Source organism: Paenibacillus sp. R-74696 (assembly GCF_055814915.1).
The window spans coordinates 230,686-288,356 of record NZ_JBPULM010000026.1; the positions used below are offsets into that span (position 1 = coordinate 230,686).

At 47.6% G+C, this 57,671-nt stretch carries 34 protein-coding genes (2 of these 34 only partly in view); 8 read left to right on the plus strand and 26 right to left on the minus strand.

What is annotated here, in order from left to right; genetic code table 11:
* Window positions 1-134 carry the 5' end (the start) of an AraC family transcriptional regulator gene (locus tag ACSR9A_RS09890; protein ID WP_473756992.1) on the minus strand. It extends 721 nt beyond the left edge of the window, so 134 of the gene's 855 nt are visible here — the first part of the coding sequence; it begins with the start codon at window positions 132-134; the stop codon falls past the left edge of the window.
* A gap of 165 nt (window positions 135-299) precedes the next feature.
* Between ACSR9A_RS09890 and melA the strand changes: the two genes are divergently transcribed.
* A complete protein-coding gene (gene melA / locus ACSR9A_RS09895; protein WP_473756993.1) occupies window positions 300-1,598 on the plus strand; it encodes an alpha-glucosidase/alpha-galactosidase in 1,299 nt (432 codons plus the stop codon).
* 84 nt (window positions 1,599-1,682) lie between these two features.
* On the opposite strand, the gene ACSR9A_RS09900 is transcribed toward melA, so the two are convergent.
* Window positions 1,683-2,540, minus strand: a complete 858-nt coding sequence (locus tag ACSR9A_RS09900) for a class II fructose-bisphosphate aldolase (RefSeq protein WP_341280561.1) — start codon at window positions 2,538-2,540, stop codon at window positions 1,683-1,685.
* A gap of 235 nt (window positions 2,541-2,775) precedes the next feature.
* Window positions 2,776-3,252, minus strand: a complete 477-nt coding sequence (locus ACSR9A_RS09905; protein ID WP_341280560.1) for an HPP family protein — start codon at window positions 3,250-3,252, stop codon at window positions 2,776-2,778.
* Window positions 3,253-3,997: 745 nt separating this feature from the next.
* On the opposite strand from ACSR9A_RS09905, the gene ACSR9A_RS09910 reads away from it, so the two are divergent.
* On the plus strand, window positions 3,998-5,098 hold the full coding sequence (locus ACSR9A_RS09910; protein ID WP_473756994.1) for a hypothetical protein: 1,101 nt from the start codon (window positions 3,998-4,000) through the stop codon (window positions 5,096-5,098).
* A gap of 139 nt (window positions 5,099-5,237) precedes the next feature.
* Here the strand turns inward: ACSR9A_RS09910 and ACSR9A_RS09915 are convergent, their stop codons facing one another.
* The 4 genes from ACSR9A_RS09915 to ACSR9A_RS09930 form a co-directional block, all read right to left on the minus strand.
* Window positions 5,238-6,029: a carbohydrate-binding protein gene (locus ACSR9A_RS09915; RefSeq protein ID WP_473756995.1), complete on the minus strand. Its 792-nt coding sequence runs from the start codon at window positions 6,027-6,029 to the stop codon at window positions 5,238-5,240.
* 88 nt (window positions 6,030-6,117) lie between these two features.
* The gene (locus ACSR9A_RS09920) at window positions 6,118-7,257 is read right to left on the minus strand and encodes a toxic anion resistance protein (protein ID WP_473756996.1); all 1,140 of its coding nucleotides are present in this window, start codon (window positions 7,255-7,257) and stop codon (window positions 6,118-6,120) included.
* Window positions 7,258-7,296: 39 nt separating this feature from the next.
* Entirely contained in the window at window positions 7,297-8,985 is a 1,689-nt protein-coding gene (locus ACSR9A_RS09925) for a substrate-binding and vWA domain-containing protein (protein ID WP_473756997.1), read from the minus strand.
* 13 nt (window positions 8,986-8,998) lie between these two features.
* Complete coding sequence (locus ACSR9A_RS09930; protein ID WP_341280557.1) at window positions 8,999-9,745, minus strand: hypothetical protein; 747 nt, start codon at window positions 9,743-9,745, stop codon at window positions 8,999-9,001.
* Between the two features lie 364 nt (window positions 9,746-10,109).
* Here ACSR9A_RS09930 and ACSR9A_RS09935 point away from each other — a divergent pair, with 364 nt between their 5' ends.
* Window positions 10,110-11,012 (plus strand): class I SAM-dependent methyltransferase, encoded by a 903-nt coding sequence (locus tag ACSR9A_RS09935; RefSeq protein WP_473756998.1) that lies wholly within the window; start codon window positions 10,110-10,112, stop codon window positions 11,010-11,012.
* 29 nt (window positions 11,013-11,041) lie between these two features.
* Here the strand turns inward: ACSR9A_RS09935 and ACSR9A_RS09940 are convergent, their stop codons facing one another.
* Both ACSR9A_RS09940 and ACSR9A_RS09945 read right to left on the minus strand, forming a co-directional pair.
* Window positions 11,042-12,193: a response regulator gene (locus ACSR9A_RS09940; protein WP_473756999.1), complete on the minus strand. Its 1,152-nt coding sequence runs from the start codon at window positions 12,191-12,193 to the stop codon at window positions 11,042-11,044.
* Window positions 12,174-14,003 carry a sensor histidine kinase gene (locus tag ACSR9A_RS09945; protein ID WP_473757000.1) on the minus strand — a complete coding sequence of 610 codons (1,830 nt, stop codon included), beginning with the start codon at window positions 14,001-14,003 and terminating at the stop codon, window positions 12,174-12,176. The genes ACSR9A_RS09940 and ACSR9A_RS09945 overlap by 20 nt, the downstream gene beginning before the upstream one ends.
* A 630-nt stretch (window positions 14,004-14,633) precedes the next feature.
* Between ACSR9A_RS09945 and ACSR9A_RS09950 the strand changes: the two genes are divergently transcribed.
* Genes ACSR9A_RS09950 through ACSR9A_RS09965 form a run of 4 tightly spaced genes read left to right on the plus strand, consistent with a single transcriptional unit; the run spans window position 14,634 to window position 19,539 of the window.
* The gene (locus ACSR9A_RS09950; protein WP_473757001.1) at window positions 14,634-15,854 is read left to right on the plus strand and encodes a DNA cytosine methyltransferase; all 1,221 of its coding nucleotides are present in this window, start codon (window positions 14,634-14,636) and stop codon (window positions 15,852-15,854) included.
* A 23-nt stretch (window positions 15,855-15,877) separates the two neighbouring features.
* Complete coding sequence (locus ACSR9A_RS09955) at window positions 15,878-17,914, plus strand: sensor histidine kinase (RefSeq protein WP_473757002.1); 2,037 nt, start codon at window positions 15,878-15,880, stop codon at window positions 17,912-17,914.
* Between the two features lies 1 nt (window position 17,915).
* A complete protein-coding gene (locus tag ACSR9A_RS09960) occupies window positions 17,916-18,590 on the plus strand; it encodes a DNA-binding transcriptional response regulator (RefSeq protein WP_473757003.1) in 675 nt (224 codons plus the stop codon).
* 1 nt (window position 18,591) lies between these two features.
* Window positions 18,592-19,539: a hypothetical protein gene (locus tag ACSR9A_RS09965; RefSeq protein ID WP_473757005.1), complete on the plus strand. Its 948-nt coding sequence runs from the start codon at window positions 18,592-18,594 to the stop codon at window positions 19,537-19,539.
* Between the two features lie 246 nt (window positions 19,540-19,785).
* Here the strand turns inward: ACSR9A_RS09965 and ACSR9A_RS09970 are convergent, their stop codons facing one another.
* From ACSR9A_RS09970 to ACSR9A_RS10015, 10 genes are all read right to left on the minus strand, one after another.
* Window positions 19,786-22,584, minus strand: a complete 2,799-nt coding sequence (locus tag ACSR9A_RS09970; RefSeq protein WP_473757006.1) for a glycoside hydrolase family 3 C-terminal domain-containing protein — start codon at window positions 22,582-22,584, stop codon at window positions 19,786-19,788.
* A gap of 261 nt (window positions 22,585-22,845) precedes the next feature.
* Window positions 22,846-27,636 carry an S-layer homology domain-containing protein gene (locus tag ACSR9A_RS09975; RefSeq protein ID WP_473757007.1) on the minus strand — a complete coding sequence of 1,597 codons (4,791 nt, stop codon included), beginning with the start codon at window positions 27,634-27,636 and terminating at the stop codon, window positions 22,846-22,848.
* A gap of 614 nt (window positions 27,637-28,250) precedes the next feature.
* Entirely contained in the window at window positions 28,251-34,409 is a 6,159-nt protein-coding gene (locus ACSR9A_RS09980) for an immunoglobulin-like domain-containing protein (protein WP_473757008.1), read from the minus strand.
* Entirely contained in the window at window positions 34,402-34,539 is a 138-nt protein-coding gene (locus ACSR9A_RS09985; protein ID WP_473757009.1) for a hypothetical protein, read from the minus strand. The genes ACSR9A_RS09980 and ACSR9A_RS09985 overlap by 8 nt, the downstream gene beginning before the upstream one ends.
* A 287-nt stretch (window positions 34,540-34,826) precedes the next feature.
* Window positions 34,827-35,960: a response regulator gene (locus tag ACSR9A_RS09990; protein WP_473757010.1), complete on the minus strand. Its 1,134-nt coding sequence runs from the start codon at window positions 35,958-35,960 to the stop codon at window positions 34,827-34,829.
* The gene (locus tag ACSR9A_RS09995; RefSeq protein ID WP_473757012.1) at window positions 35,957-39,103 is read right to left on the minus strand and encodes an ATP-binding protein; all 3,147 of its coding nucleotides are present in this window, start codon (window positions 39,101-39,103) and stop codon (window positions 35,957-35,959) included. Before ACSR9A_RS09995 ends, ACSR9A_RS09990 begins: the two co-directional genes overlap by 4 nt.
* A gap of 230 nt (window positions 39,104-39,333) precedes the next feature.
* The gene (locus ACSR9A_RS10000; protein WP_473757013.1) at window positions 39,334-40,209 is read right to left on the minus strand and encodes a sugar phosphate isomerase/epimerase family protein; all 876 of its coding nucleotides are present in this window, start codon (window positions 40,207-40,209) and stop codon (window positions 39,334-39,336) included.
* Between the two features lie 112 nt (window positions 40,210-40,321).
* Entirely contained in the window at window positions 40,322-41,653 is a 1,332-nt protein-coding gene (locus tag ACSR9A_RS10005; protein WP_473757014.1) for a glycoside hydrolase family 125 protein, read from the minus strand.
* Window positions 41,654-41,668: 15 nt separating this feature from the next.
* Window positions 41,669-44,824 (minus strand): alpha-mannosidase, encoded by a 3,156-nt coding sequence (locus ACSR9A_RS10010; protein ID WP_473757015.1) that lies wholly within the window; start codon window positions 44,822-44,824, stop codon window positions 41,669-41,671.
* Complete coding sequence (locus tag ACSR9A_RS10015; protein WP_473757016.1) at window positions 44,821-47,136, minus strand: glycoside hydrolase family 3 N-terminal domain-containing protein; 2,316 nt, start codon at window positions 47,134-47,136, stop codon at window positions 44,821-44,823. Before ACSR9A_RS10015 ends, ACSR9A_RS10010 begins: the two co-directional genes overlap by 4 nt.
* Before the next feature lie 218 nt (window positions 47,137-47,354).
* On the opposite strand from ACSR9A_RS10015, the gene ACSR9A_RS10020 reads away from it, so the two are divergent.
* On the plus strand, window positions 47,355-48,395 hold the full coding sequence (locus ACSR9A_RS10020) for a LacI family DNA-binding transcriptional regulator (RefSeq protein ID WP_473757017.1): 1,041 nt from the start codon (window positions 47,355-47,357) through the stop codon (window positions 48,393-48,395).
* A gap of 178 nt (window positions 48,396-48,573) precedes the next feature.
* Here ACSR9A_RS10020 and ACSR9A_RS10025 read toward each other — a convergent pair whose 3' ends face one another.
* The 7 genes from ACSR9A_RS10025 to ACSR9A_RS10055 form a co-directional block, all read right to left on the minus strand.
* Window positions 48,574-50,787 (minus strand): helix-turn-helix domain-containing protein, encoded by a 2,214-nt coding sequence (locus ACSR9A_RS10025; protein ID WP_473757019.1) that lies wholly within the window; start codon window positions 50,785-50,787, stop codon window positions 48,574-48,576.
* Window positions 50,788-50,942: 155 nt separating this feature from the next.
* Window positions 50,943-52,583, minus strand: coding sequence for a type 2 periplasmic-binding domain-containing protein (locus ACSR9A_RS10030; RefSeq protein ID WP_473757020.1), 1,641 nt, complete (start codon window positions 52,581-52,583; stop codon window positions 50,943-50,945).
* Between the two features lie 132 nt (window positions 52,584-52,715).
* Window positions 52,716-53,615: a carbohydrate ABC transporter permease gene (locus tag ACSR9A_RS10035; RefSeq protein WP_473757021.1), complete on the minus strand. Its 900-nt coding sequence runs from the start codon at window positions 53,613-53,615 to the stop codon at window positions 52,716-52,718.
* Window positions 53,616-53,633: 18 nt separating this feature from the next.
* Window positions 53,634-54,563, minus strand: a complete 930-nt coding sequence (locus ACSR9A_RS10040) for an ABC transporter permease (RefSeq protein ID WP_341282828.1) — start codon at window positions 54,561-54,563, stop codon at window positions 53,634-53,636.
* Window positions 54,564-54,972: 409 nt separating this feature from the next.
* On the minus strand, window positions 54,973-56,379 hold the full coding sequence (locus ACSR9A_RS10045; protein ID WP_473757022.1) for an alpha-L-fucosidase: 1,407 nt from the start codon (window positions 56,377-56,379) through the stop codon (window positions 54,973-54,975).
* 12 nt (window positions 56,380-56,391) lie between these two features.
* A complete protein-coding gene (locus ACSR9A_RS10050; protein ID WP_473757023.1) occupies window positions 56,392-57,450 on the minus strand; it encodes a Gfo/Idh/MocA family protein in 1,059 nt (352 codons plus the stop codon).
* Between the two features lie 57 nt (window positions 57,451-57,507).
* A protein-coding gene (locus tag ACSR9A_RS10055) for a sugar phosphate isomerase/epimerase family protein (protein ID WP_473757024.1) crosses the window boundary here: on the minus strand, window positions 57,508-57,671 show its end. 703 nt of this gene lie beyond the right edge of the window; 164 of the gene's 867 nt are visible here — the last part of the coding sequence; its start codon lies off the right edge, out of view; its stop codon occupies window positions 57,508-57,510.

Here is a 57,671-nt window from a genome sequence, read left to right on the forward strand (position 1 = left end):
ATAATATACAAGTCGCGCAAACCCGGGCCCCAGCTGTGCAGGGGTTCACATTCTTCCTTGCCGAAAAAACGCAAAAACAGCTCCATCTGCCGCTGCGGCGTCTCTTGATTATGTCTGACTTCGGTCAGAGGCATAGGGCATCCCCCCTCATTATGACAGGTAATAGTATAATAGATCGGATGAAACCATGCAATGAAAAGGCATTATGACAGGTTTATCAGGAATTACTCCATGTTCGCACGCTCTCTCCGAGACTATAGTTAAGGAGTCGAGACTATTCATAAACGGAGGCGAATTCATTGGCGAAAATAACGTTCCTTGGTGCGGGCAGCACTGTTTTTGTGAAAAATGTATTGGGTGATGTCATGCTTACAGAAGCACTGCAGGGCTTCGAGCTAGCTTTGTTTGATATTGATGGCGGAAGGCTGCGTGAATCTGAGCAGCTGCTGCTGAATATGAAGGAGTCGCTTGGAAGCAGCTGCGTCATTAAAGCATATACCGACCGCAAGGAGGCGCTTCGCGGCGCCAAATATGTCGTCAATGCCATTCAGGTTGGCGGTTACGATCCTTGTACGATAACCGATTTCGAAATTCCGAAAAAATACGGCTTGCGCCAAACCATTGCCGATACGGTCGGCATAGGCGGCATTTTCCGCAACCTACGTACCATTCCGGTCGTACTTGATTTTGCAGCAGATATTCAGGAGGTTTGTCCAGACGCTCTGTTCCTCAATTACACCAACCCAATGGCTGTGCTGACGAATGTGCTCATTTCGCAAGGCGGCTTGCAGGCTGTAGGACTCTGTCACAGCGTACAAATTTGTGTACCGCACCTATTCGAGCATCTGGGCATCGATACTGCTGGTGTCAAAACAAAGATCGCTGGCATTAACCATATGGCGTGGCTGCTGGAAGCAACAAAGGACGGTGTAGATTTATACCCGGAAATTAAACGGCGCGCGGCGGAAAAGCAAGCGGAGAAGCACCACGATATGGTGCGCTACGAGCTCATGCTGAAGTTCGGCTATTATGTTACCGAATCTTCCGAGCATAATGCTGAATACCATCCGTACTTCATTAAAAAGAGCTATCCAGAGCTCATTGAACGCTACAATATTCCTCTGGATGAGTACCCGCGCCGCTGTATTGAGCAAATTAAAGGCTGGGAGGAAAGACGGGATTCGATGCTCGGCAATAAGAAGATTGAGCATACGCGTAGCCATGAATATGCCTCGCATATTATGGAAGCGATCGAGACCAATCATTCTTATAAAATCGCCGGAAACGTTATGAATACGGGCTTTATTACAAACTTGCCGAAGGAAGCCTGCGTCGAGGTGCCTTGCTTGGTTGACCGCTCTGGCATAACGCCAACCTACGTCGGTGACCTTCCGCCGCAGCTGGCTGCGTTAAACCGCACAAATATCAATACCCAGCTGCTCACGATTGAAGCCGCCAAAACATTGAAGCGCGAGCATATTTATCACGCCGCTCTGCTGGACCCGCATACGTCAGCGGAATTGTCGATGGATGACATTGTCTCGCTTTGCGACGAATTGATTGAAGCGCATGGCAGCTGGCTCCCAGCATACCGTTAATAGAAGAGCGTAGCATAAAGCAAAAAAGGGCTAGTCCAACTGCACGCAGCAGCTGGACCGGCCCTTTTTCATTTATATATAGGCTTATGCTTTGTTGGAAGATCCGAACTCGCGCATTTTACCCATAACTGTTTTTTTGATTGCATCGCGGCCTGGAGCCAAGAATTTACGTGGATCAAATACTTCCGAATCCGCAGTCAGAATTTCGCGAGCAATTTTAGTGAAGGCGATTTGGTTTTCAGTGTTAACGTTGATTTTAGCTGTTCCAAGGGAAATGGATTTTTTGATTTGATCCGTAGGGATACCTGTACCACCGTGCAATACCAATGGCAGCTTGATCGTTTGGCAAATCTCTTCCATTTCTTTGAAGCCCAGATTTGGTTCGCCTTTGTAAGGACCATGAACGGAACCAAGTGCTGGAGCCAGGCAATCGATACCTGTAAGCTCAACCAGTTGTTTACACTCTTGTGGATCAGCGTAGATAACGCCATCAGCAATAACATCATCCTCTTGTCCGCCAACTGTTCCCAGTTCAGCTTCAACGGAAATGCCGCGCTCGTGCGCATATGCAACAACTTGCTTCGTTGTTTTTACGTTTTCTTCAAATGGGGAATGCGAAGCATCGATCATAACGGAAGTGAAGCCTGCATCGATTGCTTCTTTACATTTTTCGAAGCTGGAACCGTGGTCCAAGTGAATCGCAACTGGAACTGTGATTTTCATTTCTTCGATTAGGGATTTAACGATTGCAGTAACAACCGTGAAACCACCCATGTAACGAGCTGCGCCTTCAGATACGCCCAAAATAACTGGGGATTGCTCTTCTTGAGCTGCGCCCAAAATTGCTTGCGTCCACTCCAAGTTGTTGATGTTGAATTGACCAACCGCGTAACCTTCTTTTAAACCTTTGTTCAACATATCTTTCATCGAAACCAATGCCATGATAAATCCTCCTTCAGTGTAGTTGCAATTTAATGAATAGAACTTTCAATCATGCCCATTGATCTACTGCTTAAAATAACGCTCATAAACGACAGATCTATAGGCATGAGCGGAATTTTCATTTCCTTGTTCACATTCTTCATCTAATACTACATGTTATCATATATTTTATTATAAAACTACCTGCGCTGCGAGTGAATACTTTTCAAACAATTGATAAGAATTTATAAATGCGTTAATCCGTTTCTACAGGAACGCCATTTCTTTTAATCTGCGAAAATAAAGGGCTTAGCCGTTTCTCTGCCCATTCGGCAAGGAATAAAATCAACATCAAACCCAGCAGTGCCGTACATACAGATACCGGAATCAGCCACAGATGCGTTGAATGGGAGAAAAATGGAATGAGCGACACCGCTACAATTGGCGGAGCATTCCACTTAAATTTCGTAATCATCCAAATCGTAATCAACACATTTACAAACAAGGAAATCGCGCTTGGATAGATGGAGAAGAGCAGCGTGCCGACAATTGACGAAATAAACGCGCCTAAAGTAATTTTGCTGAGCTCCGTATAACGGAATGAGCGCGAGACGAACAGGAAGCTGAAAGCCCCCAAAGTAGGGAAAAATAAAGTGTCCAGAAATGAAAAATGTAAGGAAAGCCAATAAATAAGCATGACGTAAACGCCAATTGCGATAATTTTCAAGTTCATTTTAATCCAGTGAACCTCCAGTCAAAATGGCCAGCAGATTTGCCGAGTGTTCTGCATGGAATACTGGCAGTATTGTAGTGCCTGCTTCATTTTATAAAGTTTCTCAGGAAGTGTCAATGCTGCGAAGCGTCTTCCAAACGACAAAAAAGCACCTGCACGGCGCTCTCGTCTAATTGGTTTTTTTGCTACTGAATCTGCCGTGTCCATTACCTGCTGTTACTGTCTTCCCAAACGTCACAACAAGTTCATTAAGATGGGTGAATTAGTCAGATGGACGAACTGATTCCCATGCAGCTAGGTTCAGGTCACTATAACTCGGTTTCACGTTGGCTCAAGTTCGCGTAATAATCCTCTTCACTAACTAATTCACTCGCACTTGCAGTTTGGAATTGCCTCTCTGGAATTCAGCATCATGCTCATCAACATTTATATGCGTATTTTCACCTTTCACGGCCATTCATCCTCTCCCAAAACGTCTTCTTACTCAATACGCTATTCAGTAATTGGATTATTTTGCAAAGCGAAACCAACCTGACCTCGTTCTGATAGCAACTTAAATTATTTCTGACTAGGCTAGGGGAATAATAGTTTAATACTCACGAAACTACAAATGTTATGATCCAATACCCTTCTATTCACTGTTCTTATACTAGGTAATATATTAATTTCTTATACTTAAAAAAGAAACCAATAATTCCTTTTTTCGTATATGACTCTAAATTGTTAAATCATGGAGGAATGAGTAATGTCTACACCTAATGCACCAAACCCTGTACCTACATCTAACAAACTTAATTTTGGCGAAAGATCAGGAAGACTTGTTCTTATAACTGCCGCACTTGGCGTTTTGGGAGCTGGATACTTCAAAATATTAAAATTCGCATTGAATAACCTTTCAAATAAAATATATCTATCATTTTTTATCAGCTACGAACATATAATTGCAGCTTGTATGCTTTCGAGCGCTTTTTTAATTTTAGTTTATGCAATACACTATTGCTATTGTGAATTTGCAGCTCTGAATTATACGAACAGGGATGTAGGCAATAACGATGCTTTACAAATAATGAATAAAGCAGATTTTGCCTATGGCTATGTATTCAAATTCGCCTCTCTCTCATTCATACTCTCCGGGATAACGATAGTAATGTATATTAACATAGTCGGCTTTCTGGCTCTACAATATTTAGTTATGGGTGTTACGTTACTTATAGTTCTCTTATTTCTATTTTTTTTAGCATTCAAGAATATCAGACAAGAATTATTTAAAAGTCTTGTTTCACTAAAAAACTATACTATCAATAATCGCGGTAAAATTGCTTCATGGTTTATTACAACCTTTATAATAATCTATCTCATATTTATTTCTATGAGTTTCAGTCAAAAAACCATATTTACAACTGAATTTTCGAACAAGTCGAGTGCTCCAATAAAATTTCATTTTGAAAATTCTGTACCCGACAAAATCACAATACAATTTTACTTTGTGGATAAAGACAACAAGGAGCATTTGACTAAACAAACAGAAATTGAAACTTCACAATTCAGTCGCTCATTTATTGAAGTAACTGAACAATCGCAATCTTCTGAAGAACCATCCATTTTAACTTTCTTAAATGATGAAATGAGTAAAAGCCAAGATGCATATATAGCTAAAGATAGCCATTATGATTATAATTATGAGTTAAATTCTATCGATCATTTAAAACAGGGTAAGAATTTTGTGGTTATTCAGTTTAATAAAAACTCTATAAACAATAAGAATTACAGAATTGTCAATCAAATCGATATAAATGAAAATGGGGATGTACTCATTAACAAAGACAAATTTCAAGAAAAATTTTAAATGTGACTATGCTAACTATTAGCGGTGACTCAACTTCAACAAAATCAAAGTAAAATCAAATTTAAAACATTTAAGCCGCAGGTCTATTCATCAATTAACCTGCGGCCTATAATTTGAATACTCATGTGTACTGCCATTGTTATGCTTCTCTTCCGAACACCTCAAGCTGGGTCAAAGCCGGAAATGGCGAAGGCTCGGACGACTTCACTAATTTGCTTAGCGTAACAGAGTCAACTGTTCTTGGTTCCAGCAAAACCGCTTGCGGTTTATGCGTTTTGATCAGGCTGGCCTGATGCGAGCTGCCGTCCGCAAACGTCAGAGTCACGCTTTCCCAATAGTTGTCGTGTGGAAAATCCGCGCGCAGCGTTAAAACAACCTTGTCCACGACTACGACACGTCCAAAATCAATCGAAATAGCGGCATCCGCTCTCTGGTTAATGCCCCATGATTCGTAAGGCCATTCACCATGCGAGTCATTCGCAGCATTTCCATTAATGGCGTTCCGTGCCGCAAATACAGCCTCGCCCCGCGTCTCCACATTGGCGGAAGCATGCGGGAAGCAGGTGTCGTTGGCGTGCTGGTCATATTCATTTTTCGCTACATTTTTATAGGCTCCTATTTCCTCGACGGTTGCCAGGCGAGCAGTCAGCACATGAGTGTCGCCCGTAAACGACTTCGGTGAGTAGGATACTCTTTTTTCGTCAAAAGGGACCGTGTAACGGTACTCCTTGCCCTTCAAATAAATGAACCCCGGATTCATCGAATCCTCCAACTGAATGATTAGATGGACATTCGCTTGCGAGCTTTTGAGAGCGATTACATTTCCAGGCTCGTAAGCCCGCTTGTACACCAAATAAACCTGTTCGCTGTCTGTACAGGTCGCAAGCACCGCTCCGTCTGCATTTTGAATTTCTAGGGATAAGTTAATCATCACTTTGTCTCCATTCTTCCTATCTACTGATTTTTTGGTTTATATAAAAAAGAGCGGAGGATCGCCGCCCCCTGCTCTTCTTGCCCTCTTACAGCCCCAGCTTCTGCCCCTTCTCCAGCCGCTGAATTTGCACCTCGCCGGTATCCGCCAGCTCTCTGAATTGCTGGATCGTTTGGCGCATTTTAGGCAGCGCCTCCTGCTTGTAGGTGCTGATGGAGTCCATCGCCGAAAGCACATCGGCGAAAGCCGTCTTGAGCGTATCGACGGAGATGTTTGCTTCCATCGACTGCTTTTGAATCGCGGCGCCTTGATTTTTCAGCATTTTGGAGGTTCCGCTGATCAGGCTGTCGGTCGTCTGATTCAGCAGCTCGATTTTTTGCAGGACGATTCGTTGATTGTAGAGCGCGCTTGCTACGGTAACGGAGATTTTCAGCGCCGAAACGGTGACGTTCCTCGCTCTGTCCACCCCGCGGATCAGCTCCTTGTTGTTGCGCATCACGACCTCAATCGCCATAATGCCCTGCTGATTCACGACGAGCATTTGCTGCAAATCCATGACGCGCTGGCGGAGCGGGAACAGCACCTCTTCCGTTATGAAGCGGATTTTATCCTCCGACTCCTGACGCGACTTGGCGGCTGCAATCTGGGCTTCAATGCCTTCATCCATCAGCATGCCGAGCTGGATTTCCTTTTGCAGCTTTTTCGTCAGCTCGCGAAGCGCGTGCTGTTCCAGTTCCAGCGTGGTGTTGTCATTTTTAAGTATCGTACTGCCTTTGTCCAGCGATAAAATGATGCCCGAAATGACCGTATCCGCCTTCTGGTATTTGGCAAAATAACGACGTAACGGATTAAAAAACATGCCTAGTACGCCGCTTTTGGCAAAATCGACGACGCTCGGGTCCAAATCCTTGAGCTGGATGTGCAGCTCCGTCAAATCTTTCGCCACTTGGCCGCCTTCATCGCCCGTTTGAGACAAATTGCCGACCGCCACCTGCAGCAGCGAATTTTTCTCCGAGGAAGACCTCATCGACTGAATGCCAAACTGGTCAATCGATTGCAAAATCGCTTTCCGCTTTTCGAGCGAATCCAGATCCAGCTCTAAAATCGATGATACATTGCTCGTCGCCAGCTCACGCAGCTGGGTGACCTCCTCAGGCTCAGGCTTCACCTGCTCTTCAATGACCGATTTCAGCTTCTCCTCACTGACCACTTCCATCGTAAATGACATTGCAACCCCTCCTCTTCAACCTATATCCGCAATATAAAATTACATTTGAACGTTCAGCAGGTTTCCAATTTTATAAACGACATCGTCGGTATCGGCGTTGATGCTTGCCGCCTCGTTAATGCTCGAAATGCTTTGCAGCGCCTTGATATTCGCATTGTAGCCAATCGTATAAATCGGCACCTTGTACGTTTCTATGAGTCCTTTAATATCCTTGAGCGAATGCCCTTCATTCGTCTCCCCATCGCTTAGCACAAAAATGATCGGCTTCACATCCGGGTTGACGGCGAGCTCATCCTGCAGCATTTTCAGGGCGACTACGATGCCGTCAAAGGTGGCCGTTCCTCCGCTTGCCTGTAAGCTGTTGATCGCGCCCACAAACATCGATTGCTGGTTGGTGTCATATTTCCCAATTGGCAAGTTAATCGCAACGTCGCTGGAGTACGAGACGAATCCGATACTGTTGCTCCTGCCCAAAAACTTCTGCCCCTTGAGCAGCGATTCCTTCAAGCGATTAAGCGGCTCCCCGCCCATGCTGCCCGAAATATCGGCTACAAAAACAGCGGCAATCGGCTTGCTGCCATCCTTCTTTTCCTTCCAAAGCTTCTGCGCGGCGGCAAGCGTCTTTCCGTTCACAGCTTCCATCTCGGACTTGTAGTCCTCAAGGCCATTAAAGCCTTTTTCCACAGCAGCCTTCTGGTATTTATCCTGCGTAACAAAGTCGGCGAACTTCTGGATAATTTCCTGCTTATCCTTCGGCAGCTTGCCGAGCGCATACAGCGGGCTGTCATGCCTCACGCCGAACGGCGTAAACACGTAGCCGCTCTGGAAATCCGCCGCGTTCACATAGGTTTGATACTCCAGTACAAAAGCATCCAGCATCCCCGTCTTGGCAGCCTCACGCATTTGCAGCGTAGTCGAGGCAAGGAATGGCACATTGGCCTGGAATTTCTCAAAGCCCTGCACCGCCTTCTCGCCCAGCAGCTCTTGGCTGTCAAACGTCGCGAGGGACGTCACTAAAAAGTTGAGGCCCGTTGAGCTGGCAAAAGGGTCGGTATAGCCCATCGCTACCTGATTGCTTGCAATCGCATCGGTGAGCGTCTTCACATTGAGGGAGCCATATTCGGCAATCAATTCATCATATTTCGCTTGAGTGGAGACGATTCCCGCTACATTGCCCACAAGTCGTTTGGATACGAGCTTCGTTTGAACGCCACTCGCTGCGACCATCTCGCCCCACAGCTCGTTGGATGGCGTGAACGCATCGGGCACATATTTGCCTGAACGGATATAATCCGCCGCGGTGCCCGAGGCAATATTGCGGATTTTGACCGAAGCCGTCTTCCCGTTCACTTTAATCTTTGCTTGATTAAAAGCGGTGGCCACCTCGTTCAGCCAGCCATCCATATCCGTACCCGACTTCTCGGTCGAGGAAAAAATCTCGACAAATTGGTCTGTGGTGTTTTCAACCGATACGGGGAACTTCGAAATATCCGGCAAGGAGTCGCCGACATCGGCAGGATCAAGATCAATCTGTCCTTTAACCGGCTCCGCAGTCGTAACTGAAATGCCTTGATACAGCTTATTCAGCTGCTTGCCCGCATCCTCAGACGAAATCTGCGTATCTGTCTTACCTATGTTCGAGGTCAAGCTAATCCCAAAATAAACGAGAGCAAAAACGACAATCGCAATAAGTGCCAAGACTACAAAAGCTTTTCCTTTACTCGCCATATGCGTCACCTTCTCATTGTTGATATAATTTGGTTTGCTTAATTAATACATCGAGCTCCTTCATGCAGGGCATTTCCTCAACCGTCCGATAATCTGTACTCCCCAGCAGTGAAATTTCGAGAGCCAAGCGGTCCAGCTTCAGCAAAATCTCTTCATTCGCCCCCAGATAACCGGACACGTAGTCCAGGTATTGCTGGTAAAGCTCTATTTTTTCCTGCATCAGCTTATTCGAGAACTTCCTCGCGCTCCGCTGCCGTTCCAAGGAGGCAAACTCAGCAGCATCGAACACGCCAAGCTTATTCAGCATTCCTTTAATATTCAAGTAAAAAAGCTTCTCGACCTCAACGATGACGGAGTCGAATTTCTTGTAGCTGATTTCCGTCTGCTCAAATCTTTGGCCGAGAATATCGGATAAGATCGCTCTCTTCTTCGCTATTCGCTCCAGTTGGTCGAGGGCTAAGGCGATATCCTTGTGCAGCACTTTAACGTTTTTGTAATAGGAGAGCGCCGCCATGAAATCCTCGCGTGTGGCAATCGAACGAATCTGCGGCACCGAAGCGGGCTTGAGCAGCAGCGTATAGCTTCCATAAGTCAGAACCAGAAAGCTGCTGACCAATAAGGTTACGCCTGAAGCGGTTGCAAGAACACTTTCACCCCCTATGACCACCCCGACAAGCCCCGGTGACAAAATAACAATATTGAGAGCGACAACTCCGCCTATGAGTCCGAGCAGCTTCAACAATTTCGAATTATTCCCCATAAATAATTCCTCCACGAATGCGGTAACTTGTCTCCATTTGTAAAAACAACAACATCCTTTGCCTGTATATTTAATTTTAACAGAGAATAACCGAACAAGCTCCTAAATGTTGCTAATATCTCTTTAGATTCTATTTATACTCTAATTACTTCCACGTTATTTGTCCGGTTCCATTTTATTTTCGGGCTTGTCTCGTAACACGCCGCGGTGCTCGAACCCCAGGTAAAACGGCTGTCGCCGTCCTCCCTATATTTCAAAAAAGAGCAATTGCTTTTCACTCCATTAAAGGTTATTGTAGATATACAGAGTCTTTAAAGTCTTCGAAACGAAAACCATTTTATAATCAGGAAAGGAATGACGGGATATGAATAGCGATTTGTTTAATGCAGCTGTGTGGGAGAAAGCTTGGACGGAGGACCCGAACGCGACGGGCAATAAAATGAAGAAGGCCGGCATTGGCCGCACGTCCTTTGACCATAAAGCAAAAACCTTTAATGCAGAGGTGTTCAGTGAAGGGGGAAGACACCGAAGCGAGCGCATTATTCGCTGGATAGAAGGGCAGGGTGTCGACTTCCAAGGGCTGTCCGTACTCGATATCGGTGCTGCCTCGGGCGGATTTACGGTTCCTTTCATCGACCGTGGAGCACGGGTAACGGCTGTAGAGCCTAACGTTCCCTTAAGCGAGCTCTTCAGAGAGAATACAGCAAGGTTTGATCAGGGGCAGGCCCTGCTGGTCCATGATGTGTTTGAGGAGCTGGATCTTGCCGCAAGGGGCTGGAGCGACGCCTTCGATCTCGTATTTGTGTCCATGTGTCCGGTCATTGTCGATTGGGCAAGCGTGGAGCGGGTACTCAGCACGGCTCGCAAGTATTGCTACATTAGTGTAGGTGCGGGGCCTAGAGAGCATAGTCTGCTGCAAGCTGTTCTTCCTTTGCTGACAGGCCAGGAGGTTCATGCAGAAAGCTCGGATATGGCCTACTTAACGCACCTGCTCTATTTGAAGGGTTATTCATTCCAATCCATTATCACGAAAGAAACAAAAACGACCGAGTCGTCTTACGAAGAAGCAATAGAGGAAGTCATGCAAGCGCTGAAAACCCATAAATTAATTCCTAATGAGTCCGCCCGCCAAATCGTTACCGATTATGTGCACCGTACTTATCCGGATGGCAAAGTGGTCATTCATCAGAGTGGACGTTATGGCAAGGTGCTGATTCAGCTGCAGGAGCTGAATATGTATACACGACCGGAAACCGTTAAAGCTTAAATCAGCGTAGGTCGAGATCATAATTTAAATTATTTAGCGTTATCTGATAATTCACTGACCAGTGAATCGTATAAGAGGAGCAGTGCTTTGGATGGACGAATGCCGAGCTCTTTTTTGATCAGCCTCACATAGTCGATGTATTGGGTCGTAAGCCCCTTCTTGTTTCCGTCCTGCGCATGCTTGCGGAGCAGCAGGCTCAGAACGGATTCATCAAGGGGATTTTGCGCATATAGCTTCAGCAACAGCTTCGATGCTGCAGCCGTATTGGAGAGAACGAAGAGCGTCTCCACTACATTTTTGACGAACGAGGTGTAAATTTCCGCCAGCCGATCCGTCTCGTGTATAGCCCAGACGTAGGCTTTGCTGCCGAACAACCCCCCCGTGTAGAGCCTTTCCGCGTTCAGCGCGTCCTCCATATTAACAGCGTCAACCCTTTTACATTTGCTTGTTTGACGCTCAAACTCCTCAAAATCAATCATCGCATCGGCCAGCTCCAGCGCGTAGCCGTCATTTTCCGAGCGAATGGCATCCCGAAGCGCTAACGGCTCTAATGATTTGCGAAGCTGATAGACGGTCGTATTCAAATATTTTTCCGCATTCATACTCGTCATACCGGCGAAAATATCTGCAACGAGCCTGGCACGCGAAATCCTGCGACCACGGTTCAGCAGCAGGTAGGCAAACAGTTCGGCGCTTTTGCTGGAAATCCATTTCACGCGTCCCTGTTCATTTTGCACGGAAAAGTCGCCTAAAGCTGTGATTCTGACACGGTTGGGGTTTTGAATTAGAGCGCTGCCCGTCGGGGAATCGCCTATCCTTTTCCTGCCTTCCAGTGCACGATGAATCGTCCGCTCCAGCCGTTCCTGCGTTACGGGCTTCACCAAATAATCGAGCACCGACAGCTCAAATGCATCCACGGCATAATCTTTATGCGAGGTAACGAACACAATTTGTGTTTTGCAGCCCTCCTCGTCCAGCTTGGAAGCAAACGCAAGCCCGCTGTCACCCGGCATGGAGATGTCTACAAACGCCAGCTCGACGTCGGTATTTCCAGCGAGAAAATCACCCGCCGCATGCGTATTCACAAATGCCCCTACGACCTGCAGTTCTGTGTATTTCGCCAGCATTTTCCGCATAATTAAATGCATGACGGGTTCATCATCAATTAAGATGACCTTCATAAGCTTTCACCACCGTTTCCTCGCTGTCACTTTCGGCCCTGCTGCTGACGGCCCCTGGCAATGTAAACCGGAATGTCGTTCCTTGCCCCGCCGAGCTCTCAAACCGGAGACTGCCGCCATGCATGCGGAGAAATTCCCGAGTCAATACGAGACCAAATCTCATTTCGCTTCCGTCCTCCCCACTTGCAAATCCAGGCTCCTTGAAAAAGAGTTCATCATGACGCAGCAGACGCGCCGTCTCCTCATCAATCCCGCTCCCATTGTCGCTAATGGATACCGTTACCTCATTATGCTCAATAGAAGCGCTGAGCTCGATCTTTCCGTCGATATCCGTATATTTAATCGCATTGGAAAGCAAATTCCGAAAAATCAGATCCAGCATTTCTTTATCGGCATTCACCGTCAGCCTCTCGTCAATCTGCTCGGAAATTTGAATGTTTTTCATCCCTGCTCTGGCTCCTGCCAGCGATAAAGCTTGGCGGACAACCTGCTGCAGGTTCCAGGCCTGCGGCCGGAATGCAACCTCGCCATTTTGACTGCGATACCAGTCCAGCAAATTATCGACGAGTTGGAAGGTGGCGCGTATTTGCCGTCTAATCTCTTGAAATACCTCGGCGCTGGCAATATCGGTATCCGTAGGCTCCTCGCCCAGCAGCTCGGTTAAGCTCACCAGTAGGGCGATGGGATCACGAATATCGTGAGCCATAACGGTGAACAGCTTATCCTTAAAGGCGTTCAGTTGGGACAGCTGCTGCGATTTTTCACGAAGTCGCTCCTCATTCTCCTTTAGCTCCGTAATATCGCTGAACATCAGCATTTTGCCAATCGGGGTCGTCCCCGTGTCGTAAATATACGTTAAGCTGCAAATGTAATACATGTGCCGATCACCCAGCAAACGCTGGAATGCAAACCGTTCATCCTGAAAACCCCCGGTAGATATTCGCTGGAGCAATTCGGGACTGGTCGCTAGTACGTCCTTGCCTAAGGCAGGGAAGCTTTTCGTTTGCATAAGCTCGGGAAACACCTCTTCGGCTGCGCGGTTGTGGTTCACGATTTGATTTTCATAATCCAGCAGCACCACCCCGTCGCGAACGGTATCAAACATTTTGGCATAAGCAAGCGGCGTTAACCGAAGTAGTCCGAACCTAAAAATCCCCCACGCATACACGACACCCGATACAGCGAACCCCAGCGGGGTAAAGTCAATAATCGTATTATACATATAGCCTATATTAAAAAGCATCGGCGCAGCCGCTCCAAGAATAAGGAGGACAATCTGCTTTCGCACAATAGGCAAAGCTCGTATATACATCGGAATAAACAGCAGAATGCCCAGCAGCAAAATCGTATAATTATAAACGCCATGCACCGCATACCAAGGGCCTTTTAATGTATTGTACAACGGAACGGTATCGTCCGGATTCGGAAAATAGCCCGCGTACACAAGATGATGCCATTCATTAGTAAGATGCAAAAGAAATGTGACCGATGGGATGAGAAAAAGCAGCAGCGCAAGCCATTTTCGGTAAGGAGCTGCAAGTCCGGTAAACTGGATCACCATCAGCAGCCAGAAGGCGGAGACGAAGGGAATGCCTAAATATTCGAACTGAAGCGACAGCTTTACGCCGTCCAAGGTAACGCTCAATATTTCGAAGGCATAGCCAAGCGCATAGCAGGATGCTGCTGCCATCATGTAAACCATCGTTCTTGCCACCTGCAAATGGCGTTTCCGATAGGACAGGAACAACACAAACAGCATCAGCGCCGTCGCAAAGCATAGCAATACTGACATCCACAATCTCGTATCCACGACGGCACCTACCTTTCATTCGCTCTTTCGAGCATCTCGTCTATCATTCGACAAAATGGCTTCACAAAAACTTCAAAGAAAAAGCACTCAAAGTAATACTAAAACGGCGCAAGCAAAAATTTAATAATTACCACTTGTATACTTCATTCTCTATTTTTTTAAAATATAAGGAATTTTGTTTTCAAACTCGAAAATTGTTATGGAGCACTAAAAACCCAATGAATGCGAACGTAACTACCGAGAGATAGCTTGATCCTCTAAAACTCCTGCGTCTATTTCAATAATAGGGCAGAGGCACATTAATTCATAATTGTGATCAAAAGGATACAAAGAATAAAAATACATATGTTTTTCAATACAGCAATAAGAATAAACTGAATTAACCACAATAAATAAGAGAAAATTTATTTAAAATCCATATAAAAAATAAAATATAAATAAATTACTAATCTAAAATTTTCTATTCCAAATTAAAAAATATAAATAATCACATACGGAAATAATGTATCAATAAAAATATCTGGTTTATTATGAATATTTTATGTACAATTAAGTCCAAAGGCGCAGCTAGCCTGGTACTTCAGAGGCAAATATGATATCCTGGAACAAAACATGGATTGGGTGACTTAAATGAGTGGTCAAATACATAATATTCTTGATTTATTTTCCGGCGCAGGTGGAATGGCAGAAGGCTTTCTGCAAGCTGGATTTAAGGTTCCAAATGCTTGTGACTACAGTAGTGAAGCTGCAGAAACTTATGTAAATAGACATTTGCAACTAGGATATGAAAATACAATTTTTTATCAGGGCGATATTAAAGATTTAACAAAACCGAAGAAACTTAAACAATTTTTAAATGGTAATAAGATTTCTGTTATTGTCGGCGGGCCACCGTGTCAAGGTTTCAGTTTGACAGGAAAAAGAAATATAAAAGATCCCAGAAATTATCTTTTTTTAGATTACTTAAAAATTATAAAATTAGTAAAACCAAAATATTTTGTAATGGAAAATGTAGAAGGAATTCTATCTTTTAAAGTTGATTTAGTCAAAGGTTTAAGTGGTGATGTGTATGAAAATATCACTGTTCCAGAGATTATCGTCAAAGAATCTGAAAAAATGGGTTACCATGTTAAATATAAATTGTTGAATGCTAAGAATTTTGGAGTTCCTCAAAATCGTCCAAGAGTAATTTTTTTGGGACATCAAATAACTAAAGTAAAAAATGATCTATACAACTTAGTACCTGCACCTAGATTCCCTCAAGAAAATAATTTTTTTGTAACTGTTGAAGAAGCTATCTCTGATTTAAGATTTTTAAAAAGTGGAGAAATATCACACACTTATAATAACAGATATAAGCTTTCTGATTATCAAATATCTCTTAGAAATGGACTCACTCCAAATAATCAGGGTGCTAAAATTCAATCTAATTTCCTTTTAAATCATCAAGCGTCTAAGCATGGAAATACTGTTATCGAACGATTTAGGAAACTCAGACCGAATGAAAGTATTGGTCAATTATTATCGCGCTTAAATGAAGAAGAATATGAGAAATACTATACAAAAAAATATAGATGTACTAAGCTTCACAAAAAAAAAGTTGCTCCTACTATTCTAACTTTACCAGATGATATTGTACATTATGATCCTCAGAATTCGAGAATATTAACAGTACGAGAACTAGCCAGGATTCAGTCCTTTGATGATTCATTTGAATTTCTAGGCAAGCGAACCACTGGTGGGAATAGAAGGAAGTTTGAAACTCCACAATACACTCAAGTTGGTAATGCAGTACCACCATTATTCGCAATGGCAATTGCAAAAGAAATAATGGTTGCCTTATCTAAATGATAAAATAGATTGAGAGGGATTTTATGCCTATTTTACATTTTAGTTCATCCACAAATATAAAAGATTTAGTTGGCAGAAGATTGGTAACAAATAAAATTTCAGCTATTTTTGAACTTGTAAAGAACTCATTTGATGCAGATGCAGATGAAGTAAAAGTAATTATAGATCCTGATAATGATGAATTAATTATTAGTGATGACGGATCGGGGATGGATTTAAACGATATTACAGAGAAGTGGATGGTAATCGGCACTGATCACAAAAAGGGGGTAAATTTCACACCGAAAGGGCGCCCTATAAACGGTGAAAAGGGAATCGGGAGATTCTCTGTTGATAGATTAGGCAACAAACTTGAACTGTTGAGTTTAAAAGAAAATTCAAATCAAAATATTTTAGTGGTTTTTGATTGGGAAATGTTTGAAAACCAAGACAATAAACTTTTAAGTGAAATCGATATTAATTATACCATCAATAAAGTTCTTCGAAACAAAAAAGGCGTTACTTTAAAAATCACAGGATTACGAGATATTTGGGAGAAGCAAGAAATACTAACTTTAGAAAAACGTTTAAAGGGACTGCTATCACCATTCTCTGATCTTGAAAATCACCATTTCAAAATCAAGCTTGATTGTAAAAAGTTTGGATATAATAATAAAATTCTTGAACCTTATAAATTAAACGAAATAAGCTCACTCTGGGTTGAAATGAATATAAATAAAGATAGGTTGAATGAGATTAGTTTTGAAGTATATAGGAATGGTGCAATAGTCGAAGAAAACAGTTTCACTAATAAATATAATTTCGGCCCAGTTAAAGCCATTATTTATTCATTTGACAAAAGCGACAAACAATCCTTTCATCATAGATTCAAAGAAAATGTCAAGGATTATGGAAATATAAGGATATATAGAGACTTCTTTCAAATATATCCTTACGGCGAAGAGCAAAACGATTGGTTAGATCTAGAGTTAAGAAAATCTCAAGGACACTATCGTTTTTTAGGTGTAAGGGACATTATTGGGTACATTCAAATTTATCGTGAGCATAATACCTCTTTTATTGATGCCACAAATAGGCAAGGGCTAGAAGAAAACGAATCTTTAACTAGTTTAAGGAAATTTATAAAAGAGCAAGTAATGACAAAATTGGAAGAGTACTTTTTCTTGAAAAAATTTAAAATAGCTGATGATCAGCATATAGAGCACCGTATAGAAATTACTGAGGCAACTAAAAAATTGAATGCTGTTGCTCGGAATATTCATTATTTTTCTCCAGAAATAGCCGAACAAGTTATTGAACTTTCCAAAGTAATACGAAGTAGTAATCAGGAGCAAGATAAGATTATTAGAAATCAAAAACAACTTGTAGAAGTGTACAAAAGACTTTCAAGTAAAGAAACTTTACTACAAGGAATAATACATCAAGTTCTTATTAGATTGCAGAATATTGAAACATCTGTATGGAATCAGAAGGTGGATCTTGAACTTCTAAATATACATGAAGATGTTCTAAATATTATAAAAGAAAATGAAGCCTTTATTTTAAATACTGCAACGGAAATAAAAACTTATTTGTTAGATGCAAGAAATTACCTTCTTAAGAAAAAAGAAAAAATCTATATAAATCTGTTTGAACACTTAGAGAAGGTATTTTCCTCTTTTAAAACAACATTAATTAATGAGGAGGTAAAGTATATAATCCAAGGTGATAAAAATATTAAATTGAAAATTGATTTAAATGATCTCAAGATTATTATCGAGAATCTATTATCTAATTCTTTAAAGTCATTCAAAAAAATAACAAATAGAGAAAAAATAATAACTGTTTACTATGAAATATCCCCTACTAAATTAAATATTTTTTTCAATGATAATGGTGAAGGGATTCACGAAAATGTGATACCACATATATTTAATCCATTTTATACAACTACTGAAAATGGTTTCGGTATGGGATTATCAATCATTGATGAATTAATTAAAGGAAACAATGGGGAAATAAATCTAGTGAAATCTGATTTAGGAGCTTCGTTCCAACTTAGTTTTGATTTGGGGGATTAGTATGGAAATTACAAGAAATATCTTAATTGTAGATGATTCGAAATTTTTAGAAAGAGAAATTAAGCAATACGAACATATTTTCAGGAAAATTAAAGAAGATCAAAAACTTGACTATAATATAATTTTTTTCTCTACTCAAAAGTATAAAGAAGCAATTAGCCTTCTTGCAAGTGGAGAAGTTATTTACGACGTACTAATTATTGATTATGATCTAAGACAAGCAGGAAATGTTGAATACGGTAGTGATTTAGTAAAAGAAATTAGAGAGAAAATTAATAAGCACTGTAAAATTATATTTTATACAATGGGTGATTTATCTGAAGTCTTTCCAGATAGAAATGACCTAATCAACTTATTCAATCAGGGAATATATCGCTTTCTCTCAAAAGACACTAAGTCGAAAAGTTCTACATTGCATGGATTAAGTGAAATGCAAATAAGAGTGGAGACTATCATTGAGGCTATAGATAATATTGATTTTGTTCAAGTAAGTCTAGAAAAATATTTTGCAGATTATAGTGATATTATTGACGATGAACGGATAAAAGTTGAAGGAAAGGAATATACAATTAATGAAATAATAAATTTTATTAGAAGAGATGAAAAGACGGGCAGGCTTTATAAAGGGAACCTAGCTGAATCAGTCATTATACACAATATTATAACAGGTGAATGATATGAAAATAATTCATTTTTTTCCCAATTCGGGCGGTATAGGTTTTTTGCACGGATTTCGACGACACTTAGAACAAACTTACGGTACTAATTATAAATATATAAAACGTTCAAATGATTTAAATAATGAACTAGACATTAGATTAAACCATACTGACATTGTAGTATTCACTGCACATGGTGATCCAGACTCGATAGAAGCAGATGAAGTTAAAGGCGAACGTATCTACTTAACTCTTGATAAATTAACGGCTTTAAAAAATTCTTTTGTGTTCGCGTTTTCTTGTTCCACCGGTTCATTAGGAGAGCGCCTTTGTACTGAAAATAACACGATTGCATATGTAGGGTTTAATGATATTATAGATTTGGCTGTCGTTACTTCTTTGGAATCATCGTTCAAAGAAGAATTATCTAAAATATTAAGGGAGATTTACAATGAAGCTTTAGAAAAATCATTCGATATTTTCATAGAACGAAATTATGATGTAAATCAATTTGCAAAATTAATATCTCTTAATTTAAAAAGAATTTATGTATCTATTTTATCAATGGAGAAAGAAGAATTATGCCAGAAGTATAATGTTAATTACAAAAGAATTTCTAATGCTGCCTTTTTAAAAAAACTGCATGGGGATTTATTAACTACCATTGACTCAGTTAGATCCAGAATAATTGTTCACGGCGAAAAAAAATTCATACCGTGGTCTTTTATAGGGAATGATCCAGCTAGAATCACATCAATTATTTTGAAGTTCGAAAATGCTGTATTCTCTTCACAGAACGAGTATTATAGATATTATGTATTAGCAGTATTACATTTAAGAATAGGTAACATAGCAAATGCTGTTCGAAATTATCAAATTGCACGTAATTTATTTCCTGAATATGAACCATTAAAAACATTATCTTTTGATAAAGATGATTCGCAACATCAAATATTAACTTTATAATCATCAATGTCCTAACACCCTGTTTTTACAATTAGTACAAATAAAATTTTATATCCTTTTATTCCTCACTATGAAAACTAACTTGTATTTCATCAATAAAAGTCATAAAACGGTTAAAATCCACAACCTTTATTGGTTGTGGATTTTAACCGTAGAGGCGGACTATGAAAATAATTATCGGCCCTTCACTACCGTGCCCCACCTTGAGCGATAATCTAGATAGCTTAACAGGTTAGCCTCCTACCTCTAAACCTGTTTAAACTCAATCCACTCCACCTGCAAACCTGGCTTGATGAATTCCAGCTTCAGTTCATAGAAGCCAGCTTCCAGCTCGACTTTCATAAGCTTCTGTCTGATCCACTTGCCTTCGGTTCCATTCGTTTGAATGGTCGTCATCAGTTGATCGTTCAGCGTTACATTACATGCACTTTGCGCTAATTCCGTCTCTGGAGACATAATGCTGACAATGATCCGGTATTGCCCAGCTTGATCCACCTGCATAAAGGATGAACCCGCTACAGCAGGCTTCACCTGTGCATTTTGGGAAAGTTCTTGCACTTGCTCTGGCGAAGCTGCTGCTGAAAGCGAAGCATTCGCCTTGAACGCTTCAACCGTCTCTACGATTTCATGTTTTCTCGAAAATACAGGCGCGTTCATAATGAACGTGCAAATATTCATAGCAGAGCGCTGCAATTCGCCGCGGGTCAACGTGCCATTTTCAAGCGATTCAATCGTATTGTCATCCCAGCCATTGATTTCCGCACCGTAGTTCGGCACCACCATGTACAGGTCGTTTTGTGCACGAACCATCCAGTTCGTCAGTTTGCGATCCGCTGGGCCGCCACCCACGACATCGTTCATGATCGCCCACCAGTCCGTCATCACAATGCCTGTAAAGCCCCATTCGCCGCGAAGAAGCGTCGTGTTCAGGTCATAGTTGGAAGCGGCCCAATGTCCGTTGATCGGATTGTAGGAGGTCATAATCGAATTCGCACCGCCCTGCTTCACGGCGATTTCAAAGCCTTTCAAATAAATCTCACGAAGAGCGCGTTCGGAGACAACCGCATCGACCTTGCTGCGGTGCTTTTCCTGATTGTTGCAGGCAAAATGCTTCAGCGTAGCGTTCGAGCCGCCCTTCATAATCCCTTTCGTACATGCTGCCGCAAATACACCCGAAATGAATGGATCTTCTGAAAAATATTCAAAGTTCCGTCCATTAAGCGGACTGCGGCGAATATTCAGGCCTGGCCCGAGCAGCGTATCGATGTTGTTTCTTAGTAGCTCCTGGCCTTCCATTACATACAGCTCTTCGACTAGCTCCGTATTCCACGTTGCCGCAAGCAAGGTGCCGATTGCGACCTGAGTTGCCTTCTGACCGCTATCCATACGAATGCCGGACGGGCCGTCTGCTGTACAAGCCACGGGGATGCCATAATTGAACAGCTGATCGCTGACACCGCCGAAAGCTGAAGCCGTCCCCGATGTAACGAGCGGGCTGCTCATGCCCTCGCCTCTGACGATTGCCGCCAAATCCTGATCGCTAAGCTGCGCGATGAAGCTTTCCATACCGACTTTACCCTCAAAAACATCTCTTAACGTATGTCCCTGATTGCCCGTCTGTACTAGCGTTGCAGGAAGATTGTTCTCGATCCGTTCCGCCATAGAAACCTTCCGCTGCGGCACCTCTACAGAGATGAGCTCATACGAGCCATCTGTCTTCCGGGCACCCGGCTTCATTCTCGTAAAGCTTTCCATTGGCGCCATCGCTTCTTGCAGCTGCTCCACAACTTGAAGAGCATCCACGACATAGCCGTTTTGACCCTCAACAGCCACTTCCGCTACCTTTTTCACACTCGTTCCCACATAAAAACGATAAGTGCCTGCCTCCAGCACATAAGCGGAAGGATGCCCCGTCACACCAGCGTCATCATAGGAAGCCATAGCAGAAACAGGGAAGCTCACCGTAAGGAGCTGCGATTCGCCTGGCTGAAGCAATTTTGTTTTGCCGAATGCGGCCAGCGCTTTAGCCGGTTGACCCAGCTTGCCTTGCGGCGCTTCGTAGTAAACCTGCGCCACTTCTTTACCCGCGAAGGCGGTTCCCGTATTCGTTACGTTGACGTCGACTTCAACGTATTGCTCTCCTGCTTTGGTTGTCAGCTTGGCATCCTCCGGCTTGATGTCAAACGAGGTATAAGAGATGCCATAGCCAAACTCAAACTGAACCTTATCCGGGCAAAACGTCTCAAAATAACGATATCCCACATAGATATCTTCCTCATAAACGTTTTTAAATTCATTGCCGTAATTGCGAGTCGACGGATAATCGTTAATAGAATAAGCGATCGTATCCGTCAATTTGCCGCTTGGCGTCACGTCTCCAGCCAGCACATCGGCAATTGCATTGCCGCCTTCCATGCCACCCTGCCAGGAGTAGATGACACTTGCAATGGGATGCACGTAGCTTTCATCGTTCAGCCAGCTCATGTCTATAATGTTCGATACATTAAGCACGACAACGGTTTGTTCAAAATAAGCCGTCACCTGCTTCAGCATCGCTTTTTCTTCCACTGTCAATTGGTAGCTTCCGGACTCATCAGCATTGTCCTGATCTTCTCCCGCTGTACGTCCAATCACCACGACAGCCTTGTTCGACTTACTTCTTGCCTCCGAAACCAGCTCAGCCGTTAAAGGCATTTCCTTCTGATGCCATGGCTCAGCCGCCCAGCCGCCTCCACCGTTATCGAATGGATTTTCTTCAATCCACTTCTCATAAACAGCCGCCAGCGCTTCATTGACGGCAGCATTCTTGCTGCCACGAAGCCCATCCAGCAGATTTGTTGTATAAGTAACATGAACGCTGCCGCCCGAACCGGTACCGCTGCGATAATAGTTCACCTGAGTTCTGCCAAAAATAGCAACGTTGTCGCCATCCTTAAACGGAAGCACCTGTCCTTCATTTTTCAATAATACGGCACCCTCAGCGGCTACCGTCCGGCTGAATTCTGCAAAACCCTCTAATGGAACTCCAATGCTTTGTGTACTCAATTGATTTCCTCCTGTTTCTCGTATCCCTACCATTTGCTTGTTGCTGGCTCTATAGAAAAACACCTTTTCTCTTATGAAGTTTCCCGTTTTTCACGAACCTTTGTATGATTTCTATTAAGCCTTTTAAAAGAATAAAAGCTACCCTACTACTATACAAGTACCGCTTCTATAAATGCAAAATATACAAATCTATACCATGCGGGACATACTACAAAAAGACGTTCCTCCCTCATATAAAGGAAGAAACGTCTTTCTCTACTGCTAGCGCTTCACTTCATGCCCTTGATCATCAATGAACCATCGATGCTCCTGTGCCGCTTCTTCGACTTCCATGAAGGCCCAGTGTCTTGTGCCAACATCCTCAAAGGTCGGAGTACTCACACCATAAAGCGGTCCCCGTTCAAACAGGCGGTTAAGCACCTTGACGGCTTCAGCCCGTGTCAGCTTCTGATTCGGCTTAAACGTATGATCATCATAACCGCTCATTATGCCATTGGAACGGATGAAGGCAATTGCCTCATAAGCCCAATGCTCGGAGGATAGGTCCTTATAGGTTTGTCCTATTGCTGAAACCTCGGCTTCAACGCCCTTGCTCGTCAGCCAGCGGTATGCGATGGCCGCCATTTCAGCGCGAGTGATACCATCCTCAGGGCCAAAGCGTCCGTCTGGATAACCTTCCATCAACCTGGCTTCGGACGCGACTCCCATTTCCTCATATGCCCAATGCTTCACAGAAACGTCTTTGTAAGAGAATACTACTCCCCCGTTGGGGAGGCTCTCCAAATTTCTGACCAGCATAGCCGCCATCTGCGCACGGGTAACCGGCTTGTCTGGGCCAAATGTTCCGTCAGGGAAGCCTTTAATATATGGCTTGTGGAGGTTCGCCCCTTCACCGTCCTGCTGCTGGGCAGCAAAATATTCCTTCCAGCCTTCCATGTAAACCATCGTAAATGTACTGAATTTATTGACGTCGAATTGCACGCCCTGCTCCCCGCCCTTATAGGCAGCAATCTCGCCACGAATCAGCTCTTTGGTTCCATCGCTGTGCTCTACGAAAATAACCAGGTTGTCCAGAATGTTTTGACGGGCCGCGGCATCTTCAGACAAAGCGCCTTTAAGCGGCATCATCAACGTTACAGACCGGCTCTGCATATTGGTTTCAATGGTCATCGGACTGCCCAATACCTTAATCGTCTGGTCTCCTGCAATTTGGCGCACAAGCTCTTCTTTCTTGGCTCGATCCTCCACGACTTTACGTTCGTTTTCAGTCCGGATCGGAATGAAGCGGAAATAAAGATCCTCGTCGAATCCCACCAATGATTCTTGCGGAATAAACACGCGAACACCCTCAAGCTGGAATTCCAATGCAATACCACCGTCCGCTAGCGGTTTGACGGCATTTTTCGGAACTTTGATGTCCGTCTGGGACACTTTCCCCTCTTCGTCTGGTATAATGATTCGCGCTATTGGATTCGACTTGCCCTTAAGCTGCTCTACCGTTGCCAAAACTCTATCCTGTGCCAAGACAACATTATCCCTGACCTTGCCGTCCGAACTGGTCGTACGCTCAATCGGCGTTCTAGTAAGTAATTCGCCTTCGCCCGCCGAAACCTCCGCGAACACCTCTTCTTTGACAGTGCCAGAGTCGGTACCCGTCCCCGACGAAGATTGTGAGGTCGGCGTCGGGGTTGCACTCGTATCCGGTGTTGGCGTCGGGGTTCCGCCTGTATCCGGTGTCGGCGTCGCCGATTGACCTTGCTTAATATCGCTTGCTGTCAATTCAATCAAGCTAAATCGGAGTACCTTATTGCCAGCATCTATTTCATAAAGTCCAATATATTTATTCGTTTCAGCATCTACACCTGAGATGTCACCCATCTGATAGGGATCGATCACTCCCGCTCCCATCGGAGCGGAATCGCCATAATTTGGTGTTACAATCGGACTTGAAGAAATAGAAACCACTAACCGATTGTCTGGCTGTGAAAAAGCATATGGAAGGCTTGTAGTTCCTACCTGCAGGCCTTCCGTAGCTGCAGGAACGGGACTAAACGGCGATACAGGCACCGGAATCACTGGCGGAGTTGTATAACTCCACTGGAAATGCGGATAACGCTCATTAAACGCTGGGGAGATCGCCCATATTTGCTCAAAATCCCATTCCTCAAACTTCGGTTTTTCCTTCATGTCAGGTGTAGACCGATATTCGCTTATATCTAGCAAGATTTTAAGATCGGTTTCACCCGTCACCCTATCAGAGTATACCGACTCGGCAACCGACACATTGCTGCCGTTATTGCCTCCGAAGCTGTATGCGTCGGTATACATATAATCCTTGTCCAATATCGCTCCCGTAGAATAGGCGAAACGAAACGTATTGGAGCCCAGATCGTTTCCGATGAATCCACCTACGTACTGAACACCTTCAACTCTTGCACGCGAGTAAACATTCTCATATAGGGAGTTGTCGGATTGGCCGACAAAACCGCCAATATATAAGCCGGAGCCTATGACTTGCTGGATCGGAGATGCATAAGTCTGCTTAATGGTCGCTCCTTCAAGGTAGCCCGCCAATCCGCCAAGGATCGTTCTCCCTTCCACTTCTCCTGAAGCGTAGGATTTCTCAATGTCGATTCTGTTGCCCTCACCGATTAAACCGCCAAGCTTGCTGCCATAGTAGCTTTCGGCTGAGGAAACTTTGCCCGTAGCGTACGATTGAACAATGGCTACCCGCTCGTTTTCACCGCTGGTAACGTTGCCCGCCCGCCCGATTAAACCACCTCCGCCGCTTCCGCTAAAATCAATGATGATCACTTCGGCGCTGGAATAAGAGCCGGAGACTAGCGATTGGCCTTCAATGGCGCCTATCAGGCCGCCAAGGGCACTTTTACCAGTAACACTGCCGGATGAAGACGAATGAATGACTTGCGTTTTCTTGGCCATCCCCACCAAAGCCCCCACCATTTCAGGCGGATTTAATTCATCCATTGCCGTAATAACGGCATTGACCAGGTGTACGTTCTCGAGCGTTGCTCCTTCTGTATACGCAAACAAGCCAACACCCTTGCCGGCATAAACCTGTATATTCAGGCCGCTAATCGTTTTGCCATTGCCATCGAATACCCCGGTAAACGGCTCGGTAGGCACATCGTAAGTCATATATGAACCGATTGGTGTCCAGCTTGTCCCTGCTCCACCATCCGTCAGATCAATATCATCCGTAAGAACGAAGTGACCATCCAGTACATAACGAATAGCATTTAATTCATCTGAGCCCGCAATTTGGTATGGATCGGCAGCTGTTCCCAACCCGCCTGCAAACAGCTGGACATCACCATTTTCAAGCTCAATGAGGCTGAACTTTACGATATTGCCAGCAGCATCAACCTCGTACAATGCGAGGTGGCTAACTGCCGCAGAGCTATCGATAGTAATATCGCTGCCAACTGCATAAGGATCTATCACGCTTGTTCCGTTGCCGACCGGAGCAGCAGCTCCCGCATCTGGAGTCGGCACACTGCCAGTCAGCATCTGTACCACAAGACGGTTGGCGATGCCAGCAGAAGCTCCACTAATACGCGTAGTTCCTTTTACTGTACCCGGTTCGACGGTAACTGCTCCTTCAATTTCCGGTGCCAGCTTGTCACCAAAATAGGGGAATCCACCATTAACGGCAGAGTCAATCAGCCATATGCCTTTAAAGTTCCAGTCTGCCGGATAGGTATCGGCATTTTGAATTTTGTTGGTGCATAGCGGCGTACCCAGCTCATCTCCCGGTTTGACAACCGAACATTGCGCACCTGAATGGTAAAACACATTGGAGACCGTTGCATTTGCATAGCTCGGCGCAAACTCTTTCACAATACTTTCATCGACTAGCAAGGTTCCGCCAAAATAGGCATTTTTAAAGGATACCGTTCCTTCCATTTTATAAACAAAGCCCGCCATCTCATAGCCGGTGACTGTTGCACGGGAGAACACATCGGTAAAGGTCGAGTCTTGCGCTTTGCCAACAAAGCCCCCTATCGCCGTCCCGCCCTTCACGACGGATGAGCCCGGGATTCCCTGGATAACGGATGGTCCAGCATAAGACTCAGACACCGTGGCATTTTTCAGGACACCTGCCAGCCCGCCAGCATTTTCGGTCAGCGTTATGTTCATGTGGCCCGAGCTCACAGTGTAACCCTTAACCGAACTAGTCGAATAGGATGTTTCAACGATGATATTCTCACCATAGCCAATTAATCCGCCTGTCTGCAAGGTGCCTTCAACATCCCCCGTTGCCCAGTTGCCAATGAATTCGACTTGATCGCTTGCCGTGCCTTTTACACTGCCGATTAAGCCACCCCTGTTCTGGTATTTGTTATTAGCAAAAAGAGAACGCTGGCCTGCTCCATTTATTGGAAGCTGCACCTTTACCGATGCAGAGGAATGAATCACCGCCGTTTTGGCACCCGCTGCGGCCAATGATCCAATCAGACCGCCAGTGTTGTCTCTCCGGCTGACAATTGTTCCGAAGGCCGAAACATTTTCAATGATCGAGTTTTGGGCCGTACCCGCAAGCGCGCCAGCCGTAGCGCCAGTGGTTGTATCGCCATTGGTTTCATCACTTATATTGACAGCGGCCATATTCAGATTCCGAATTCTTGCGGAGCTGATGTAACCGAACAAGGAATTGTCCAATTTGTCCGACTTGATTGTAAGCCCAGAAACCGTGAAGTTTCCACCGTCGAATGTTCCAGTAAACGGCTTATTATCCGTTGTGCTGCCGATGGGACTCCAGCCCTCACCCTGATTGTACGGCGCAGCGTCCAGATCAATATTTGACGTCAGAACAAAATGCTTGTCCCGATAGTCCCTTACCCTATCCAATTGCTCCGCGGTTGATAGTTGGTACGGATCATCCGCCGTTCCCTCACCGCCGTCGAACAACCTAACGTCCTCGTTGCCGAGAGTCAGCGGATCATTGGATTCGGCTGAGACTCCCAGCGGGGGAAGTCCCGAAAAAATCAATAGAACGATCAGAATGGAATGTAAATAACGACGAAGCATAATGTAGTTTTCCTCCCAAATGTTATCTCTGCCACATGTCGCTCAACACCTCGACATTTTGCGGCATTTTTCGCCATTATACCTCCTCTTCTGTGACAAAATTGTTGCAAGTGCAACGGCTGATCCTCCCTCTGGAGGCAAGATAGGCTCAGCAAAGGGTTCATGCTCAAGCAGCCTTAGTCCAGCCTCCATTAAATAGCGCTGATAAATGTAGCGGTAGCTTTCACACCATTCCCCGCCAAATTCCGCGAGAAAGGGACATTCACGTCTTCCATGTTCCGAATTTTTTTCCTACTCCACGTCTGTGAGACGTCCCGGGGTAAGAGCGCTATCTTCCTCTCCATCTATCTGCTTCTTTAATCTCGTACGCCTTTGGCAGTAAGGACTTCTACATGTTATGCAGTCTCATCCAACCTACGCTAGCCTTAATATGAAGTTCGTGTTCCTCAGACCAGAGATTTGCCATCGGCTTCCTTCAGATTTCACCTCACGATGGACACCATTGCCTTAAGCTATGGCTGCTACTGCCCTCACCATTCGGGACTTGAACCCTAGAGATAGCACCACGCTGGGCGCACACAAATAGAGGGGGCCGAATTCGGCCCCCTCTATACCTAAATTAGATCAGATTTTTGCATAAGTTTTTGAATAACGGTTGCAACCTCGCCCCTGGTTATGTACTCCTGCGGCGCAAGCTTATCAACGCTTCGTCCAGATACAATGCCAGCTTGAAGGATGTCCGCAACACTGCTTTGCGCCCACGCGGATACCTCCTGTGCGTCTCCAAACATACGAAGAGTAGCATCTGTTGGCTGAACAGACAGTTTAGCCTTCAGTCCTGTAAGCTTCATCGCTTTGGAGAGAATAACCATCGCCTGTTCCCTCGTGATCTTATCCGTCGGTCGGAAAGTGCCGTCTACAAAACCGTCAATCAACTGATACGTATAAGCCGTATTGATTGCGCTGCTAAACCAATCTGACGTCTTCACATCAGAGAATGGTGCGGCCCCGTTTTCCAGTTTTAGTCCCAATCCGCGTACCAGGATAGCTGCAAACTCAGCTCGTGTTATATCTCGATCTGGATTAAACAGACCGCCGCCCGTACCATCAATGATCATCCGCGACCCCATGTCGTTAACAGCAGCTTTCGACCAGTGACTCGCAACATCAAGGAATTCAAGCGGATGCCAGACGACGGAGTAAGTGCTGTTGGTTAAGCTGTTAATATGAGCATAATATTTGCCGTCGATTTCGACGATCTTGGTTGGTACGTGACGAACCGTTCCATCCGGCTCGACAACGACGCCCGTAGTAATTTGGTTCGTGTCGAATCCGGCCGGGATGGCGATGGTTCGCTCAACATAAGCATCGAATCTAGATACTTCGATTGTCTTTGTTCCGTATGTAGCTCTGATCGTGAATTCAACCGGCGGAACGACAAGCGTGAATTTCCCTTTCGCTGCCGCATCCTCCACAACTTTCATCGAATCGTTCGTTGGTGCGGCGATTTCAACTTGAACCTTGATGTCCTTTAGCGGCACCGACTTCCCGAATTGCTCCGCTATCATGTTAATATTCATTTGTTGTGCGGGAAGCTTATAAGTCGCATGATTCGTTCTGATTTCCAATATAGCTTTTTGATTATCCATGGTTTGAACCATTTGACCGTTTAATTCGCCAATGACCACGTCAGACTGTGTGTTGACCGGAATCGTAATGACTGCACCCTGGCCTTCCGCAGCCAGCTTGTCTTCCAGCTTCTTCTGGTCAATGGTGATCGTGAGAACGGTTTGATCGTTAAGCTTACTTGTTGCGGCGATTCCCGCATTTTCCTGTTTGCCGTTCACCAACACGATGACCACATCTCCGCTTGAGTTGCTGGAGGCAGGCGCTGATCCTGTGTTATTGGCCGATTGTGCTTTCACCTTGAGGGTGAACGTTTTGGTCTCCGTTTCGCTTCCCTTCGTAATCGTGGCGGTCAGCGTTACTTCCTTGTCCCCTCCGGCGTAGGATGGACGGGTCACTTTGCCGTCATCGGCCACAACGCTCGTATCGTCGGATGACCACGTGATTGTCGTGCCGCTTGCTCCTGTTCCAGGCAGCGTCACGTCTTGCGTGACATTCGTAGCGCTGTCGCCACTTCCAAAGCTGACCTCCAGAGCAGCCTTGTCATCGCTGACAGCTCCTGCGTCGGTCTGCGAATTGACTTTCACCTTGAGGGTGAACGTTTTGGTCTCCGTTTCGCTTCCCTTCGTAATCGTGGCGGTCAGCGTTATTTCCTTGTCTCCTTCGGCGTAGGATGGACGGGTCACTTTGCCGTCATCGGCCACGACGCTCGTATCGTCGGATGACCACGTGATCGTCGTGCCGCTTGCTCCTGTTCCAGGCAGCGTCACGTCTTGCGTGACATTCGTAGCGCTGTCGCCACTTCCGAAACTGACCTCCAGAGCAGCCTTGTCATCGCTAACAGCTCCCGCGTCGGTCTGCGAATTGACTTTCACCTTGAGGGTGAACGTTTTGGTTTCCGTTTCGCTTCCCTTTGTAATCGTGGCAGTCAGCGTTACTTCCTTGTCCCCTCCGGCGTAGGATGGACGGGTCACTTTGCCGTCATCGGCCACGACGCTCGTATCGTCGGATGACCATATAATTGTCGTGCCGCTTGCTCCTGTTCCAGGCAGCGTCACGTCTTGCGTGACATTCGTAGCACTATCGCCACTTCCAAAGCTGACCTCCAGAGCAGCCTTGTCATCACTGACAGCTCCCGCATCGCTCTGCGGATTGACCTTCACCTTGAGAGTAAAGGTTTTGGTTTCCGTTACACTGCCCTTCATAATCGTCGCGGTCAGCGTTACTTCCTTGTCTCCTTCGGCGTAGGATGGACGGGTCACTTTGCCGTCATCGGCCACGACGCTCGTATCGTCGGATGACCACGTGATCGTCGTGCCGCTGGCTCCTGTTCCAGGCAGCGTCACGTCTTGCGTGACATTCGTAGCGCTGTCGCCACTTCCGAAACTGACCTCCAGAGCAGCCTTGTCATCACTGACAGATCCCGCATCGCTCTGCGAATTGGCTTTCACCTTGAGGGTGAACGTTTTGGTTTCCATTTCGCTTCCCTTCGTAATCGTGGCGGTCAGCGTTACTTCCTTGTCTCCTTCAGTGTAGGATGGACGGGTCACTTTGCCGTCATCGGCCACGACGCTCGTATCGTCGGATGACCACGTGATCGTCGTGCCGCTTGCTCCTGTTCCAGGCAGCGTCACGTCTTGCGTGACATTCGTAGCGCTGTCGCCACTTCCAAAGCTGACCTCCAGAGCAGCCTTGTCATCACTGACAGCTCCTGCGTCGGTCTGAGTAGCAACGGTGACCGTAATCGTCGCCGTTCCGTTTTTGCTGCTGTCCGCCGTCGATGTTGCCGTGATTGTATAAGCTCCCGTTACTGCTGCTGCATCAACAGTAACATTACCCGCAGTATCTACCGTCACTTTGCCGCTGGCATCGCTGCTCGTCCATGTCACTGTCGTCGCTGCACCGCCCACCACATCTACCGTGGCCGTGAGCTGCTGACTCTTGCCTTGCTCTACGCTTGCGCTGCTTGGACTGACGTTCACGCTGTTCACCGCCGGTGCCGGAACAGATTGTAGAATGGTTCCACTGGCCCCCACAGCCGTAAAAGTACCGTTGGCGTAGATGACTCCCAGCAAATTATTTGTAGTGCTGCTCGTACTCGTTTGCGTAGTCCAGTTCACTCTGTCGGCGGAGGTCACAACCTTTCCGCTGGCTCCTACAGCCACATAAATGTCATTTCCGTAAGCTGCGCTATTTAGGCCATTTGCGGTGCTGCTTACTTGGCTCGTCCAGGTTACTCCGTCGGCAGAGGTCATAACCGTGCCGCTGGCTCCTACAGCCACAAACATGCCATTTACGTAGGAAATGCCGTTTAAATTAACGTAAATGTTTCTTGTTTGGCTCGTCCAGGTTACTCCGTCGGCAGAGGTCACAACCGTGCCGCTGGCTCCCACAGCCACATAAACGTTATTTCCGTAGGCTACGCTATTTAGGCCGCTTGTGGTGCCGCTTGTTTGGCTCATCCAGGTTACTCCGTCAGCGGAGGTAATAACCTTTCCGCCAGCTCCCACAGCTACGTACTTATCATTTCCGTAGGTGATACTAAGCAGATTTTGCGTCAGTCCACTCAGCGTCCGTTTCGTCCAGCTTACTCCGTCGTCGGAGGTTACAATCGTTCCACTGTTCCCAACGGCCACATACTTGCCGTTCCCATAGATAACACTAAACAGATTTTGACTAATGCCGCTCAGCGTCTGCTTCGTCCAGCTTACTCCGTCGTCGGAGGTTACAACCGTTCCACTGTTCCCAACGACCACATATTTCCCGCCTCCATATGTTACGTAATTTAAAATATTGGTCGTTAACGCTGAGCTTCCCCGGCTTGTCCACGTAACAGGAACAACGGTAACCGTAATCATAGCGGTTCCGGTCTTGCTGTTGTCCACTGTCGATGTTGCCGTGATCGTGTAACTTCCTGGCACGGCTGCCGCAGCAACAGTTACATTGCCCGTGGCGTCTACCGCTACTTTGCCGCTGGCATCGCTGCTTTTCCACGTGACTGTCGTCGCTGCGCCGTTCGCCGCACCTACCGTTGCTGAGAGCTGCCCGCTCTTGCCTTGCTGCACACTTGTGTTGATTGGGCTGACGCTTACACTGTTTATTGCTGGCGATCCCGGAGCGGCAGTCACCGTAATCGTCGCGGTTCCGATTTGCCCGTCATCCTCTGTCGATGTTGCCGTAATCGTGTGGTAGCCTAGCGCGGCATCCGCGGCAACGATTACCTCCCCCGTAGTGTCTACCGCCACCTTTCCGCTGGCATCGCTGCTTGCCCACGTCACGGTTGACGCAGCGCCACCCGCCGCATCCACCGCTGCCGTGAGCTGCTGGCTTCCGCCTTGTACTACGCTTACGCTGCGCGGGCTGACGTCGACGTTGCTTACTTCCGGTAATATTGGCATTGCAGCGGATTGCAAAACCCTTCCTGAGTTCCCTACCGCCATATACGTCCCATTGTTGTAGACGATACCGTTAAGATTGACCAAATCCTGGTTCGTCGATTTCGTCCAATTCATTGCATCGCTGGAGGTTACAATCTCTCCAGCATTCCCTACTGCCATAAACATATGATTTCTATAGATGATAGCATTTAGCTGAGAGGAAGTACCGCTCGCCGGGCTCGTCCAATTCACGCCATCGTTGGAGACAATCAGCGTTCCACCAAGCCCTACCGCCACAAACTGGTGACCTCCGTAGGCAATACCCTTTAGTTGTTGCGTAGTGCCGCTCGCCGAGCTCGTCCAGTTCACGCCATCGCTGGATGTAACAACCATTCCTGTGTTTCCTACCGCCACGTACTTCCCTTTTCCATAGATGACGCTGTTTAGACTTTGCGTAGTGTTGCTCGTCCGCCCCGTCCAGCTCGTTCCGTTACTTGAAGTTACGACCCTTCCAGTAGCCCCTACTGCAACATACATACCATTTCCATAAGTGACACCGTATAATTGAGAGTAAGCGCCACTCGATCGGCTCGTCCAAGCAATCCCGTCTGTGGAAGTAAAATTCGTTCCCTCTGGACCCACTGCTACGAATATACCTTTTCCATAGGTAACCCCATTTAAATCTTGTGTCATACTGCTCTTTGTTCGGTTTGTCCAAGCGATTCCGTCGCCGGAGGTTGCAATCGTTCCCTCTGGACCAACAGCCACATAGGTTCCGTTACCGTTACCGTAAGCGATGCTATTTAACTTATTACTCGTAGGCAACGGGCTCCGGATCGTCCAGTTCCCTCCGTCAGCATAGGTTAAAATCGTTCCGCCAGTCCCTACTACCACATAGGTTCCATTACCGCCGGCGACTCCCATTAAACTTCCTGAGTTGAGGCCGCTCGTTTGATTTTCCCAAGTTACTCCGTCAGTAGAAATTTTAATCACTCCAGAGTTCGCTGTTGCCACAAACATCCCGTTCCCGTAAATGACGCTAAGCAAATTTTCCGAAGTGCCGCTCGTCCGCTGTGTCCAGGTTACGCCGTCTTCGGAGGTTACAACCTTCCCTTCTGAACCTACTACCACATAGATACCGTTACCATAGGCGACACCCAGCAAATTGGGAGATAAGTTACTCGTTTGATCTGTCCAGTTCGTTCCATCACTGGAAGTAAAGATCTTTCCATTCCCCCCCGCTACTACAAAAATACCGTTTCCATAGGTGATCCTATATAAAACGGAATTTGTAATTACGGAGCTAACTGGGTTCAACGTCCAGTCCATGCCGTCGCTGGAGGTCACAACCTTCCCAAACCCCCCTACCGCCACATACTTCCCATTCCCATAAGCAACGCTGGCAAGATCGCTTGAATCGTTGTTCGTTGCGTTCGTCCAGTTCACTCCATCGCTGGAGATGATAATTTTCCCACCTTCGCCTAACGCCACATATTGGCCGTTTTCATAGCTAATGCCTTTTAGCTTACTCGTAATACCGCTCGTTTGAGTTGTCCAACTCGCACCATCGGCAGAGGTCATAACGGTTCCATTATCTCCAACAGCTACATATTTCCCATCCCCATAGGTCACGTCATATAAATGCACACCCGTGGGCAGAGGCCCCCGGACCGTCCACTCGTCAAGCGGATTCGCCGCATTCGCAATCTGAGGAAAATGACCCACCACTATCAATACTGCCATGACGATTGATATCCAACGTTTAATCATTGTTGTCTTCCACTCCCTTTTCCTTCATTCTTTGTGCGCCTGCCAGTGCGCCTGCCAGTCCGCCAGCATTTTCGTCCAGCGTATGTTCATGTGACCCAAGCTCACTGAAATGTAAATAACGACGAAGCATAATGTAGTTTTCCTCCCAAATGTCATCTATGCCACTTGTCACTCAACGCCTCGACATTTTGCAGCATTTTTCGCTATTATACCTCCTCTTACGTGGCAAAATTGTTGCAAGCATATACGGCTGTCGCCGTCCTTTGGCGACTCGGCACGTTTCAGTCCGAGAAATATAGAGAAGGGATGAAAAAATCATATCCTTTCCTATATTTCAAAAAAAAAGAGAACAGGCACGGATTATCCGTACCTGTTCCCTTTTTCAATATGTAAAAGCTTCATTTCAAGCCTTGCAGGCTATGCTTCCAACAGCCTTCTGTAGCTGGATTTAAGCTCTTTTCCAGGCTCCGTACCCAGCTCCCGTTCCAGCAGCTCCGCGTAGCTTCGATAATACGCAATAGCCCGCGTCCTTCCTCCAATCCGCTCCTGCTGCTTAAGTGCGGCACAGCGGATAGGCTCGGCAAATGGTTCATGCTCAAGCAGCGTTTCGGCTACCCTTAAGCTATTGGAAGGATCACCGCCATTCATTTCTAAGTGCTCAAGCAGCCTGAGTCCAACTTCCATTAAATAGCGCTGATACCGGTAGCGGTAGCTTTCACACCATTCCCCGCCAAATTCGGCGAGAAAGGGGCGAACACATCCTATAATCCATTCCTCAATCTGCTTGGAATTGTATTCTGAAATGGAAGATTCTCGAAGAATGAAGCGTTCAAGCCGGAAAGCATCCGCCAAAAGCTCCGTATCCTCACAGTTCAGACGATAGCCGTTCCTGACCGAAACCAGGCTGATGGAGGACCCGTTATCCCGCAGCGTTTTATTGATTCTGCTGACTGTGCTGCGCAGGTTCACGTCTCCTTTCTCCGCGAATTTCTCCTTCCAAAGCGTGTCAATCAACGTCCATTTGCTTATTTCCTTTCCCTCACCCTGCAACAGCATATACGCAAACAGTTCCGCGCACTTAGCTGTCGTCCAGCGCACCGGTACCGTACTGCTTTCCAGTCGTAGCGCAAATGACCCGAAAAATGAAACCTCCGCCCGTCGTTCCTTCCGTTCGGTCAAACGTGTATCATTTCCGGCAAGCCTCCTGCGAACCCGTTCTATCGCGCGGGCCAGTTCCTCCTCCATAACGGGCTTAAGCAAATAATCCAGCGCGCTTACCTTAAATGCATCGAGGGCATAATTCGTATACGCCGTTACAAATACGATTTCCATTATACCTTCTTCGTCAGCCAATTGTTCCGCCAGCGACAAACCGCTCATTTCTGGCATTTCAATATCCAGAAACAGCACTTCGGGCCGCAGCCCGCGGATTCTCTTCAGTGCCTCGCGCGGATCGGTGAAGCATCCGATCACTTCCACTCCGATGCCCTCCAGAAGCCTAGCGATATGTTCACCAGTCAGCAGCTCGTCATCTACAATAACCGCCCTCATGCCAATTGACCGCCTTTCCCAATATCTGTCCTTCTTTCAGGCAGCAGAATCGTCACCTTCGCTCCAAACCCATCCCGGCTTTCAATCCGTAAACCTCGTCCATATTCATTCAACAAGCGCTTGTGCACATTGGCAAGGCCGACTCCCACGCCGACTTGCCCCGTATGTAAAAAATCTTCCAGCTTGTCGAGCGTGAATCCAAGTCCGTTGTCGATAATGGTGATCTGCAAGTCAGCACCCTCCATTCCGGCTTCAAGCCGAACAATGCCTCCTTGAGCTCGCTTCATCAAACCATGGCGGATGGCATTTTCAACAAGCGGCTGCAGGGTGAGCGCCGGCAGCATACAGTCCATCAGGCCTTCGTCAATCGCAAGCTCGACTCTAAGCCGATCTCCGAAACGCGCTTGCTCCAGCTCAGCATAAGACTTCACCAGGGCGATTTCTCTCCTTAGGGTGACCCTAGCTTGTCTAGGGTCCACATCAAAGCTCAACCTCAGGTAATTGCTGAACTGCCCCAGAAGACGTCCGGCCCGCTCTGCATCCTTATAGCACAACGAAATAATAATACTGAGTGCATTATAAATAAAATGCGGCTTGATTTGCGATTGCAGGAACATCGATTCCATAAGGATAGCCTCTTTAACAGCCTCTCTCAGTTGTAGAAGCGTATTGACCCTTGCATGCAGCTCCCGAGCATCAAACGGCTTTACGAGAAAATCGTTAGCTCCTGCATCCAGACCCGTAGCAATGTCTGCGGGAGAATGGCGAACCGTAAGCAGAAGCACTGGCAGACTGTAGATCGGATAGGTCTCGCGGATAAGACGGCAAGTTTCATAACCGGACAGTCCCGGCATCATAACATCCAGCAGTACAATGGCAATGTCCTTATGCTGCTGCAGCAGCCTCAAAGCAGACTCTCCGTCATAAGCCGTCACCGTTCGGTAGCGATCCGGCGGAAAACATTCTTGAAGCACCTTAATATTGGAGGCTTCATCGTCAACCAACAACAGAGTGACCTTATTTTTATCTTCATCCTCCCAGGCGGGAGTCGTTCCTACAGCTACAGGGGCCCTTGGCAAGCTGCCTCGACCCTCCGGCAATGCCGCATCCGAGACGAGCACCGCCAGCTCACGCCTTTGATCATCGCTTGCAGCTGGCAGCACCACCTCGAACACGGTGCCATGCTGCGCCTTGGATTCCACCAATAGCAAATCTCCTCCCATCCGTGCAGCAAGCCGTTTAGAGATTTGCAGCCCCATCCCGGATGGCCGATCATCCATCTGTACACCGTCTCCAATGCCGCCCTCTCTGCCAAAAAGCCTCTCCTGCAGTTCCTCTCCCATTCCAGCGCCGGTATCCGAAATTTTAATAGCTATCGCATTGCCGCGCGCCTCCGCTTGCAGCTCAACCTTGCCCTCATCCGTAAACTTGAGCGCATTGCCAACCAGATTGACCAGAATTTGCGTAAAGCGATTTTCATCTGCAAATAAATAAAATTCGCCAGAAGGAACCCGGTTAATTAGGCGTACCTCCTCCTCCTTTTTCATATGCTTAAGGACATCAATGGTCGCTTGAATCGTTCCGTTAATATCGAATAAGCTGTTTTTCAGTACCAGCCTCTCTTCCCGGAGATGCTGGAAATCAATAATGTCATTCACAAGCGTCGACAACCGGGCTGAAAGAGACATAATATAGGACAAATTCTCCTTTTGCTGCTTCGATATATTGTTTTCTCCTTGATCCATCACAACACGAGCCAGATTCATAATGCCGTGCAGTGGTGTCTTGAATTCGTGGGAGGTGCGAATTAAAAATTCGTCCTTAAGCTTATCTGTCTCAACCAGCCGTCGGCTCATTACCTCCAGCTCATCGTAGGCTCTTGTATACTGCTCTGCAAAGATAAGCGCGATCATCCCAAGGAACAAAAGCATCATTAGAAGAGGAATCAACAGCGTGAAAATTTGGGAATACAAATACAGGGTCATGCTGATCATCATGACAAAAAGAAACAGCACGCTCACAATCAGCTGCCAAGCCGTCCGCGCATTGGAATCTCCAAATCGCTTCAGCACGATTGCCCGCAGCAGCAGCACTTGTATCCCTCCCAGCTCAAGCAGAGTCATGACGAGAATCGTCCTATCCATCAGCGGCATATCGGCAAACGGGATGCAAGCCGAATAGACGGCCCAACCGCCAGCCACCAGCCTTATAAACCATAACGGCATAAAGGCCGGCTCCGTCCTCCGGATAAAGGCGCACAGGCAGTATATGCCTCCCAAGATAACAACAAATTTGATTCTCAGAATAAGAAGATAGGGTATGGAAGGCATGAGCTGCATAAGTACCCGTTCGCTGGTTGATATGACAGAAAAGGAAAAACCGAGGCAGAATAAGGCGAAAAACAGAAAACGAATATCCTGACGGCGTTTTAAATAGATGCCCAAATAATAAAGGGATGAAATCAGCAAAAAAGCCGCGTTGACGGCATCGCCAACACTCATTTGCAACGCCAGTGAGCGAACGTCCTCAGAGGTTCCCAAATAAAGGCTTTGGATTATGCCGCCACGATAATAATCCCAGTTGGCGGCCTGAATCGTCAGGTAAAATGAATCTCCCTCTGGCATGAAATATGCTGAAATCGGTATATTGTGGCCCCTGTAGTTCTCGTCCCCTTGCGTGGATACCTCTCCGCTGCGGCCAACCTCCGTACCGTCCACAAATATGACGCTGGAGCTTCTAATAAATGTTGTTTTAATACCGTACCGTTTAATCTCGGGATTCACCTTGACAAGCAGTCGGTAGGTGCCCACGCCCTTGTCCTGCATATAGGCCGAAGTCTGTGGATTACTCCAACCGGCGGGTACCTGTAAATAATGCTCCGGGCGCAGGCCGGATATGTCGGACGGATTAAGCAAACGATTAGGATAAAATTCCCATTCTCCATCCAGCCTTATTGTTCCCACCTTGCGAAAATCCCAATTAGACAGATCGATGCTTCCATCGATTACTTGTGGAGGTGCTTGGCGTTTCTGATACCCTTCCCATACGACAGCCGAAATGGCTGCAAGCAGCAAACCGATGATAATGACGATTATAGCCGTTCGGACTTTTGGTGCCGCCTGTCGCCTTCCTATTTCCGCCATTCCAGAAACTCTCCATTCATGTTGGGATAACCGCTAGCCATCTCTCCAGTCACATTGCATCATCCATCGTAACATAGCCACTTTCAAAAATCCCTAAAAAACGACAAACGCGCCAATTAGGGCTATTGCCCATTTCGTCTCAGCACATACTTTTAAAAAAGGCAGAAGTCCGCTGCTGCGAACTTCTGCCTTTTTCCTACCTTACAATCGTTAAAACTCATCCATATTACTCATTTATAATTTGTAATAAAATCAACGGCTTTACGAATATCCAGCTCCGGCTGCGTGCCTGCCTCACGCTCAATCGTTAAATAACCGGCATACCCAATATCCTGCAGCGCCTGAAAATAGCGATCAAAATCGACTCCGCCCTCACCAAGCGGAACTTCGCGGAAAAACAAGCCGGAGGAAACCATCTCCGCGATTTTCTCATGATCCATAGGGGCATATCCAACCGCTCCGTATACGTCTCTTGGATCAACCGCCTTAAGGCGAATGCCGTCCTTCACATGGGTATGGACAATATAATCCTTCAATAGATGAACGCCTTGCACCGGATCATCGCCGGTCACCATGACCATATTTGCCGGGTCAAAATTAACCGATACGCCGTTCGTCGACAACGTGTCGAGAAACGCTTTTAATTCCGCCGCCGTTTCGGGGCCGGTCTCAATGGCGAAGTAGGCTCCGACGCTTTTGGCATATTGGCCCAGCTCCTCGCAAGCGGTGTGCATCGTATGAAATGCCTCAGAGGACGTATCATGTGGAGCGATGCCAATATGCGTCGTTACAATCGTCGTGCCGAGGTCCAGCGCCAAATCGACGATACGTTTCGATTTTTCCACTTTCCAGCGATTGTCCTCCCTGACCCCGAAGCCATGACCGCCCAAATCGCCGACCAATGCCGAAATTTCTAGGCCGAGTGATTCTATGTAGCTTCTTAATTCCTTACGGGCCGCAGGCGACAAGTTTTCCGGGTCCATTTCCCCCTTTACCGCATAAATCTGTACGCCTTCTGCGCCGACCTCCTTGGCTTTCACCAACCCCTCTCGCACGCCTAGCCCAAAGCTGTCTACGATTACCCCTATTTTATTCGTTAGTTTCATCGATTAATTACCCTCCTGCTGAAACTGTTATTTGATGTCTCCGTGCGGGGATATGAGCCGCAGCATGACCATGCTCCAACTAGCCGCCAGCTAGAAACCGCCAGCTTAAATCTTACTGCTTCGGTTCTAAAATCCCCTTCTCCATCGCCTTGTGAACAAGCTGCGAGAACAGGCTGTTTGACCATGCGAACCATGGACGGGTGAATAAATGGGGATCATCTGCATGAAAGCCTTCATGCATGAAGCCCGTATCGGCATCCGTCGCCTCCAGCACCTTAATGATCTCCAGCATTTCCTCATCATTCGCGGCGGTCAGCCCCTGCATGGATAAAGCCATAGGCCAAATATATCCCGGCGGTGTATGAGGACTTCCAATCCCTTTAGCTGCTGTTCCTTCAAAATAATAAGGATTGTCTCGGCTGAGGATGAAGCGCCGCGTGTTTTGGTAAATAGGATCATGAACATCGGTGTAGCCAATGTAAGGGATAGACAGCAAGCTTGGTGTACCCGCATCATCCAATAGGCAGTAATTGCCGAACCCATCGGTCTCGTATGCATAGATTCTGCCATATACCGGGTGGTTGTACATCCCGTAGAGCTGAATGCCATGGCGGATCTCTTCCTCCAAAATCGCCATTTCCCGCACAAATGCTTCGTCGCGGAATACCCATCTCGCCATCTCCTGCATTTGGGAGAGCGAGACAGCGGCGAACATGTTCGCCGGAATATTATAATGCAGCTCGCAGGCATCGTCGCTTGGGCGAAAGCCTGACCACACCATGCCCGTATAGTTGACAGGCATCCCGCATCCATCATTGCGCAGCGTGTCGATGGCCGGGCAATTGGAGCGTTTGAACCGATACGCGGATTGCTCGGCATGGCGCTGCTCCGTTTTCCATACGTTCACAATAGAACGCATCGCTTGTTTGAATTGCTCATCGAAAATATCAGTGAGACCCGTTTCCTTCCAATACATATAAGACAGGCGTATCGAAAAGCATAACGAATCCAGCTCAAATTTCCGTTCCCACACCCAAGGCGACATCTCCGTATCGTCATTGGCGTCCCAATGCCAATGATTCGCCGTTTCATTAAAAGCATTGGCATATGGATCAATTGCAATGTACATCATATGACGTTTAATGAGTCCCGAAATTAATCGCTGCAATGAAGCGTCCTCTTTGGCAAAAGGTACGTAATGAATGAGCTGCTCCACCGAATCCCGCAGCCACATCGCCGGAATATCACCCGTAATGACGAAGGTCGTACCGTCGTCCATCAGCTTCGTCGTCGTTTCCAGCGTATTGGGAAAACAATTGCGAAATTGCTGCTGGAGCTTTGGACGGTGGGCCAGCCTCGCCTCCGCTTCCTCCAGCACCTTTGTTATCGCTTCAGGCAGCGCCAACTGCGGCAGCTTTACCTTCGGCAGCTTAAATCGTTCCATAATACAAAGCTCCCCCTACTCTTGATCCTGATTCGATGAAACCAGCTTCACCGTTTTGATCTCAAAAGGCTTAAACGTCAGCTCGAATGCTCCCCGCTCACATGGCACCTGCCCCAATTCATCCTCAAGCAGATTCACGACAGACACCTTCATTTTCTCGTTCGGCCACTGGATCTTCACCGTTTCCCTTCCACCTGATGACTCATAAAACCGCAGTACGGTGCCAGTCCCATCCTCGGAAGCTTTGATCGTGTCCAAAATGACATGCTCGCTTTCAAAATCCAGCCATGCCTGCCGTGATGAAAGTGCGGGAATTGATGGAATCATGGGACGTGTAGGATGCGCAGGATGCGTACCTTTATTTGGCTGCCCAGCGACCATTATGACGGGATGATTTAATTCCATCGCACGGCAAGCGACCTTAGCTCCCCGCCAATCCTCCTGATGAGGCAAGACCGAATAAGTAAACTCATGCTCGCCTTGATCTGCATATTCGTCCGGCCATTTCGGCGCGCGCAGCAGCGATAAGCGAATGGTTTGGTCCTTAATGTCGTATCCATACTTGCAGTCGTTCAGCACACTCAAGCCGCCGTTGCCCTCGGAAACATCGGCCCAGCGATGCCCGCATACTTCAAATTGCGCCTGCTCCCAGCTCGTATTATTGTGGGTTGGCCGTTCCAACGCACCGAATGGAATTTCATACGTGGCTTTTGCAGCAATTAGATCAACCGGGAACGCCACCTTGAGCAATTTATGGCTCTCCGCCCAGCTTACCTTCGTCTGAAAATCAACGCGGCGCTGATGGCGATACAAAATCATATCCTGGCTAATATCCGAATCATTCAGCCTCCAGCGGAAGCGAAGTACATCCTTGGTGCTCCCTCGCTGCACAACTTCTTTCGAGATCAGCTGCACAGAGCCGGCACGCTGCGATTCAAAGCGCGGATCAATATCCCATGCATCCCAATAGGTCGGTTTATCATGAAAAAATTGCAGCTCATTCGCCTTATCGCCTGGCTTCAGCCACTCGCGCTGCGCAGACTTGTCGTACCAGCGGGTAATCTCACCCACGTCATTAAATGCAAGCGTATAAAAATCCGTCTCCCAAACGTCAGGAAAGGCCTCATTCGTTTGCTTGTCCTCAACGCCATCCGTATGCTTTGAAGTACGCAGCCATATCGTCGTATAGCCGAAGGCCGGGATAGACGGAATGTATACGGATACCGTCTGGACGTCCCCACTCCGCAAGACATCGCAAGCCAGCTGCTCCCCGTTCACATCAACAACGAATATACCGTTCATTTCAGCGCTGCATGTCAAGCTGACAACCTCTCCGCGTTCCCAGCCCAAGCTGTTGAACACGACGTAAGGCAGGCCTTCCCCGTCTGACGCTACATTGTCCGCAATGGCCTCAAGAGAGCGGGCCAGCGCAGCCGTTCCAATCTCCACCACCTTTGCATATTCCTCAGTAGACGTCACATACGCTTCTGGAATAGACGTTCCCGGGATAATATCATGGAATTGATTCAGCAAAATCAGCTTCCAGCCTTCATCGAGAGCCTCAGTCACGGTGCTCGCCAGCCCAGCGAACTGCCCCCACAGCTCCGCTTCGCGGTACAGCACTTCCGCCTTGCGGTTGCTTCGCTTATTTCTTGCATGTGTCGTGTAGGTGCCGCGATGCAGCTCCAAATATAAATCGCCATGCCACTTAGGCAGCGATTGCCCGCTTTTTCCGATTCCTTCAAAAAAAGCCCCGGCCGTGCTGAACTTGCTTACAGGCTGTCCGACCATAAAGGAGGACCGCTCGGCAAACTCGACCATTTCGTTCGTCACGCCGCCGCCACCGTCCCCATGCCCGTAAAGCAGCATTTGCTGGGGATGCAAATCCTTCTGTTTGTAAGATTTCCAGTGTTCATCGACATCCTTGGGACGGGTATGCTCATTTACCCCATGGTTCAAATAGGCAATGACGGAGGTGCCATCGATGCCCACCCAATCAAACAAGTCGTAAGGGAACGCATTTGTATCATTCCAATTGAGCTTCGTCGTCATAAAATACGGGATATCCGCCAGCTTCAGCATTTGCGGTAGCGACGCGCAGTAGCCGAACGTATCAGGAAGCCACTCGATGCTGGAGCGTTTGCCGAACTCCTCCTTATAGAAGCTTTGGCCGTACAAAATCTGCCGTACCAGCGACTCGCCGCTCGGAATGTTCAAATCCGGCTCGACCCACATGCCGCCGACCAGCTCCCAGCGCCCTTCGGCAATTCGCGCCTTAATCCGCTCATACAATTCCGGATAATGCTCCTTCACAAAGGCATACAGCTGCGGCTGGCTCTGCGAATAGATAAAGTCAGGATATTCATCCATCAGTGTACATACCGTCGAAAAGGTGCGACTGGACTTACGGACCGTTTCGCGGACAGGCCACAGCCAAGCAATATCGATATGCGATTGTCCGACCAAATGCATAAAGCCACTACGGCCGCCCTCCGAATCTTCCTCCTGCACCTTCTGGGCAAGCAATTGCTCCAGACCGTTTACCCACTCCGCCTCATTCCAACGCTGCGGCTCGTCATACATAAGGTCCATAATGCTATGAATCGCTCCCATAAGGCGATTGCGCTTCATATCGTTCCCCGGCAGCGCGTTCAACGACTCCGCCAGCACCGTTACGCTGTACATCAAGCTTTGCAGCGGCTGATTCACTCGAACAAGTGCAGAGCGGATGCCGTCGATTGGCGGCTGAATGACCGCCTGGCGGTTCAGCGGATCATGCGGCTCGGGAATCGGATCATACAATTCGATTTCAAGCAGCGGCTCGTTCCCTACTCGCTCCACCGGGAGCGGAACATACCAGTGATTCCGGTCGAGTCCGTGATACGGAGCCCCGTTCACCTTCAGCAGCCCTTCCCCGCCCGCTTCGAAAATGAGACCAACCGCATCTTGATGCCAAGCCTGCGGTATAGCTGCTTTTTTCGTTAAAAAATAGGTGGTGCCATGCGTACTGTGAAGAGGATTCACATTTTGCACACCGACATTTTGCTCATCCAGCACGTATTCGCCGGGGCGGATATATTTCGCCTTTTGCATATGCCACTGCGGGAGCTCTACCTTCTCCAGCCACTGCCGCTCGGCCATGTCCTGTATGAACCGCTGAATTCGAATCATGCTTGTTCCCCCTCACGCTTAACGTGTAAGCTGCATGCCAGCCAATCCTTCGAGCTGCTGCCGACCATTAAGCGGAATTCGCCCGGTTCTACAACCGACTCCAGCCCCGCATTAATCAGCGCAAGATGCTCTTGATTTACAGGGAAAGTGACCAGCTTCGTCTCCCCCGGCTGCAAATGGATTTTGCGGAAGCCCTTGAGCGAGGTTTCAGCGCGGGTAACCGATGCTGATACGTCGGTTATATACATCTGCACAACCTCATCTCCAGCCACACCGCCGATGTTCGTCACTTCGATTTGCACCTCGGCTTCTCCGCCTGGAGCCATTACTTCTGGCACAACCCGTATGTTATCGTAGCCAAATTGGGTATAGCTGAGTCCAAACCCGAATGGATATTGCGGCTCCAGATCCGTCTCCAAATACCGCTTGCCGCGCGTTCTCTTGGAATGATAATAAACAGGCAGCTGTCCGACATACTTTGGAATGGAAACCGTAAGTCGCCCAGAAGGATTAACGTCGCCGAACAAAATGTCCGCAATTGCATTGCCGCCCTCCTGTCCCGGATACCACGCCTCCAAAATCGCATGGGCATGCTCTTCAATCCAAGGCTCAGCAATTGGCCGTCCGTTAATATAGACGATGATGACCGGCTTTCCAAGCTTATAGATTTCCTGCACCAGTTCGAGCTGCACACCCGTGAGATTAAGCGTCGAACGGTCGATGCCTTCCCCGCACTCCATATCGTTCCAGGCATTATCCGTAACGACGGACGCCCCCGTCCGCAAATCAATCGTGCCCTCGCCGAAATCGCGGGCGCTGGAGCCGCCGATGACCATAACGATGGCATCCGCTTGCTCCGCGCAGGCAAGGGCATGGCCGAAGCCGTCTTTGGCGTCTCCCTTAATTCGACAGCCGGGCGCATACAGCACCTGTTCATCCGCATTGGCGCCGAGCTTGCGGCGGATACCGTCCAGCACGGTGACGATTTGTCCCTTAGGCTGCGGCGAGGTGTAATCGCCGAGCTGATTGTAGACGTGATTCGCATTCGGACCGATAACAGCTATTTTGGTGCCTGCTTTGCTGAGCGGAAGCGTGGCCTTTTCATTTTTGAGCAAAATAATGCCCTCTCCAGCCACCCGTCTCGCCAGCTCCACATGCTCCTCGCACCCGATAACCCGCTGCGCAAAATCAGGATCAACATAAGGCCGTTCGAATAAGCCCAGTCTAAATTTCATGTCGAGCACCCGTCCTGTCGCTGTATTCAGCTCATCCTCGCTCATCAGCCCCTGTGCAAGCGCACCCGCTAAATGCTTGCCGTACATATAGCCGGACATCTCCATATCGACGCCTGCTTTCAGACTTTGCGCCACAGCCTGTTCCCCGTTCTCCGCCGTATTGTGGCCGCTGACCAGCATTTGAATCGCACCAAAATCGGTAATGACAAAACCGTCAAACCCCCATTCCTCACGCAGCAGGTCATTCAGCAAATAGGAATTCGAGGTGCAGGGCACACCGTCAATTTCGTTGTACGCCGTCATAACGGAGCAGGCGCCTGCTTCGACCGCCTTTTTGAACGGCAGCAAATCAATTTCATGAAGCTCGCGCAGCCCCATGTGGACAGGAGCTGCATTGCGCCCACCCTCCGAGCTGCCATAAGCGGCAAAATGCTTAAGCGTCGCCACAATCGTTTTGTCTGTATCCAGCCGTTCCCCTTGCAGCCCCTTGATCGCCTGAACCGCCAGCTCGCCGATCAAATACGGATCTTCCGCGAAGCATTCCTCCGTCCGTCCCCATCGCGGGTCGCGCACCACATCAAGGACAGGAGAATACGTCGCAGCTCCGCCTTGGCTTCGAGTCTCAGCAGCAATGGCCTCGCACATTTCCCGGTACAAATCTATGTTCCATGTGCTTCCGACCGTAAGCGGAACGGGAAATACCGTTGCGCCAATTGCCATATGTCCATGCGAGCACTCCTCTCCGAACAAAATCGGAATGCCTAGACGGGAGTTTTCGATGACATACCGCTGAATTTCATTCGTAGCGACCGCTCCCTGTCTTGGCGTAAGTCCCGTCTCCAGCGTCACCTCTGTCCAAGGATCAGCGCGAAGAACGCCGTATAATGAACCTACTCCGCCCCGCGCAACATCTTCTTTGAACTGTTCCGTCACCTTCACGGTGCCATCCGTTTCCTTAAGGTAGGTTTTCCACCCCATAGGCTGGATCAGCTGGCCGATTTTCTCCTCTATTGTCATTCGTTCGAGCAGATCCTGAACCCGTTCTTGAATCGGAAGCGAAGCGTTTTTATAGTCCATATGCACATTCTCCTTCTGGGTTGATTTAACGTTTGAATGCTCTGATGCTCAAATTTTCATGGGCCCTCTAAACAAATATTATTGTTATTTTTGTTAGGTTAATATATAATAACGTTATGATAAAGCCAGTCTATAACTTTTGCCAACAAACGTCAACGCTGTTATTTAGCGTGGCTTTAGCGTAACGTTTGTTAGTCCTAGCACCTAAGGAGAGCATCATGCCACGTAAAGTATCGATTCAAACGATCGCCGATCAACTCGGCCTATCCAAATATGCGGTATCCCGCGCACTTAGCGGAAAATCCGGTGTCAGCCAGGCAACGCGCGAGCGGGTTTTAGAGTTTGCCAAGACACTTGGCTACGGGCTTCCTTCCCAGAAGGCGCCTTCACCTGCTCCCGATGCCGCTTCTTCCTTTGTCCTGATTTGCATGAACCCTTCCAACCGAGTCGATCCTTTTTATTGGCAGCGGGTGCTCGAAGGAATCATTTCCGGCTGCAGCGAGCGGGGATGGCCTCATGTTATCGTCTCCCAGCCAGTCTCTTTTCCAGCCGTGTCCGATTTATCTCCGCAGGAAATCATCGCGCCGCATTTGGACTGGAACAGCTGCCTTGGGCTCATCGTCATGGGCGCATACCCTTATGCCGCCCTTCAGCTTATGGCCCGCACTGGCAAGCCACTCGTGCTGCTCGATCATAATGAGCCTTTGCTTGATTTTGATTCGGTCAATCATGCCAATATTGAAGCGGGAATTCTCATTGCCCATCATTTGCTGGTTGCTCAGAAATGCAGAAGCCTTATTTTTCTCGGTGATGATGGCCGGTCCGCCAGCTTTGCCGAAAGACGAATCGGCGTAAGAACCGCACTGGAGCGCTACGGCGGTTCAGAAGCGAAGCTGCAGGAATGGGAGCTGGCCTATGAAGACAAGGATTGGCTCGCCGCTACTGCGGAACGGTTTGCCCAGCTGGCACCAGAGCAGCACCCTGATGCATGGATCTGTGCCAATGACGACATCGCCATGCAATGGATGCAGCAGCTGCAGAGAATGGGGGTAGCGGTTCCCGAGCAGACGCGCGTGTCGGGTATCGACAACGTGGAGGCAGCCGCCCATACGTCCCCTCGACTCACTACCGTGAACCTAAGCAAGGAAGCACTCGGCAGCCGTGCAATCGAAGCGCTATGGCGCCGCATTGAACGTCCGGGAACGCCGATGGAGCGGCTGCATCTCAGTGCCACCTTAATTCCGCGAGACTCCGCTTAAGCATCCTATTCCGCATAAGCTTGAGCAGCGGACTTTCCCCTATAAAAGACAAACGGCGATCGTTTTTTGTGCATTCACAATGAACTATCGCCGTTTATTTTTGTGAAGCCGCCCTCTTCGCTCCCTACCATCTATTCATAACGCTTGCTCGTACCTATCATTAGCTGCTATTATCTGCTCATATCGCCTTGCGGTAATCGCTTGGCGCTACACCTACTACATTTTTGAACGCCCGATTAAAGGAATTGTAGTTGGTATAGCCCACTTCCTCGCTAATTTCCTGAATCGCCCTGTCCGTCTCCAGCATAAGCTGCTTCGCCCGCTCTATTCGGTGGCTGATGAGCAAATCGACGAACTTCTCGCCAATTTCATCCTTGAACAGCTTGCTCAAATATTTCGGATTAATATCAAACAGATCGCTTAAATAATTCAGTGACAGCTCCGGATTATTATAGTTTTCCTCCACATATTTGCGAATTTCCAAAATATGCGTCCGATGCTTCTTGCTGCAGCGCATCGCCTGCATCTGCTCAGCCAGCTCCCGAAATGTCTCCCAGCAGAGCAGCCGAAGATCGTCTAGCACTTCCCAGTCCTCCAGCCCGCGAAGGAGACGGCCAAACGAGGCCGACCACAAATCTTGGTATTCACGCGGCAGCTCGGCAAACTCTCGATTATAGTGCTGAAACAGCAGCTGCACCGTGTTCATCATTTCCTGACGGGACAATACGGAGGCGCTGATCTGGTCAAACAAGCGTTCGAAATGCTTTTCCCACGTTTCATCGGACAGCCGCATCGCTTGCACGAACAGAGAAATCGTCTTGAGGAACTCATATACATCATTTTTAGAATCCGGCACTTCCCCATACGAAACCACCCGGTTCATACCCAACACCGCTTTATAATCCAAAGCATGGGAGGCTTCCTTGAGCGAAGCTCTCAGGCCTCGCACATCACTCGCCACTCCACCCGTCCCAATCGTAACGGTGAAGTTCAAATATTGCCCCACCTTCTCCAAATAGCCAGATAGCACCTTGCGCTCTACCTGTTCAGACAACGCCGTTTCGGAAAGCCAGATAATCGCATGCAGCCGGCGCTCGGAAATCCACTCCGCCCATACGTCTGCCCCCTCCTGCTGGGCACTTTCTTGCAGCACAGTGGAAAGGACGAACTTGAGGAGCGTCTGGTCATGCTGATGATAGTCAGCGGCAAACTGCGGATAACGATCAATTTCCACAACCATGACCATCCAACTGCAATCCAGCTCCGGAAGCTTAAACTTCGTCATTTCAGCCTGCAGCTCGCTGCCCGTGAAAGGACGCGACCCTTCAAGCAGCTCCTGAAAAAAATATTTCTTTTGCAAAATCAGATTCTCTTCGTATTTTTCTTGATATTGCTTCGTTTGATCAATCATTCGCTCCAGCGTGTTTTGAATAAACCTGAACTCATTTTCTTTCGTAGAGCTCATTCCCGGTTGTTTCTGCGAGGCGACCGTCTGAATTAACGTCACAATTTGCTGGATAGGCTTGTAGTTTCTCCGAGTAACGTAAACAACCCAAATGACGCCGATTAGAACCACTGCGATCGCGAAAGCAAACCATATATTATAAAATTCCAGCGCAAATTTAACGACTTTCCCATTATTAATGCCCGTCTCTACCTTCCAGCCGCTGTAGCTGGACGTAAACGTCGAGAAAACTTCGCCGGAAGCAGACTTAGTTCCCGCGCTTTCAAGCACACGTTCATCCCACAAACTTCCCCCAGAGCTGCTGATCACATTGACGAAGGTATATTCGGGATCATACATCTGCATAATGGACTTCCGCAGCGTCTGCAAATCCACATTGACGACCACAAGGCCCGTTCCGCCCTCCAGGCCGCGAACAAGCGTCACGACCTGCTGCGACGATTGCGAAGGAAGAGCTTTGAAATTTCTGAAATCCACCCATTTTCGCGTCGGGCTGCTGCGGCTTTCTTCTATAAAAGAGGCATCTGGAAACTCCTCAATCGGAACCGCCTTTCCGTTGCTGAATACGATATTGTCCTTGTAGCGGACCAAATAGATGGAATCGATTAACGGGAAATTGATTTTTAGCTCATCGATAACGTCAAGAACCTGAATGCCGGCGTACACATCATTGCTGCCAGCAGCCGTATAATAATTTTTCAAATCCGGATTCGTCAAAATTTCCCGCAGCACTTTAAAATCGATCGAGCGCAGCGAATTGTCCAAATACTGCATGACCTGGGATGCCAGAAATTCATTGGCCTTCAAAGCTTCCTTGCGATTTTGCTCATTGAACAGCTGGAAGAAAATAATAAACAATATCGTCGTTACGATAAAGAAAACAGGCAAATACGACAGCAGCAAACGTCTAAACCAATTGTTGTTCATCTCCGAGGTCCCCCCTCACTTTTTATACACGTGACAACAACCTTCAAAATATTCATTTATTATATAGGATGAGGCGAGGCTATCATAGGAGAAGACCGCTCCGAGTCATGTCTGACAACAAGGAGCAGCCCCCGAGAATAAACGTTTATGCTGTTTTATTTTTTCTCAATCGCGCGCTGGTAGATCGCCAAATAATTGTTCAGGCCCAGTCCATCGAAGCCTTTGACATAGCTGTCCCAATCTTTTTCAATGCTCTTGTTGCCCAGGATGAATTGCGCCATATTGGTCTGTACGTAGTCTTTAACTGCCGTTGTCAGCTGAGCAGCTGCTTCGGTATCCTCTGGACGAATGAAGACGTTGGAAGGATACACCTCCTTCGGCGCATAAGGAGCGTACACCTTCGTCGCTTGCGCCAGACGAGTGCCGTAGCCCTCAGACACTAGAGGGTCCTGCCCTTCCACAAACAAGTTGCGGAACGTATTGGACAAATCATGTGCGCCAATTTGCGACCAACTTTCGTTAACGACGACGTTCGGATCACGTTCAGGCAGGTTATAGTAGCTGTATTTGGCAGGCTCGCCATTAATATTTTTCTCATCAGCGCCAGCCATTTGCCAGCCCTTGCCCTCAGTCGGGCCATATTCCGCATAAAGCGCGCCTTCTTCGCTGAACATGTAATCGATTATTTCAATCGCTGCGATTTGCTGCGCTTCCGAAGCTTTATTCGTAATCGCAAACTCGAATTCGCCTACGCTTTGCGTAGCGCCTGTCGTTTGCACACCATCCGGCCCTTTGAGCGGAGGCACGATATCCCAGTGCTGATGGCGCGTAATCGTCTTATCGTACGTATTGACCAGATAGCTTACGAGCGCGGTCGTAATGGAGCCGACGACCTCGTCGCCTTCCCTGTTGCCCAGCTGTCCAACCGCTTGGTCATTCTGTGTAAAAGCAGCCGGGTCGATCAAGCCTTCTGAATACAGCTTGTGCATATATTCCAGACCCTGCTTCCAGCCCTCTTGGTTAGCGGCAAAATCAACCTTGCCATCATTGACGATTAAATATTTATCGTTGTCGTTATAAATGAAGCTGTTCATCAAATAAGCGTCAATATTCCCGTTCCATACATATTTGTTTGGAGCACCTGTAAGCGGAATTTCATCGGCTTTGCCATTGCCGTTAGGGTCTTTTTCTTTAAAAGCTTTAAGAACGGTGTACAGCTCATCGGTCGTCGTCGGCATTTCTAGCCCAACCTTGTCGAGCCAATCCGTATTCATCCAATATTTTTGTGCATACGTACAGTGATAGCATTCATTAAAAATCGGCAGGGCGTAAATTTTACCATCCGGAGCGGTAATGGCCTCTTTGAAATACGGTTTTTCTTCCATAATCTTCGTCAGATTCGGAGCATGCTGGGCAATCAAATCGTTCAGCCCAAGGAAGATCCCTTGGCTCCCGTACGTTTGAAGGTCTGAGGTTGTAAACTTGCCATGGAGGAATACTTCGGGATAATCGCCGCTCGCCAGCAGCAGCTGCCTGCGATCCTGGAGCGCATCTGTTGGAGCGAGATCCCATTTCAGCTTCACATCAAACTTGTTTTCAATGAATTTTGTGAACTCATTGTCTTCCATAGGCGCCTTGCCCTGTGGAGCAAAAAAAGTCATCGTTACAGGCCCTGTGTTCTCCCCACTGCCACCGCTGCTGCTTTGTGTATTATTGCTTGGCGCAGAGCTGCAAGCCGACAGTACGGCAACCGTAGTAAAAACAAGCACCAACATTGAAATCCAAGATTTTTTCAAACCAGACTCCTCCTTTTTAATGAACGCCACTTAATTGCCTGTTACTGCACTATATTGAACCCTGTCCCGGAAGTCCGCCAGACCTTCGCCCCCTTCCACAAAAGCTTCCGGATGGTAGCTATGGCAAATGCCCTACCCTTTCAAGGAACCAACCATAACCCCTTTAACGAAATGCCGTTGAACGAAAGGATACATAATCAAAATCGGAATGCTCGCTACAACGATTAATGCGTATTTGAGCACCTGCTCGAACCCTTGATCACGGAGCTGCTGGCTCGTATTGGCGAGCATCGCCGGATCGGCCGCATTCAGAATGAGCAAATTGCGCAGCACATATTGCAGCGGAAATAAATTTTCAGAGCGCAAATAAATGAGCGCATCAAAGTAAGCATTCCAATGGCCCACCGCATACATGAGCGTCATAACTGCCAAAATCGGCTTCGATAAGGGCAGCACAACGCTGACCAAATAACGAATGTCCTTGCAGCCATCCACCTCAGCGGCCTCCCGCAATTCATCCGGAATGGATGATTGAAAAAAAGTTCTGGCGACGATGACTTGAAATACCGCCAGCGCCCCCGGCAGCCACATCGCCCAGCGGGTATCGAGCAGGTGAAGATCCTTCATCAGCAAGTAAGTCGGAATCAGGCCGCCATCGAAAAACATCGTAATCATCATGAAAATAATGATGGCACCGCGGCCATAAAACGTCCGGCGGGATAACGGATACGCCAGCATCACCGTCAGGATGACATTGATCGCCGTTCCGACTACCGTGTAGATGATCGTATTATAAAAACCCATCATCAGCTGCGTGCTTTTAAAAATCGAAATATACGCCTTAATGTTGAAATCAACCGGCAGCAGCCATATTTGCCCGGATGTGACAGCCCGGGAGGAGCTGAAGGAGGAGCTGACGATATAGAGCAGCGGGTAAGCGACGACAATCAGCACCAGTACAAGAAACAAATAATTAATCCCCATAAACACACGGTCGCCGAGTGGGTCTTTAATTCGATTCCGATTAAACATAGATGGCCTCCTCCTCCTTTACCATAAGCTGTTTTTACTGACTTTTCGGGAAACCGCATTGACCAAAACAAGCAAAATCAGGTTGATGATTGAGTTAAATAATCCGACCGCCGAGGAAAAGCTGAAGTTCGCTCCAATCAATCCGACCTTGTACACATAAGTGGAAATGACTTCTGAAGCACTCGTATTCAACGGATTTTGCATCAAATAAATTTTTTCAAAGCCGACGCCCATTATGCTGCCGAGATTTAAAATCAGCAGAATGACGGTGACGGGAATGAGGCTCGGAATGTCGATATGCCATATTTTTTTGAGCCGGGAGGCCCCATCCATTCGAGCTGCTTCATAGAGCGAGGGGTCAACTCCAGCAAGGGCAGCAATATAAATAATGGAGGAATAGCCCATCCCCTGCCACACACCCGACCATACATAAATCGATTTAAAATATTCCGGTATGCCCATAAAGTTGGTCATGGTCATGCCAAGGAAGGTAAACAGCCGGTCTACGATGCCAACATGCGGCGACAGCATTAAGATAATAATAGATACCATAACGACCGTTGAGATAAAATGCGGGGCGTAGGTGACCATCTGCACCGTCTTTTTGAAATAGCCCGTTCGCAGCTCATTGAGCGCCAAAGCCAGCAAAATCGGAATGGGAAAACCCGCAATCAGCGTGTAAAGGCTGATCCCAATCGTATTTTTGAGCAGCAGCCAGAAGTTTGGAGAGTTGAAGAAGGTTTCAAAATGTTTAAGCCCTACCCATGGACTTCCCCAAATACCCTGAACGACGCTGTAGTTTTTGAAGGCAATTTGTACGCCAGCCATTGGCATGTACTTGAAGATCAATAAATAAAGCACCGGAGGAAGCACTAATAAATAAAGCTGCCAATGCCTTTTGAGGCTTTTAAGGAAGGGGTGCTCTATTTTGCGCTCGCTCTGGTTCATGTTTTTATGGGGCTTCATTCGTGCCGGTATCGTTCCCGAGTTCTGACTCATCTGCATCATTCCCTCTATATTTTAATGTAATAATACCTAACACAAAATTCATTATACCGCGTATTTTTTCACTAAAACTTCTTTCGTGCGCCTAATGTGTGAACTTTTCTATCAGGTAGCGCTTTCTTGCATTGATCGTACCTTGAGTCGGGTCGTTTAAGCAATTTGCAATTTTCTCACACCTCTCCATATTCCAGAAACCCTTGTCAAATCAGGGAAAAATGCTGTTTTCCTCTCTTTTTTCGCCAGTGGCTAGCGGAGACATAAGGTAGAAGCAGGGGATGAACAAGCGATAAGCAGAGTACAAAAAAAATCCCGAGGGACACTGATTATCCCCCGAGATTTCGAATAATGCTTATTAGGATGTAAACAATCGGAACGTTTGTGTGATAGGAGCCTGCTCCGTGATGGACGCCTGTGGCAGGCTAACAGCCACTCCAGCTTCCGCCTTGGCAAACGTAACACCCTCTTGATCCTCCGCTCCAACAAGCTCAATTCGTTCCACATGGCCTGAGTATGGAATGACGAGCTGCTGATCGACCGCCTCATTTTCATTTGCGTATAGGCGGAAGGCATATGTTACATTGTCCTTGCAGGTAAATGCCCAATCTCCTGTAAAATAAGGACCGCAAATCCGCGTTCCGTAGATGCCCTCGCCATGTACATTCAGCCAGGCTCCAAGCTCCTTGATGCTCTTAACCGCACCTGCCGGCAGGCGACCATCTGGCTGTGGCCCTACGTTCAGCGCCAAATTCCCTCCCTTGGCTACTACCTCGAGGAGAATATGGGCCAGCTGCCTGGCTGTCTTATATTGATCATCGAAGGCATAAGCAAAGGAATTGCCAATCGTGATGCAGCTCTCCCATGGAATATTCATCGGCTGCTCTGGAATCGTCTGCTCCGGCGTTACAATGTTCTCATAAGGCCCGCCGACCGTACGATCGGCAGCCAGAAGCCATGGCTGCGTCTTGCGCGCCCGCTCCACAACCTCGCCCAGACGGATATCCTGCCCCTTCCGGCCTTCCCGCACCCAGCCTGCATCGAGCCAGAGACACTCAATTCGGCCGTATTTCGTCAGCAGCTCCATAATCTGCTCATGCGTAAACTCTACGAATTTCTCCCACAGCCAAGGATACTGCTCTGGATCATAAGAAGGCCCGCGCCACATATGATGTCCGCGCTCCATGCCCGGCGCCCAGTAATAAGGTGTACGCCAGTCCGCTTTGGAAAAATAAGCCGAGATGCCCAGCCCCCTAGCACGGAAGGCATCAAACAGCGTACGGCAAATATCGGCGTATTTATGCTTATGAAACGGCGTGTCCGCTCCCGTAATGCGATAATCCGTCGTATGCGTATCCCACATGCAGAAGCCGTCATGATGCTTCGTCGTGAACAAAAAATATTTAAAGCCGTTGTCTGCGGCCAAATCCGCCCACACCTCCGGCTGAAAGCGAATCGGATTGAACGTTTTATTCAGGTCGAAATATTCGCGCTTGAAGTGCTCCATGTCGTCGGTCCAATCCACATCGTGGCGGGACCAGTCCCCATCGTCATCGCTCAGCGCCCAGGATTCCACCAGCCCAAGCTGTGAATAGGGCCCCCAGTGCATCATTAGGCCAAGCTTCTGGTCCTTGAACCATTCCAATCGCTCATTCAGCAGCGGCTCCTCGGGCCTGATCCATTCTTCCTCTTTGCTGAAATGATGGACACCAGCTTCAACAACATCCGCTTCCTGCTCCAGCAAAATATCCTTAGGCTCGCTCATCGCCGTCATCTCCTAAAATTGTATTTCGCGTCCTTGACGTGCCGACTCGTAGATTGCACAAAGGATCTTCATGACTTCAACGCCGTCCTCTACCGGGCTCAGTGTCTCCTTGCGCCCCAATGCGCTGTCGATAAAATGGTTGATTTCATTGCAGAAGGAGCCCATGAAATCAAAGGACTTTGAATCGACCTGCGGCGTCATATTCAGGATCGTATCGAATTTTTCGCCGATTATTGAAATTTCCGGCTCCAGCTCGGCGCCGCCCTTGTCTCCGTAAAGCTTGACGGAGATTTCGTCCTGCTTGGCATGCAGTGTGAAGCTGACATCTACCAGCAAGCTTGCGCCATTTTCAAACCGAATCATTGCATTGGCCATGTCCTCTACCGTATTCTCCTTCGCATCGTAGTCAGCGGCTTTATAGAACGACAGATGGCGGATGTTGGAACGGTTGCCTAAGCGATTGGAAAGGTTGGCGGATACCGACTTGACCTTGGGCTTGCCCATTAAATACCAGCAAATATCAATAATATGCACACCAAGGTCAATAACGGGGCCGCCACCGGAACGCTCGATATCCGAGAACCAGCCGCCAGGGTTGCCAAGTCGTCTTAAACAGGATGCTTTCGCATAGTAGATTTCGCCAAGCTCGCCCTCTTCGATGAATTTTTTCAGAATTTGGGCATTGTCACTATATCGCCGCACAAACCCTACCTGCAGGAGCTTTCCACTACGATGCACCGCCTTCTCCACTTCGAGCGCTTCCTCGACGGTTTGGCAGAGCGGCTTTTCACACAGAACGTTTTTGCCAGCATCCAAGGCGGCAATGCTAATTTCGGCATGTGAGTTATTCCACGTACAAATGCTGACCGAGTGGATTTCAGGCAGCGCCAGCAGCTCCTTATAATCGGTGAATACTTTAGAAGCGTTATATTTTTTCGCCATTTCCTGCGCCCGGCCTTCGTTCAAGTCGCAGATGGCGTAGATTTCAACTTCCGGATTGCTGGCATACGCCTGCAAATGGCAATCTGATATAGAGCCTGCACCGATGACGGCGATTTTTATTTTGGACATTTTGCTTCCCTCCATGATCTGCTTTATGGCCTGTTCATTTGCTACTGGGCTTGATGCTTACGCTTCTTGCCAGAAACGGCGTACGTTGTCCATTGCTATTTTGGAGGCCGTTCTGCAATCCTCCATGCCTTCAAACTCAACGGAAATATACCCGTCATAGCCAGACTGCTTCAACACGCGGAACACTTCGTACATGTCGATATCTCCATGCCCCACAATTG

Bases quoted from the DNA above. Each gene is read 5' to 3' on its own strand.
- ACSR9A_RS09950 (WP_473757001.1), top strand. From the start codon at position 14,634: ATGAGTGGTCAAATACATAATATTCTTGATTTATTTTCCGGCGCAGGT.
- ACSR9A_RS10045 (WP_473757022.1), bottom strand. From the start codon at position 56,379: ATGAGCGAGCCTAAGGATATTTTGCTGGAGCAGGAAGCGGATGTTGTT.
- ACSR9A_RS09910 (WP_473756994.1), top strand. From the start codon at position 3,998: ATGTCTACACCTAATGCACCAAACCCTGTACCTACATCTAACAAACTT.
- ACSR9A_RS09935 (WP_473756998.1), top strand. From the start codon at position 10,110: ATGAATAGCGATTTGTTTAATGCAGCTGTGTGGGAGAAAGCTTGGACG.
- ACSR9A_RS10050 (WP_473757023.1), bottom strand. From the start codon at position 57,450: ATGTCCAAAATAAAAATCGCCGTCATCGGTGCAGGCTCTATATCAGAT.
- ACSR9A_RS10025 (WP_473757019.1), bottom strand. From the start codon at position 50,787: ATGAACAACAATTGGTTTAGACGTTTGCTGCTGTCGTATTTGCCTGTT.
- ACSR9A_RS09925 (WP_473756997.1), bottom strand. From the start codon at position 8,985: ATGGCGAGTAAAGGAAAAGCTTTTGTAGTCTTGGCACTTATTGCGATT.
- ACSR9A_RS09955 (WP_473757002.1), top strand. From the start codon at position 15,878: ATGCCTATTTTACATTTTAGTTCATCCACAAATATAAAAGATTTAGTT.
- ACSR9A_RS09960 (WP_473757003.1), top strand. From the start codon at position 17,916: ATGGAAATTACAAGAAATATCTTAATTGTAGATGATTCGAAATTTTTA.
- ACSR9A_RS09920 (WP_473756996.1), bottom strand. From the start codon at position 7,257: ATGTCATTTACGATGGAAGTGGTCAGTGAGGAGAAGCTGAAATCGGTC.
- ACSR9A_RS09915 (WP_473756995.1), bottom strand. From the start codon at position 6,029: ATGATTAACTTATCCCTAGAAATTCAAAATGCAGACGGAGCGGTGCTT.
- ACSR9A_RS10015 (WP_473757016.1), bottom strand. From the start codon at position 47,136: ATGGACTATAAAAACGCTTCGCTTCCGATTCAAGAACGGGTTCAGGAT.
- ACSR9A_RS09905 (WP_341280560.1), bottom strand. From the start codon at position 3,252: ATGAACTTGAAAATTATCGCAATTGGCGTTTACGTCATGCTTATTTAT.
- ACSR9A_RS09930 (WP_341280557.1), bottom strand. From the start codon at position 9,745: ATGGGGAATAATTCGAAATTGTTGAAGCTGCTCGGACTCATAGGCGGA.
- ACSR9A_RS09985 (WP_473757009.1), bottom strand. From the start codon at position 34,539: ATGCTTCGTCGTTATTTACATTTCAGTGAGCTTGGGTCACATGAACAT.
- ACSR9A_RS10040 (WP_341282828.1), bottom strand. From the start codon at position 54,563: ATGAACCAGAGCGAGCGCAAAATAGAGCACCCCTTCCTTAAAAGCCTC.
- ACSR9A_RS10035 (WP_473757021.1), bottom strand. From the start codon at position 53,615: ATGTTTAATCGGAATCGAATTAAAGACCCACTCGGCGACCGTGTGTTT.
- ACSR9A_RS10010 (WP_473757015.1), bottom strand. From the start codon at position 44,824: ATGATTCGAATTCAGCGGTTCATACAGGACATGGCCGAGCGGCAGTGG.
- ACSR9A_RS10000 (WP_473757013.1), bottom strand. From the start codon at position 40,209: ATGAAACTAACGAATAAAATAGGGGTAATCGTAGACAGCTTTGGGCTA.
- ACSR9A_RS09990 (WP_473757010.1), bottom strand. From the start codon at position 35,960: ATGAGGGCGGTTATTGTAGATGACGAGCTGCTGACTGGTGAACATATC.
- ACSR9A_RS09980 (WP_473757008.1), bottom strand. From the start codon at position 34,409: ATGATTAAACGTTGGATATCAATCGTCATGGCAGTATTGATAGTGGTG.
- ACSR9A_RS09975 (WP_473757007.1), bottom strand. From the start codon at position 27,636: ATGCTTCGTCGTTATTTACATTCCATTCTGATCGTTCTATTGATTTTT.
- ACSR9A_RS09900 (WP_341280561.1), bottom strand. From the start codon at position 2,540: ATGGCATTGGTTTCGATGAAAGATATGTTGAACAAAGGTTTAAAAGAA.
- ACSR9A_RS09965 (WP_473757005.1), top strand. From the start codon at position 18,592: ATGAAAATAATTCATTTTTTTCCCAATTCGGGCGGTATAGGTTTTTTG.
- ACSR9A_RS10020 (WP_473757017.1), top strand. From the start codon at position 47,355: ATGCCACGTAAAGTATCGATTCAAACGATCGCCGATCAACTCGGCCTA.
- ACSR9A_RS10005 (WP_473757014.1), bottom strand. From the start codon at position 41,653: ATGGAACGATTTAAGCTGCCGAAGGTAAAGCTGCCGCAGTTGGCGCTG.
- ACSR9A_RS09995 (WP_473757012.1), bottom strand. From the start codon at position 39,103: ATGGCGGAAATAGGAAGGCGACAGGCGGCACCAAAAGTCCGAACGGCT.
- ACSR9A_RS09940 (WP_473756999.1), bottom strand. From the start codon at position 12,193: ATGAAGGTCATCTTAATTGATGATGAACCCGTCATGCATTTAATTATG.